Source organism: Blastocatellia bacterium (genome assembly GCA_025055075.1).
Classification (GTDB): domain Bacteria; phylum Acidobacteriota; class Blastocatellia; order HR10; family HR10; genus HR10.
The window spans coordinates 57672-115342 of the sequence record JANWYV010000035.1; the positions used below are offsets into that span (position 1 = coordinate 57672).

A 57671-nucleotide genomic window follows, 5' to 3' on the forward strand; every position below is an offset into this window, starting at 1 on the left:
CGAACGATACGCGCTGCCGGGGCAAGTGATCGTCGGCTCGGATTCCCACACGCCGCATTCGGGAGCGATCGGCGCCCTCGCCTTCGGCGTGGGCACGACCGATCTCTTCAATTCCTGGATCACGCGCGATGTGCGCGTGCGCGTGCCCGAATCGGTCAAAGTCCTCGTTCGAGGACGACTACCGGAGAACGTCACGGCGAAAGACCTCGTCTTGGCGATTCTGCGCCTTGACTACGTGAGAAGCGGCCGGGCGATCGGCAAAGTAATCGAGTATGCCGGCGATGCCATCCGCGCGCTCGATATAGATGAGCGAGCGACACTGACGAACATGGCCGCGGAGATCGGTGGCTTCACCGGGATCGTCGCTCCGGATGAGAAAACGGTGGACTTTCTGGTCGAGCGGCGCGGTCTCTCCCGCGCTGAGGCGGAACGATTGATCGAGGATCTCCAGAGCGATCCCGATGCCGAATACGCGCATGTGATCGAACTGGATGCCTCGATGATTCGTCCCATGCTCGCGCTGCCTGGCGATCCCGGCAATGGCATCGAGATCGCGTGCCTCGATCGCGAAGTGAAGATTCACATCGCCTACGGGGGCTCATGCACGGCGGGGAAGAAGGCCGATATGGACATGTACGCGCGCGTATTGGCCGAAGCGCTCGCCGAAGGTCGACGTGTGCATCCCGAGGTGCGTTTCTACATCCAATTCGGTTCGCAGGATGTCCGTCAATATTGCGCCGAGCGGGGGTATCTGGAATTGTTCCGACAAGCGGGAGCGATCGTGATCGAGCCCAGTTGCGGCGCCTGCATCAATGCCGGTCCAGGCGCGACGACGAGCCGCGATCAAGTGGCCATCAGCGCGCAGAATCGAAATTTCCCCGGTCGCAGCGGTCCCGGGCAGCTCTATCTCGCGAGCCCCCTCACGGTCGCGGCATCGGCCATCGCCGGAAAGATCGCCGAATACCGTCCGCGTCGTTCTTCGACCGTATGATCCCGGCACGGGGTGTCGGGGAATGTCGCGCGCTCTTCCAAATACCGGATTGACTTTCGCTTTCTGAGCGTGCACAATTTAGCCTCCGACAGAAGGGGGCTTCCTGGGAAGAGCCTCTCGATCACCATGGCGAGGAGAGCACGACGATGGATGCGACGCGAACCGTAGATGCCTTGTTATCTCAAGTACGGGTCATCGAACCTCCGACCGCTTTTCGCGAGCGGGCGTGGATTCGTGACGAGCATCTCTACGAGGAGGCGGCACGTGATCCCGAGGCTTTTTGGGGACGCGTGGCCGAAGAATTCGTCCATTGGTTCCACCCGTGGGAGCACGTGCTCCAATGGACGCCGCCCAAGCCGGGAACATCGCCTCCTTGGTTCCGATGGTTCATCGGCGGTCGGCTCAACGTCTGCTACAACTGCGTGGATCGGCATGTGCAAACATGGCGGCGTACGAAAGCCGCGATCATCTGGGAAGGAGAGCCGGGCGAAGAGCGCGTGTTGACGTATCAAGATCTGCATCGCGAGGTGCAGAAGTTCGCCAACGTCCTCAAATCGCTCGGCGTGCGACGCGGCGACCGCGTGACGATCTACCTCCCCATGATTCCCGAGTTGCCCATCGCCATGCTCGCTTGCGCCCGCATCGGAGCGATTCACAGCGTCGTCTTCGGCGGCTTCTCGGCAGAAGCGCTGCGCGATCGCATCAACGATTCCGGCAGCCGAGTGCTCATCACGGCCGATGGGGGATGGCGACGTGGTCAGATCGTCCCGCTCAAGCGCAACGCCGATGAAGCCCTCACCGAGTGCCCGGGCGTAGAGCACGTCGTCGTCGTGCATCGCGGCGTCATGGACGCTACGCACGTCCCCATGCATGAAGGGCGCGATCACTGGTGGCATCGGTTGATGGAACACGCGCCGCTCGAATGCCCATGCGAGGAGATGGAGAGCGAAGATCCGCTCTATATCCTCTACACGAGCGGCACGACGGGGAAACCGAAAGGGCAGCTCCATGTCCAAGGGGGGTATCTGGTGGGCGTCGCCGCCACGCACAAGTGGATCTTCGACGTGCGCGACGAGGACATCTACTGGTGCACGGCCGACATCGGATGGGTGACAGGCCATAGCTACGTCGTTTACGGCCCGCTGTGCAACGGAGCGACGACGGTCATGTACGAAGGCGCACCGGATTATCCCGACCGCGATCGGTGGTGGGCGCTCGTCGAGAAATACCGCGTCAATATCTTCTACACGGCGCCGACGGCCATCCGCTCGTTCATGAAATGGGGAGAAGAATATCCGCGACGACATGATCTCTCTTCGCTGCGTTTGTTGGGGACGGTAGGGGAACCGATCAATCCCGAGGCGTGGATTTGGTACTGGGAACATATCGGCGGTCGGCGTTGTCCCGTCGTGGATACCTGGTGGCAAACGGAGACCGGATGCATTTTGATCTCGCCGCTTCCAGGATTGACGCCGTTGAAGCCAGGATCGGCGACACGACCTTTGCCTGGGATCTTCGCCGATGTCGTGGATGAGGAGGGCCGATCGTGTCCGCCAGAGGTTCCCGGCTATCTGATCCTGACGCGCCCATGGCCCTCGATGTCGCGCACGATTTGGGGAGATCCGGAGCGATACGTGCAGGTCTACTGGTCGCGCTTCCCAGGCGTCTATTTCACAGGAGATGCTGCCGTCAGAGATAAGGACGGATACTTCTGGCTGCTCGGACGCGTGGACGATGTCATCAACGTCGCCGGACATCGGTTGAGCACGATGGAGTTGGAGAGCGTGCTGGTGGAGCATCCGGCCGTCGCTGAAGCCGCCGTCATTGGAAGATCGGACGAGGTCAAGGGACAAGTCCCTGTCGCCTTCGTCACGATCCGGGAGGGAGTTCCAATAACGGCCGAACTTGGGGACGCCTTGAAGAATTATGTCGTCACCCGCATCGGCGCGCTGGCACGTCCGGCCGCTGTGTTCTTCACGGCCGAGCTTCCGAAGACGCGTTCGGGGAAGATCATGCGGCGGCTCTTGCGCGACATCTCCGAAGGACGTGTCCTGGGCGATACGACGACCCTCGCCGATCCCATGGTGGTGCAGCGCCTGAAGCAAATGTACGAGGAACAATACGGAGAAGGGAGTTAGCTCGGAAGCCCCTTGCAAGTTCAAGGAGGGAAGTCCTTCGGGACTTTCCTCCTCTGCACGGCGTCGTGCGCTTCCGCTCCTGGAAGAGAGCGCATCGAACTTTCATTCCTCAATTTCGTGCGGCGTTTCGCGAAGGATCATTTCGGCGAGTCGTCCCGAACTTGATACACGAGCGCTCGTCCCGTTCGTTGCAAGCTCAAACAGGTGCTGGGTCCAGACGCCCGACGGTCGCGGAGCGCTCTGCTCCGTAGCCCTTTTGATCTGCAATGCTAGTAGCTGAATGAACCTCGACCGGCGTCCCGGATCATCCGACAGCGCGTATCGTGGCGAAACCGGGCCGCCTCGTGTACACTTCTCCCCCTATGAAGAGGTGGCTCGTTCTCATTCTTCTGCTTTCGCTCACCAGTGTGGCCTTCGGCCAGGAAGGGCCCTCGAACGCAGAGCATCACCAGGTGGTCGCGCGCGTGCTCCTCTCATTGATCTTGATCTTGCTCGGGGCGAAACTCGGGGGCGAGATCTTCGAACGCCTCCGCCAACCAGCAGTTCTTGGGGAGTTGATCGTGGGCATGCTCCTGGGGAATCTCTCGCTTCTGGGCTTTCACGGGCTCGATTTCCTAAAGAACGAGGAGATCCTGGCGATTCTCGCCGAATTGGGGGTCATCCTGTTGCTCTTCGAGGTCGGATTGGAATCGGACATCGCGGAGATGAAAGCCGTAGGGCTCTCAGCATTCTCAGTGGCGGTCGTGGGAGTCATCACGCCCTTTCTCCTCGGATGGGGCGTTTCGTCCTGGCTCCTGCCAGGAGCGCACCGGCTCGTGCATGTCTACGTGGGCGCTGTGCTCTGCGCGACGAGCGTAGGGATCACGGCCCGCGTGCTCCGAGATCTGGGAAAGCTGGCGACGTCGGAGGCGCGCATCATCCTCGGAGCGGCGGTGATTGATGACGTCTTAGGGCTCCTTGTGCTCGCCATCGTCAGCGGGATGATTCGCGCGGCCAATCGGGGAGCGACGGAGCTGCCGATTGGGAGTCTCCTGTGGATCGTCGCGAAATCCGTGGGCTTCCTCTTCGGCGCTATCTGGATCGGCCAACGCCTCTCTCCGAGACTCTTTCACCTGGCCTCGAAGCTGCGCGTGCATGGGATGCTTTTGGTGACGAGCCTCTCCTTCTGCTTCCTGATGGCCTATGTGGCCAGCGCCATCGGTCTGGCGACGATTGTCGGCGCATTCGCGGCTGGTTTGTTGCTCGATCGGGTGCACTACCGCGATTTCCTGGATCGGGGAGAGCATGGGTTGGAAGAGGCCTTGCGTCCTCTCACAACGGTCTTCGTCCCCGTCTTCTTTGTGCTCATGGGGATCCGCGTGGACCTCTCCAGCTTCGGACGCACGGACATCCTTGGTTTCGCAGCGCTGGTGACCTTGGCGGCGATCCTCGGTAAGCAAGCTTGCGGATTGGCCGTGTGGGAGCGTGGGGTGAATCGGCTGGCCATCGGGCTGGGGATGATCCCTCGCGGCGAAGTCGGCTTGATCGTCGCGAGCATCGGCATGACGCTCACCGTGCAAGGGGAGCGGATCGTGACCCCCCCGATCTTCTCCGCGATCGTCATTATGGTGATGGTGACGACGCTGTTGACCCCACCTCTGTTGAAATGGGCCATCACACGCGCAGATGCTTTGACCACGGCCATCGAGAGCGCGCCCTCGGAATCGTCTGCTCGCTCGTGAGCGGTGCATGCGCTTGAAGGAACGACTCGCCTCGGCTAAAATTTCGGTTTGAACGAATTTCGGCAACACCCGAGCAAGGAGGTGGAGCGAGGATGCCAATCTACGAGTACGTTTGTGAGAGATGCGGCGCACACCTGGAAGTCCTTCAGAAGATGACGGACAAGCCGCTCAGGCGCTGCAAGAGCTGCGGAGGACGCTTGGAGAAGATCATCTCGCAGACCAGCTTCATCCTGAAGGGATCGGGATGGTACGTGACTGATTACGCGCGCAAGGAGCGTCGGGAGAAGGAGAGCAAGTCCTCCGAAGGAGATGGGAAGGCATCCAAGTCCGAGGAGTGACTCGATGCCCGGGCATCCGACGCTCGCCGATCGAATCCCTCTCGCGAATGAGGAACAGCGCATTGAGCGCTGATTCCTCGCGAGGAGAGGAACCGTTGACGCGAGGAACGGCGATGCCTCAGGTCCGCGCCAAAGTTCAGTGCGCGCCCGACGCCCTGAAGGGCAGTAGGAGTCGGTGGCTGATCGGCGGGAGTGTGCTCCTGCTCATGTTGGAATCGGTCTGGGGTAGTCCGCAAGCGGGACGTCGCGAGACGATGGAGCGGATAGGAGCCTCCGTTATCCTCAACGTGATCGTAGAACCCCGAAGCGGACAGAAGGAAGTCCAACTCACTCGTGACAAGCTCGAGCTGTACGATGCGGGAATCGAACAGCAGATCGAAGCTGTGCAGCCGGATTATTCAGCGGCGCGTATCGCGCTGCTTCTGGATGTGAGCGATTCGCTGCGCGCCGAGCTGGGACAACTGCTGCAGGTTGTGAAAGCGTTCGCGGCGAACCTCTACGAGGGCGATCAGATGATGCTCATCGCGTATGGCGAAGACCCCGAGGTCCTCGAAGAGTTCACGGGAGATCGCGGGAAGCTCGAACAAGCGGGATTGCGGCTGAAACGCACCGGCTCGACGAAGGTGCGCCTCTGGGATGCTCTGCAAGCGACGCTCGATGATGCCCTGCGCCTACAGGTGGGATACTCCAAGCGCATCATCGTGCTCGTCTCCGATGGCTTCGATCGGGAGAGTCAGATGCGCCCGGAGGTCGTGTTGGCCAACTTGGCGCGCGAGAACGTCCTCGTCTACGTCCTGCAAGCTGAAGATCGAACCCGCGGAGCGACGCGCCGACGGACGCTCAAACCGGAAGAGGCGGTCGCGCGACTTGTGCAAGGGACCGGCGGCAAGGCGTATCCACTCAAAGACGCCGAGCGCGCCGCTCGAGAGATCCTGGAGGAGTTGAGCGAGCGATGGTATCAGGTGATTTACAAACCGCAAGGTGTGAATCCGCTCAATCGGCGTCGCATTCTCCTTCTGGCGAACGATCCGATGCTCATCCTGAGGACAAAGGCCGAACATCCCGGGGAGAAGAATTGAGGCCTTCGACGGTCGCGCGCCCGGCGTCGCCTTCGGCCGACGAAGGCTCAACGCACATTTCCCTTTCCATGAAGGAGCGCCCGAGTCGGAGAGAACGCATGAGCAGAGGTCTTTGGCGTCGCATGCGACACTGGTTCGTTCACGAGCTAGCCGTGGATCTGGGCACGGCCAATACGCTGATCTACGGTCGCGGGCGCGGTCTCCTAGTGCGCGAACCGTCAGTCGTCGCCGTCAACAAGTACACGGGCGCGCTCGTGGCCGCCGGACGCGACGCGTTGATGATGCTCGGGCGCGAGCCGCGCGACGTCGTCGTGCAATATCCGATGCGCGACGGCACGGTCGCCGACGATCATCTCGCGACTCTGATGCTCGGAGCCTTTTTGAAGCGCGCTGGCGCGCAGGGCTTCGGACAGCGGATCCACGTTCTCGTGGGCGTTCCCAGTTCGGCGACCGATGTCGAACGGATGGCTGTGCGAGAGATCGTTCACCGAGCGGGTGCCGATCGCATCCAGCTCATCGAGGAAGGATTGGCCGTGGCCTTGGGCATCGAACTCCCCTTGTGGGATGGACACGCGCATATGATCGTAGACATCGGCGGCGGGACGACAGGGGTGAGCGTCGTCTCCGCTCATGGGCTGATCGTCGCGCGCGCTTTACGAATCGCTGGAAACGAGATGACCGAGGCGATCTTGGACTACGTGCAGCAGGAGCGCGGACTGCTCATCGGGCGACACGTGGCGGAAGAGGCTAAGCTCGCGTGTGCCTCGGCGCTTCCCTTCGTCGTTGGAGGGCGAAAGCGCCTGTTGGGGAAATCGGTGGTCACGGGCGAACTGGAGGAGATCGAGGTGACGGCTGAGGAAATCGCGCGCGCCATCGAGCGCCCAATCCGGATGATCGTCAACGCGGTGCGCACGGTCATCGAAGCTGTTCCTCCGGAGGTCGCCGCTGATATTCAGCGCTTTGGAATCGTCTTGACGGGAGGCGGGTCGCTCATCCGGCACTTGGATGACCGCCTGCGCGAGGAGCTGGATCTTCCGATCTCCCGCGCGGAACGACCGCTGGAGGCCGTGATCCTGGGTATGGCGAAGCTCCTCGAACGTCCGGAGCTGTGGGAGCAATTTCGCGTCGACTCTCCTTCGCCCGCGTGGGAGGAGACGATCCTCCCAGAAGACGCGCGCCCCTCTTCGCTGATTCCGATCTCCACGCGGACACAAGAACGTCCACGCCGTCGGCATGCGCTGCGAGGATGAAGTCTCTCATCCCCCCAACTGCCGCATCAAAACCTCTCGAATGAGAGCAACCCCCATTTGGGCGAGCACGCCGAATCCCCACACCGGGAGCACGATGGCCATAGCCGTCGAGCGAGAACACCGACAGAGCGCGCTGATTCCTCCAATGAGGACCGCTAGGTACCACACTTCGAAGACATTCGCCTGCTCGGCGAGCGCTGCCAGAGCCGCCTCCGAAGGGCGGACGAAGGCATCCAGTCCGATCGCCGGACGCAGCATGATCTCGCCCGTGAGGAGATAACGAAGCCAGAGGAGGAGATGGCGTAGCCCCTCCTCGAGCAACAGAACGATGTTCGCGGCGACGACCAGTGCGAAGAGCTTCTTCATCGGAGCCAGACGTACGCTCTCCCCATCGGCGCGCACCATCGGGCGAAGCACAAGCAGCCCCATGCCGAAGAGGAACGCCGCGGTGAACGCCCACTTGAGGAGTAGCGTGAGCGGGGAGAGGAGGATCTGAATCGGGCGCATGATCCGCGCCGTCTGCTCCAATTGCATCAACATGTCCGGGCTCAATCCGACCGGCGCCATCTGGGGGACGGCCCGAAGAAAAAGCGGGAGAGCGAGAAAATCCATCGCCATGAGCGCGCCGATGATCACAACAGCCGGAAATCGCCAGTTGGCGCGTCCCTCGTCAATGGCCGATGCCAAATCGCGTGGCGCCCAGAGCGCTCGAGCGAAAAGACGCAGGGAAATGGTGGCCGATGATTCGTTCACGTTCGATCTCCTCCGATGAGCTCTCTCCCACTTCATCGCACGAATTCGCGAACGCGCGCGAGCGTATACTCCTGACTTCGCTCTCCCGCGCGCCGATCGTGAATCACCCCCCGCTCGGTGATGAGGAACACGAGCGGAACGGCCATGAGCCAATCCCGATGCCGCTCAGCGAATGCCGGATCTGCGCTCACGGCGATCATCATGCGACGAAAGGCCCGCGTGCGCTGCCACGCATAGGTCTGTTCTTCCGAACCGAAGGAGAGGGCCACGCAATCGAGCTTCTCCACAGGGATCTCCACGCACACGCGCTCCAACCGTCCCAACTCGTTCTCGCATTGCGGGCAATCGGGTCGAAAGAGGACGAGGAGCGTCTTCCGCCCCGAGGGCACGCGCTGCAGCTCGAACGACCGATTGAGCGCGCGCACGGTGATCGAGGGGAACGTCCGGCCTGGACCGAGAGCGCGCTCTCGCTCGAGGGAATGGCGCAGGAGAACGAGGAACGCGATGAGGAGTCCCAAAGCCGTCCCGATGATGAACAGCGCTAGGAGTCGTCGTCCGCTCATCGCCCGGCGATCTCTTCAAAAGGCGACTCGTCGCTCGCGGCTGGTGCCGTCTCGATCGGCGCGCGGTCGCGCGGTGCCTGAGTCGCGAGCGCACGGCTTCGGTTGCTCACCGTTTGGATCACCCCGTAGGGGACCAAATGCATCGTACCATCCTCGTCGCGCAACTTCACCATGCGCATCCCCATCTCGACCACTTCGCCGGTGACGCCCGCAATGGTGACGCGATCGCCGATGGTGAACGCATCCTCAATGAGGAGGGCGATGCCCGTGAAGAAATCGCGAATCAGATTCTGCGCGCCGAAGGTCACGGCTAGCCCGGCGATCGCCCCTCCCGTGAGCAAGGATCCGGTGGAGACCCCCAACCGCCCCAGGATGATGAGGAACGCCGCGACCACAATGACGTACTTCAGCAAGCTCTGCAACATCATCAGGAGCGTGCGCGCGCGACGCTCCGCGGCCTCGCTCGTGATCATCCGCCCTTCCACCGGTCGCAGGATACGCGCCAGGATCTTTCGGCCAAGCAGCAAGGCGAGTCGCGCCAAGACCAGGATCAGGGCGATCTCCATGAGCTTGACGATCACGCGAAGCCACAACTCGATGGAGATGAGACGCTCCCAGAAAGGCTCGATCACGTTCATCGCTCCGATCTCGCTTCAGCTGGGGCGATGCCCGGGACAAAGCACTTTCGACAACGTGGCTCGTAGACGCCCGCGGCGCCGACGAGCACGCGCTCATCGCTTGGGACTAACCGTTGCGAATAGTTCGCCGGATTGCCGCATCGAACGCAGATGGCGAGCGTCTTGGTCACGTATTCGGCGATGGCCATCAGTTGCGGCATCGGCTCGAACGGTTGCCCGCGATAATCCTGATCGAGTCCCGCCACGATCACCCGCTTGCCGCGATTGGCCAATTCATTGCACACGTCCACCAGCTCGAGATCGAAGAACTGTCCCTCGTCAATGCCGACGACCTCCGTATCCGCATGCACGCGTTCGAGGATCTCGCGGGCGGAATTGACGACCTCCGCCTCCAACCTCCATTGACTGTGGGAGACGATCTCATGCTCGCTATACCGGGCATCCACGCGAGGCTTGAAAACCTGAACCTTCTGCCGCGCGATCTGCGCGCGCCGCAGTCGGCGGATCAGCTCCTCGCTCTTCCCACTGAACATCCCCCCGCTGATCACTTCGATCCATCCCACATCGCCTCGGACGATGTTCATCTCCCCTTCCCCTCCGGCGGGAAATTCTAGCACACCGCGGGCGCGCCGCTCTCACGGTCGAGCGCCGGACCGCTCGTAGACGATTCGTCCTCCCACGATCGTCATGTCCACTTCCGTCCGCAAGATCTCCGATGGGGGGATCGTCATGATGTCCCGAGAGAGGACGACCAGATCGGCTAACTTCCCCGGCTCCAGCGAGCCCTTCAAATGGTCCTCGAAGGCCGCATATGCCGCATCGAGCGTGAACGAGCGCAACGCTTCTTCGCGCGTCATCCGCTGCTCGGGATACCAACCGTTCGGAGGATTCCCCCGCTCATCTTGTCGCGTGATCGCGGCGTAAAATCCGAGCAGCGGATTCAGCGGTTCGACGGGAGCGTCCGAGCCATTGGCGATGCGCGCGCCGCTCGCGAGCAATTTTCGCCACACGTAGGCGCCTTCGCGCGTTCGCGCTTCCCCAAGGCGAGCCGGTACCCATGGCATGTCCGATGTCGCGTGGATCGCTTGCATCGAGGCGATCACACCGAGCTGAGCGAATCGCGGGATGTCCGCCTCGTCTAAGATCTGCGCGTGCTCGATCCGAAAGCGGTGATCCCGCACGTTCGGGAATTCGCGGAAGGCGCGCTCGTAAGCGTTGAGGACGACGCGATTGGCTCGATCGCCGATGGCGTGCGTGTTGACTTGAAATCCGGCGGCGAGCGCCTGTCGGGCGATGCGATAAATCTCCTCCTCGGAGAGGATGAGCAATCCCGTGTGTCCAGGTTCGTCCGCATATGGCTCCAAAAGCGCCGCGCCGCGCGATCCGAGGGCTCCGTCGGCGACGAGCTTGATCGCGCGAATCGTCAATTGATGATCGCCGAGACCGATCTCCGGCCCGCGTTGCAAATACTCGCGCAGCAGCGCTTCATCTCGCCCGCTGATCATCACGTAGAGCCGAAGCGTCAGCTTCCCCTCCCGCAGCAATTCCTTGTACAACTCGATGGCTTCGCGGCTCGCCCCGGCATCGTGAAAGCTCGTGATTCCCGAGCGCAAGCACTCCTCGATGGCCAATAGGATCGCCCGCTTGTTCTCCTCGCGGCTGCGCGGGGGGATATGGCGCGCCACCAGATTCATCGCTCGATCTATGAGCACGCCTGTTGGACGTCCCTGGGCATCGCGAATCACGCGTCCGCCTGGCGGATCGGCCGTCTCGCGCGTGATGCCCGCTATCTCCAACGCGCGCCGATTCGCCCAGGCGGCATGTCCATCCACGCGCGTCAGGTACACGGGATTCTGCGGCGCGACGCGATCCAATACCTCATGCGTGGGGAACTCGCGCGTCGGCCATTCGTTTTGATCCCACCCGCGACCGAGGATCCACTCCCCAGGCGACGCTTCCTTCACTTTTTGCGCAACACGTTGAGCGACCTCTTCGGCGCTTTTGGCCCCGCGGAGATCGAGGATGAGCCGGCTCTGCCCGAGCCCCAACAGATGTCCGTGCGACTCGATGAAGCCCGGCACGACGAGCCGTCCGTTCAACTCGATGACGCGCGTCCCCGGACCGATCAGCGTTTCGACCTCGCGGGCGCTTCCGACTCGAGCGATCCGAGACCCAATGATCGCAATCGCTTCCGCCTGTGGCTGCTTCGGATTCATCGTCACGATCTTCCCCCCGCGCAAGACGAGGTCCGCCCTCTCTTGAGCGAGCGTCCTCGCGCTCGCGAGCGCGAGGAGAAGGAACACGCCCCATTGCCATTTTCGATCCTTCATCTCCCTTTCCTCCTCACGAGAACGTTCGCTCCCTTTCACGCTTGGGCGAAGCGGCGAAATGTCGGCGCTCGGGCGCGCGAACGAAGCCGCACGCGCATCGAAGATCATGCGCAGCCGCCCGAAGCGTCCTCCGCCTTCCCCCAAAAGAGATCGCGATAGGTCTTCGCCGTTTTCAATCGGCTCTCGGCCAGACGATCGGCGACCACATTCGTCGGAAGGCCCTCGCGCTCGGCGAGCGCCAGGATCTCCCGCACGCGTTCGTAAATCTTCCTCACCTCGGCCTCGTTCTCTCGCTGCCCCCGCAAATAGAGATTCGCCCCGTGAATGAGGGCTCCGGCGTTGATCACGTAATCCGGGGCATACAGGATGCCGCGTTCTCGAAGCCTCCATCCGAGCGCTTCCTCCGCGAGCACATTGTTGGCCGAACCAGCGACAATGTGAGCGCGCAATTGGGCGATCGTTCGTTCGGTGAGAACACCTCCAACAGCACAAGGGCAGAAGACATCAGCGGGCGCATCGTAGATCTCCTGGGGAGGGACGATCCGAGCGCCAAACGCTCGCTCGGCCGCCCGCGCCCGCCGCTCATCCACGTCGGCGATGATCAAACGCGCTCCGGCTTCATAAAGCCGCCGGGCGATCGCCCAACCAACGCTTCCCACTCCTTGCACGGCGATCGTGAGCCCAGCGAAGGGGTTTCCCGCCCGAGCTCCCATCCAATGCTCCACGCACGCGCGCATTCCTTCGATCACGCCGAGCGCCGTGTACTCGTCGGCCTCTGCGCCCTCACACCCAATGTATTGGGTCTCCTCGCGGAGGATCCGTACGTCTTCCTCCGTCAAGCCGAGATCGCGTCCCGTTTGGAACCGTCCTCCTAAACTCTCGATGAACCGTCCCAGCGCGCGCATGGCCGAAGCACGATCCCACTCCGGATGCTCGATCACCACCGCCTTCCCACCCCCGCACGGGAGATCGGCCATCGCCGCCTTATAACTCATCGCGCGAGCGAGTCGAAGGGCGTCCTCCAAAGCCTCGACGTCGCTCGCATATGGACGAACGCGAATTCCGCCGAGCGCCGGCCCCCGCGTCGTATCATGGATGACGATGAAGGCTCGCAGGCCAGAAGCATTATTGTTGAGGGCGATCACCTGCTCGAAATCATGCGCCCGTATCGCGTCCCAAATCGTCATGCGCATCTTCCTCCTGACCACCGCTCGCCCGCGGGCTCAACGGCTTCTGCCGTTCGAGCAGGAGAAGTCGAACGCGCGAATCAGCGCGGGGGAACACTCGGTCCGAGACAACTCTCCATCCTTCTCGCTCAACGTCAACGAGCTTCGCCACCTTGAACAACGGCGACCGATAGTCGAGCACAAGCCACACGCGGGCACTCTGCGCGCGTTGCAGATCTTCGCGAAGCGGCAAATGGGGAAGATCGCTCGGAGGGAGCGCGCGCGAAATCGGCGTCCCCCGCAACTCGTATCGCAAACACCGATCCAAGTATTCGGGATCAACCACGATCGGCTCCCCTTTCCGCCACTCCTGCCGCAGCACCGCGGCCACAGGCCGATAATCGCTATCAAACGAAGGCGCGCGATAATGTGCCTTCAGACCGAGGATCATCGAAAGACTCAACAGCCCAGTGGCAAGCCATCGCTTCCAAGCGGCGCGCACGCTCATGATTCCGGCCGCGAGCAGCAAAAAGTAATACGGCGTGATCAGCATCAAATAGCGCCCAAGGTCCATGTATTGCTGGATGACCAAGAGTACGCCGCAAATCAAGCCCAACGGAAGGAAGAAACAGGCTTGCAGCACTCCCGCCCCCGTCGCCCTCCGTACGCCTCTCCAGAGGAGGAAAACCCCCAATCCAATGGCAAGCGGATACAGCGAGAGCTGTTCCAAAGCGCGCAGGACCATCTCCGTGTTCCAACGGTACTCCGCGAGGTTCTTCAGGGCATAGTAGACCCCCTGAGGGTAAACGAACGAGCCGACCACCATCTCCCCGCAAAAGAGGAAGAACTCCCCAACGAGCACGAGACCATCGAGCGGCGGACGCCACCCCTGCCGAGGACGCGAGAAGACTTGATAGACGAACGTCGTCAGCCACGGCCCATACAGAATCACTAGACCGAGTTGCCATAGCCCCCACCGGCGCAAAGAGGACCAATAGGAATGAGGAAGCACACCGCGACGGGCCCGGCGCATGACCAGACCAAGGAAATGTAGGTTCATGGCCGCGAGCACTAGCGCGCCGAAGACGTGCGTATAGAGCGCAAGTGCACCTGAGAACATGTAGCCGAAGGCCTCGCGCCAATCCGCGCGCGCCTGCTCTTCACGAGGATGGACGACTTGCACGCCTAGACCTCGCCCGACGTCGGTCGAGTCCGATTCAGATGCTCTCGGAAGCCATCCTTCCTGGCGAAGGAAACGCACGTAAGCCAAGGCTGCCCCAAGAACGAGCGCACTCACCAAGGCATACATCCGCGCTTCCTGTGCGTAGAAGATCTGATGTGGAGAGAGCGCCAGAAGAAACGCCGCCAGTAACGCAGCACGACGAGAGAGGATCTGCCGTCCCAGCCAATATGTTCCCGCGACGAGTCCGACGCTCGCCAAAAGCGAAGGAGTGCGCAGCGCTGCCGGACTATCGCCGAAAAATGTTGCCCAATACTTCAACACGATGTGCAAAAACGGCGGATGAATATTGCTCCGCCCTTCCTCGAGGATGAAGCGAAGCGGCTGCTGCGACACGAACCAGGACCACGCTTCATCGAACCACAGGTTTCGCGCTCCCAAATGGCTCACTCGAAGGATGACCGCAAGAAGAAGGGCGAGCCAAAAGCCCAGCGTCATGAGATCGGCTCGCCGTTCCCGAACCATCCTTTCGTCCACGCGCGTCAACATGACTCTCATCATCATTCCTCGCCGCCCCGCGACATGCGCACTCCCGCATTATGTCCATCTCCCCCTTTGCTTTTCAAGGCACGCCGATTGGAACGAAAAAGAGCCGATACCGCTTCCCGACATTCTGGCCTTAATGGCCTAGCGCCGTACCACTTCATCGGCTCCCATTGAGTCACACCGCAGATGAGAGGACCTTCTTGAACCACCTGGTGGCGCAGGCGCGGCTGGCCCGAGCCCTGCACGCACCGTCCTCGAGTCCTACACTCTATGCGTTCATACGTCGCATCATCGGCACGGATCTGGAAGACGGTGAGAAGAGGCGTTCACTTGGTCGCACCGGAAGGATCACGTCCTCATGTTCATAAGGGCGATTTAGAGGGGGCTAAAAACTTTCAATTTGCATTTGCGCACATTTCGTGTAAGCTTTTCCCTTGCGAGTTTCTATGCAAGGCCAGGTCGGGACAAAGGGAGTATGGGAACGATGCCGGGCGCAAGGTCCTGGCCTTAGTGGTCCCGATCGCACGTTTCCCCTCGCCATTATCATTCGCCTCATTATACTGCCCGCGTCGGGCAGCGGGTGATGGCTCCAGCCATCACGGAGGGCGCAAGGGCCATTATCCGCTGCCAACGGATAATGGCCCTTGCGATTTTTAGGAGATCGCCTTCGCTTGGAGAAAGGAGGTCGGAAGGACATGAGGAAGATCGAGCTGTACGACACGACGTTGCGTGATGGGACGCAAGGAGAGGATGTGTGTTTCTCGGTCGAAGACAAGATGATGATCGCGCGCAAGCTCGATGAGTTAGGGATTGACTACATCGAGGGAGGATGGCCGGGGTCGAATCCGCGCGACGCCGCGTTCTTCAAGCGCGCGCGTCATCTGCGCTTGCGTCAGGCTCGACTCGTGGCCTTTGGCAGCACCTGTCATCCGCGACATCGGGCGGAAGAAGATCCCAATCTCCGTGCGCTTCTTGAAGCGGAGACGCCGACGGTCACCATCTTCGGGAAGAGCTGGGATCGGCACGTTATCAAAGCGCTCGGCACGACGCTTGAGCGGAATCTGGAGCTGATCCGCGACTCCGTCGCCTATTTGAAAGCAGCCGGGCGCGAGGTCATTTACGATGCCGAGCATTTCTTCGATGGATTTCGAGCGGATCCCGAATATGCATTGGCTACGCTCGTGACGGCCGAGCGAGCTGGCGCCGATGTGATCGTCCTCTGCGATACAAACGGTGGCACGCTCACTCATCATCTGGTCGAGATGATCGATGCTGTGCGGCCTCATCTTCACGTGCGACTAGGAATCCACACGCACAACGATTCGGATTTGGCCGTGGCCAACGCCATCGCGGCCGTCGAACGTGGGATCACGCACGTGCAAGGGACGATCAACGGCTACGGCGAACGCTGCGGGAACGCGAATTTATGCTCGATCATCCCCATTCTGGAGCTGAAGATGGGTTATCGAACGATCGGGCCGGAGCGACTCGTGCATCTGACGTCGGTCTCGCATTTCGTGAGCGAGCTGGCGAATCTGCCCCCGCGCCCCAATCAACCGTTCGTGGGGCGGAGCGCTTTCGCGCACAAGGCGGGCGTGCACGTGAGCGCTGTGCTCAAGGACGCTTCGACTTACGAACACATCCCCCCGGAGGTTGTGGGCAATGCGCGGCGAGTCTTGGTTTCCGACCTCTCGGGTAAGAGCAACCTCCTCTACAAGGCGACGGAGATGGGGATTGATCTCGGCGCTAATCCTGATCGGATCCGGGCGCTTCTTGAGCGCCTGAAGATGCTCGAGCATGAAGGGTACCAATTCGAGGGAGCGGAGGGGTCGCTTCGATTGCTGCTCGAAGAAGCTGTGCGAGGAGACTGCACGTTCTTTCAGTTGGAGACATTTCGTGTGGTGAGCGAGCGCACGGGCGATGGGCGACTTCGTTCGGTGGCCACCGTGCAAGTGCGCGTTGGGGAGCATGTCGAGGAAGCGATCGCTCAAGGGAAAGGGCCGGTGCTCGCTTTGGATCGCGCGCTGCGGAAAGCGCTGCGCGCGTTCTTCCCGAGCGTGAACGACCTGCGGCTCACCGATTATAAGGTCCGCGTGCTCGATGCCAGGCGAGGGACGGCGGCCAAGGTGCGCGTCCTCGTTCAAACAAGCGATGGAGAGGAAGAATGGCGTACGGTTGGCGTCTCTGAGAACATTCTGGAAGCGAGCTATCAGGCACTCGTGGACGCAGTCCGGTATAAGCTGCTCAAGGAATATGGGCGACCGCAACAGCCGCCTTCGCGCGCGGATGCCCTTCCCGACTATGAGCAGCAATATGGCTGGGGGGTATAGTGAGGGGTGCGCGAATGGATGCGGCAGAAATTCGTCCTTGAGGAGGGGAACATGTTGCCGAAGGAATTGCTCATGAAGATGCTCTACTACCTCCGCTTGACGCGGGAGGCGGAATATCGCATCGAGCGCGTCCTGTATCGGCAGGGGAAGATCGTGGGCGGCGTTTACGTCGGTCGCGGGCAGGAGGCCATTGGCGTCGGGAGCGCCATCCAACTGCGGCCGGACGATGTCGTCGCGCCCAGCCATCGGGATATGAGCGTCTTCCTCATCCGCGGGATCCCGCTCAAGCAAATCTTCGCTCAATACATGGGGCGGAAGACGGGCGTGACCGGCGGCAAGGACGGGAATATGCACATGGGGGACATCCGACGGCACGTCATCGCCTTTCCCAGCCACATGGCCGATACAGTTCCGGTCGCCGCCGGCTGCGCTCTGGCCTTCAAGCTGCGAGGGGAAGATCGCGTGGCCGTCTGCTATTTCGGAGACGGCGCGACAAGTCGCGCCGATTGGCACGAGGGGTTGAACTTCGCCGCCGTCCAACGCTTGCCGATCGTCTACATCTGCAACAACAATCAGTACGCCTATTCGACGCCGCTCTGGCGGCAGATGGCCGTCGCGAACGTCGCCGATCGAGCGGTCAATTATGGGATCCCGGGAGAGATCGTGGATGGCAACGATGTGCTGGCCGTCTACGAAGCGACGGCGCGCGCTGTGGAGCGCGCTCGGCAGGGCGAAGGACCGACACTCCTCGAATGCAAGACCTTTCGCATGACGGGGCACGCGGCACACGATGACGCCTTCTACGTCCCCAAAGAGCTATTTGAGGAATGGGCGAAGAAGGATCCGATCGCGCGCTTGACCGAATATCTCACGACCCGCGGGATCGCGACCGAAAAGGAGCTTCAGGGAATCGAGGCGCGTGTACTGCGCGAGGTGGACGAGGCCATCGCGTGGGCCGAACGGAGTCCCTATCCCGATCCGGAAGAATGCCTGGAAGGGGTATACGCTCCCCCTCCCTCATGAACACCGCGCGAATTCCTTCCCCGGCCAGCGGCGGGTGACGGACAAGGTTCGCCCTTAATGATCTCCTCACTGGCCTCAGAGGAGTGCGCGATTCAGAAATATTTCTCCCCGAAGCTCGGAGGTTGCTCGGCGATGCGGACGTTCACACATGCCGGCTTGCCGCACTCCCGCATGCGCCGGAGCGCCGGAGCGATCTCTTCGGGCCGTTCGACGAATTCCCCGTATCCTCCGAAGGCCTCGACCACGCGCTCGTAGCGCATGGGTTGGAGTCGCGTCGCCACGGCTCGCTCCTCCCCATAAAGCGCGATTTGCGGACGGCGAATCTGTCCCCACGCCGCATCGTTGCCGATAACGGACATGATCGGGAGGTGAAAGCGCACGGCCGTATCGAACTCGAAGCCATTGAAGCCAAAGGATCCATCGCCGAAGAGCACCAGGACGCGTTTGTCCGGATGGGCGAGTTGCGCGGCGATGGCGAAAGGCAGACCGATGCCCAAGCACCCGAATGGCCCAGGATCCATCCATTGTCCCGGCCAGTAGACTGGGAGCACCTTCGTGGCGAGCGAGACAATATCCCCCCCATCCCCGATGATGATGGTCGCTGGATCCACGAATTCAGCCAGCTCGCGACAGAGGCGAAGTGGATCAATCGGAATGGCGTCGGAATGAAGGCGCGGCTCCCACTCGCGTTGCTGCTCTAACTCAATGTCGCGCAGCCGATCGCGCCAAGCCGTGAAGCGCAATGTCGGATATTCGGCGCGCGCGGCTTCGTCCAGCATGTCGAAGATCGCGCGCAGATCGCCAACCAAACCTATGTGGGCCGAGCGATTCTGACCGATGACCGTGCGATCGAGGTCCATCTGGATGATCTTCACGTCCGCCGCCAGCTCGCGCCCGAAGTTGAGGCGAAAGTCCAATGGGGTTCCAGCGAGGATGAGCACGTCGGCCTGTCGCAATGCCGAGCGCCGGGCATGGACGAAGAGCTGAGGCGAGTCGGGAGGAATGGCGCCACGCCCCATGCCGTTGGTGAAGGTCGGCAGATGTAACCGATCCACAAATCGCGCGAGCGCCTCGTGAGCTTCGGACCACCGCACGCCACTACCGGCGACGAGGACAGGTCGTTCGGCTTGTGCTAGCAGCGCGAGCGCGTCTCGGATCGCTGATGGTCGAGGGCAAAGCTCCTGTCGCTCTCGCACTATTTCCGGAAATCGCACTGATTTCTCCGAAACGTGATTCATCAAGATGTCCACCGGGATCTCCAAAAAGGTCGGTCCAGGAATCCCTGCCGTCGCGTGGCGAAGAGCGACCTCGATCATCTCTGGGATGCGCTCCGTGTGCATCACCTGTCCCGCCCATTTCGTGATCGGGCGCATCAAGCTGACGTGGTCCATCTCCTGCAACGAGCCCTGGCCGAGTTGGAAGGATGGCGCTTGCCCGCCGATGACGAGGATCGGACTATTCGCTCGAAAAGCATTGGCTACGCCGGTGACGCTGTCGGTCACGCCGGGTCCGGCCGTCACGACGGCGACGCCCGGCTTCCCCGTGCATCGCGCCCACGCATCAGCGGCATGCACAGCCGCTTGCTCGTGGCGCACATCAATGAGACGAATGCCCTCCTCCACGCACCCGTCGTAGATCGGCAAAATATGCCCCCCGCAGAGTGTGAAGACGACCTCGACGCCCGCCGCTTTCAGCGTCTTGGCGACCAGTTGTCCCCCGTGAAGATTCACCGCTTCACCTCCCGGCCAAATGTCCCTCGCGCCCCGCCATTTTACTACCTCCCACCCCTTTCCCAAAAGCCAACGGGCCATGGCCCCTTGTTGGGACATCCCGTCTACGAGGCGTAGCAACTCCGCTCTTCGCCGTATCGAGAAATTCCGCCTTTCGCCGTATTGACCGAATGCAGGCATTGTCCTACATTCGTTCGCGAAACGAAATCCGGTATAGCCGAAGTAAGCCTAATTGAACGGGAGAAATCGCGATGGCAGTGCCGAAGGTCGTCTTCACGCTCAAAGAAGTGGCGGAGTATTTGAACGTGCATCCGGACACGGTCCGTCGCTATGTGAAGCGAGGGGAGCTGCCGGCCTTTAAGATCGGCACGGACTGGCGATTCAACAAGGAGTCCATCGACCGATGGCGAAAGGCGCAGGAGGAGCGCTGCCGTCGCGCGCTCCATACCAAACGGCGCTCTCCGAAGCGCGGTTCTCAAAGCTCGAAGAAGCGTCCGACGAACGCGCAGCAGACATGAAAGGCGATCGTCAGCAATCACGCGCGAATGTGGGGTGCCTCGGAGGAGGCGCGGGGCAGATTTTCCTTCAACCGGCGCGCCTGCGAGCGATGCGGAGCGGGCGCCTTGCGCTCAGCTTTATCGGCCTTCTGATCGCCACTTCGTCGGCCGCGGCCGAACAGTACTATTTCCGCCGCTACACGGCAACGGAGGGGCTCTCGCAGGCCGTCGTGCAAGCGCTTTATCAAGATCGAGTGGGGTATCTGTGGATCGGGACGCAAGCGGGGCTGAACCGGTACGATGGGACTGCTTTTACCACTTATGGGCCAGCTCAAGGGCTCGCACAGGACTGGATCAACGCCATCGTCGAGGATGCGCACGGGCGCTTGTGGATCGCGACTTTAGGAGGCGTGTTCATCTGGGACGGGCGGCAGTTCCGCTCCTACACGCGAACCGATGGATTGGCCGACGATCGCGTTACGGCGCTCGCGGTGGATCGAGAGGGAGGAATCTGGTGCGGGACTTATCGAGGGATCAGTCGCTACGACGGTCAGCGATGGCGCACCTATACGACAGCGGATGGACTTCCGGACCCGCGAGTTAATGTGCTCCTTGTGGATGCGCGGGGACGGCTTTGGGCGGGAATGGAGGCAGGGCTCGCCTATTGGACGGGATCGCGATTCGTCGCTTTCGATCCGGAAGGATTGCGCAACCAGAGCGTGCGCGCGCTGGCCGTAGATCGAGCGCATCGCCTTTGGGTGGGAACGAACAAAGGGGTGCGGGTGTACGAGAGGGAACGCCTGACGAAGCTCTATGCCACCGCTCATCCTGTCGTCACGCTATGCGTGGATCGCTTCGGCATCGCGTGGGCAGGAACGCCACAGGGATTGGTGAAGATCGAGCAAGAACGCCTCTTGACTCTCACCGCTAGGCATGGGCTCGCGTATACCGACGTGCGAGCGCTTCTGGAGGATCGCGAGGGCATCCTGTGGATCGGCGTTCTGGGCGGACTCTACAAATTCCATAGTCGGGCGTTCACGATCTATCGTGTCGAGGACGGCCTCGGCTCCAATGTCGTCCGCCCCATTGTGCGAGATCAGCGAGGATGGCTCTGGGTGGGGACCAGCGGAGGATTGAGCCGTTTCGACGGAACGCGATGGCGAAATTTCACGCGGCGGGATGGGCTGACGGACGATTACGTCTTCGCTCTGCTGGAGGATCGCCAGGGATGGTTGTGGATTGGAACGCGCGCGGGCGTCACGCTCTTTGACGGCGCGCGCTTTCGGAGAGATCCGGTGCTCTCTCGCCTCGGCCTCACAGTCGCATTGGCCCAGGATCGCGCGGGTGCCATCTGGATCGCAACCCTGCCCGGCGGCGTTTTCAAGTGGACGGAAGCGCGCCTGGAGCCGATCCGGGTCGAAGGTCAAACGTTCTCCAACGCCCGCATCCTCGTGGATCGGCGTGGATGGGTGTGGATCTCCGGAGATCGAGGGCTCTCGCGATGGGACGGTCGGAACTGGCGCACCTATACGACGCGCGACGGGCTGGCGAGCGATCAGCCGTACTTCCTTTGCGAGGATACGCGCGGGCATATCTGGTTCGGGTACCATTCCTCGCATGGAGTGACGCGCTTTGACGGCAAGACATTTCAGCATTACACGACGCGCGAGGGATTGACCAACGATGCCGTGTATTCGCTTGGGGCGGATCGGCACGGGAACATTTGGATCGGCACGGCCCGCGGTGTGGATCGCTTCGATGGCACGACGTTCGTCCACTACGGCGTGGAAGAAGGATATGCGGATCCGGAATCGAACGCCGGTGGATTCTGGGAGGATGCGGACGGGACACTCTGGTTCGGGACAATGGGCGGATTGAGCCGATACGATCCGCGATTTGACTTGACGCGCGGCGAGCCTCCAGCGCTCCTCATTCAACAGGTGCGACTCGGCACCCGGTCCTTTCTCCTGGGGGAACTCCAAGGAGCGCGTCCTCCCGAGGTTCGCTACTGGGACAACACCTTGATCGCGCGGGTCGCCGTCTTCTCGTTCCTCAACGAACGTCAGGTGCAAATCGAATACCGACTGATGGGCTTTCAGGAGGAGTGGACACTTTTGGAAGGTCGGGAGTTGCAGGTGTCCAACCTGCCGCCGGGTTCTTACGTCCTCGAGGTGCGTGCTCGGAAATATCGCGGGGCGTGGTCACCGCTGCAGTCGTTCGCGTTCGTGATCCGCGCACCGTTTTGGCAGAGATGGTGGTTCTGGGGGACAATGGGAATCGCGCTACTCGGCTTGTTCTACGCCGGGCATCGGTGGCGCACGGCGCACATCCGGCGCCGAGCGGAAGAGTTAGAGCAGCGAGTCGCCGAGCGCACGCGCCAGCTCGTGGAGAAGACGGAGGAGCTGGAGTCGTTCATCTACACGGTCTCGCACGATTTGAAAGCCCCTGTTATCTCCTTGCAAGGGCTCGCGAGTTTGCTTCGGACAGAACTGGGAGAGCACCTCTCTCCGAACGCGGCCTTCTATCTGGAGCGGATTCAAGCCAACGCGGAACAGATGCGGCGGCTCATCACCGAATTGCTAGAGCTCTCGCGCATTGGGAGATTGCGCGAGCCGCGCCGTCCGGTCCCGATGCGCGAGCTCGTCGAGGAGGTGCTCGCCGAGCTGCAGGGACAGATCGAGCTTAAGCAGGCGCGCGTTCGCATCGCCGACACCTTGCCGACGGTCGTTGGCGAGCGTACCCGGCTGCGCCAGGTGTGGGCGAATCTGATCTCCAACGCCTTGCGCTTCTCGCGTCCGAACGTCCCTCCGGAAATCGAAATCGGCGCGCGCGAGGAATCCAAAGGCGTCGCCGCTTTCTTCGTTCGCGACAACGGCATCGGCATTGCACCCGAGCATCGAGAGAAGATCTTCGAGATCTTCTACCGCGTCGCGGGCAAATATCATGGTGACGAGGGAACAGGCGTCGGACTGGCGATCGTGAAGCGGATCATCCAGGCGCACGAGGGACGCGTTTGGGTCGAATCAGAGGGGCTCGGAAAGGGGAGCACGTTCTGGTTCACTCTTCCCATCGCCCTGGAGTCGTCGAACGCGACGGAGCCGGCTCTCTCTGTGGAACGCCCAAGTGAGCCGACATCTTCGGAGCAGAGGAGGAGCGAATGAAACCTATCGTGATCTTGCTCGTCGAGGATAATCCCGATCACGTCTTGCTCATCAAACGAGCGTTGGAGCTGAACAACATCCTCAACGAAGTGCACGTTGTCGAGGATGGGCAGGAAGCGCTCGATTACCTCTATCGCCAGGGAAAATACGCTGACCCGGATTCAGCACCACGTCCGGGGCTCATCCTGCTCGACATCAAGTTGCCGAAGGTGGATGGCTTAGAGGTCCTGCGGAGGATCAAGAGCGATCCCATCCTCAAGGCGATCCCCATCATCATGTTGACCAGCTCCGAACAAGAGGCCGATATCCTGAGGAGCTATCTGAACGGCGCGAATTCCTATATCGTGAAGCCTATTCAGTTCGACGCGTTCGTTCAGAAGGTGCGCGAGTTGAAGCTCTACTGGATTCTGGTCAACACGCTGCCTCCAGAGTCGGCGCTCTGGGGGGCGACGCCGTAAGCCGGAGCGATCGCCTTTCCGAAGAAGAGTCAGGCGCTCCGCGAAAGGCGTGAGCAGATGCGGAGCGTCCCAGAGGTGTGTGTTCCTCTAACGCGGAGGTGTCCAGATGACAGCGCAAGTGTTTGAGCATACGGGGCATTGGTCTCCAGAGGAGCGATCGGCATATCGCATCCTCGTGATCGAGGACGATCCCGACCACCGATTGTTGGAGACGCGAGCTTTGAGAGAGCACTTGGGTCAGGAGGCCGTCATCGTGGCGGTCGCGACGGCTGCTGAAGGCCTGAGCGCGTTGGAGCACGAGACCTTCGATGCCGTGCTGGCTGACTATCGAATGCCCGGGATGGACGGCCTGGAGTTCCTCCGCAGAGTGCGCGATCGAGAGCTGGATGTACCGGTGATCCTGATCACGGGACTCGGCAATGAGCGCGTCGCCGCAGAGGCCCTTAAGCAAGGTGCCGCCGACTACGTGATCAAGGAGGCGGGATATTGGGAGCTGCTTCCTTCCCTGGTCCAGAGGGCGATCCGAGCTCGGCAGACGAAGCGCCAGATAGAGGAGGCACAACGCCGCACAACGATCCTACATGCGTTGACGCAGGCAATGAGCCGCACGCTCGAGATGCAGGAACTGTTGCAGATCCTTACGCGAACGTGCGTCGAGGCTTTCCGCGCAGAGCGTGCCACTGTGTATGTGTTGGATCGGAATGCGGAGACGATCCTCGATGTGGTGACGCACGATACCCGCTCCGGGCGAGCTCATGTCCTGCAATCGCTCAAGGGGCGCCGAACCGATGAATTCCCCATCCGATGGAAACTCGAGGAAGCCTCCGGGCCGTTGATCATCTCGGATGCGACGCAGAGCGACCTCCTGCCGGAGGATTTGGTGAAGGCGCTCGGCGTTCGCTCGATCTTGGGCGTTCCTCTTCGTACGCGAGGGAAACCAATCGCTGCCCTTTTCGTAAGCGCGCCGCAACCGAATTTCTTCACCGCAGAAGATGCGACGTTCGCCCAACTGATCGCCGAGCACGCGGCCATCGTGCTAGAGAACGCGCGTCTGTATCAGGAGGTGCGTCATCGAGTCTTCGAATTGAACGGATTGTACGAGATCGCCCGTCTCCTGGGGCTGACTCGGAGCCCGCACGAGGTTTACGGAGAGCTGACGGCGCTGATCGCCCATTTGATCGGTGCGACGCGATGCGTGATCGCCACATATGATCCGACGACGCGGACCTTGCGAGCGGAACTCCCTGGATATCGGGTCGAGGACGCGCTGGCGAAAGTCGCCTCCTACGTTGTGAGCGAGGAGTTACGGACCTTCTGGGATCTTCGGTCGCAAGGCCCCTTCATCGCCAATCGTCGGGAAGAGATCCCCCGTCCTTTGCAACCACTTGCCTTGGAATTCGGCGTCGAGAATCTCTTAGTCGCCGCCATGCTCGCGGAGGGAAGGACGATCGGCATCATCTATGCCTTGGACAAGCCGGGTGGATTCACGCCCGAAGACGCGCGCGTGCTCAGCATCTTCGCCAATCAAGCGGCGCACGTCATCCAGAGTGCTCGCCTCTATGAAGAGCTGGCGCGCTCCGAACAGAAGTACCGCAGCCTCTTCGAGAACGCGATTGTGGGGATTTATCGGAGCACGCCCGAGGGGCGAATGCTAATGGCGAATCCGACGATGGCGCGCCTACTGGAGTATCCGAACGTGGAGGCGCTCCTGGCCATTCCTGCCCACGAGATATGGGCGAACCCGCAGGATCGCGAGCCGTGGTGCCAGCAGGTCGAGCAGCATGGAGTGTTCGAGAGCGAATACCAGGTTCGGACTCGCACAGGACGAATACGCTGGGTGCACGACGTCGTGCGCGTCGTCCGCGATGCCGATGGGCGCGTGCTCTATTACGAGGGTGCGCTCCTGGACATCACTGAGTTGAAGCGGGCAGAAGCTGAGCGCGAAGCGATGCTGGAGATCACGCAAGGGGCCACGGCGATCGCCGATCTCGATGAGTTATTCCCTGTGATCCATCGCGCTCTGAACCGCGTCCTCCTAGCAGAGAATTTCTTCATCGCGCTGTATGACGCGCAAACCGGCTATTTCCACTTCCCCTACTTCGCCGATCAGTACGACGCTCCACCTCCCCCCATGCGTTTGGAGAAGACGGCCACGGCCTATGTCTTTCGGACCGGACGACCGCAACGACTCACACGAGAGCGCTGCCGTCAGTTGATCGAGCGAGGGGAATTGGAACTCGTGGGAACCCCTTCGGCGTGCTGGCTGGGCGTGCCATTGCGCACGCCGAGGGAGACGATCGGCGTGCTTGTCGTCCAACATTATGAGGATGAACACGCCTACACGGATCGCGACTTAGGATTCCTGGCCTCCGTCGCCAATCACATCGCTGTGATCATCGAGCGAAAGCGCGCCGAGGAAGCGGAACGACGCACTCGCGAACACTTAGCGCGCATTTACGATCTGGTCACCCGGTTCCAGCGACAGGAGTTGTTCGATCATGCGGCTCGCACCCTCGCGCAACTTTTCGAAGTCGAATATGCCTCGCTCGGCGTGGTAGAAGGAGGTACTCGGGTGCGCGCGCTGGCCTTCTACAGCGACGGGGAGCTTCAGCATGACCTCTCTTATCCGCTGCATGGAACCCCTTGCGAGAATATCATCTCGCGCGCCGAGTGGTGCGCCTATTCGCGCGGCGCGTGGGAAGCGTTCCCCGAGGACGAAATCTTAACAACCCTCCGCATCGAATCCTACATCGGTGCGCCGATTCTCAGCAGTACCGGGGAAGTGTTGGGCGTGGTCAACGCCTTCGGAAAACGTCCGCGCTCATTCACTGAAGTCGATGCGTATCCACTGCAAATCATTGGCCAACGCGTGGGCGCCGAGATCGAGCGACTCCGCGAGGAGGAGGCCCGATTGAAATTGCAGGAGCAACTCTATCAGGCGCAAAAGATGGAATCCATCGGCACGCTCGCCGGAGGTATCGCTCACGACTTCAACAATATCCTCACGGGAATGATGGGGTTCGCCGAACTGGCGCTCATGGAGCTGGGCTCGAATCATCCGGTCGCCGAAGATCTCCGCCACATCCTCTCCCTCGGGGCGCGCGCGCGCGATCTCGTGCGGCAACTCCTGCTCTTCGGTCGTCCCTCTACGGGCGAGCGGGAGAGGTGCAACCTCCGTGGTTTTCTCGTCGAGGTCACCGCTCTGCTTGGACGCACGCTGCCGGAGCATATCGAGATCGAGTTAGATCTGCCACAAGAAGCGCTCTTCGTCGAGGCCAACCCGTCCCAACTCCAGCAGGTGCTCCTCAACATCGCCATCAACGCGCGCGATGCCATGCCGGCCGGCGGACGCTTGCGCATCGAAGCGCGGCTCGCAGACGTGGAGGTTCCACCGGTCCCTCATGTTCGACCGGGACGCTTCGCACGGGTGACGATCAGCGACACCGGTTCCGGCATCCCTCCGCACATTCTGCCGCACATCTTCGAACCGTTCTTCACGACGAAGGAAGTCGGTAAGGGAACGGGCCTCGGACTGGCTGTCGCATACGGGATCATCAAGGCGCATGGCGGATGGATTGATGTCGAGAGCGAACCAGGGCAAGGGACTCGGTTTCATCTCTATCTGCCTGCTTCCGCCTCCTTGCCTGTCTTCGACAAACCCTCCTTCGAGGAAGAGGAGCCTCCGGGTGGACACGAGACCATCCTCGTGATCGAAGATGAAGCGGTCATCCTTGAACTCGCTCGGCAGATGCTCCAGTCGCTCGGATATCACGTGCTCACCGCGCGCGATGGTCAGGAAGGTGTGGCCCTCTACTCAACCTGGCACTCGCAAATTGATCTGATCCTGCTGGATGTCGTCATGCCGCGTATGAGTGGGCATGAGGCCTTTCATCAGCTACGTCGCATCAATCCGAAGGCCAAGATCCTGTTGATCACCGGCTATAGCCCGGAGCACGTCGCTGCCGAATTGCTCGCGCAAGGGGCATTGGGTGTCGTGCAGAAGCCCTACGAGCGAAGGGAATTGGCCCGCATCGTGCGTCAGGCGCTCGATGCGTAGCTCTCACCCCTCTCATGCGGGGCCCCGCGCGAGGCGAGGCCCCAGCAGCGGATATCACTCCTGCGGCGGAATCTGAGGCCCAGGCTGCGGTCGCGGCAGCGGCTTGCGAGGGAGTTTCTCATCACGCATGGCCGCGTGATAAACGAACGACGCCATGATCACCGCCGCTTGCATCAGATCGCTCGGCAAGAGCCGATCGTACACGTCCATATTCGTGTGATGGGTGCGCGTGCTGTAATCGATTGGATCTTGGATGAATTGAAAGGCCGGAATGCCCACGGCATCGAAAGCGAGATGATCGGTGCCTCCCGTCCCGCGAATCGTCACCGTCGTCGCTCCCAAATCGTGGAAAGGACGCAGCCAGGCTTCGAAGATCGGGCGCACAGCATCATTGCCCTGAAGATAGATGCCGCGTATCCGCCCCGTCCCGTTGTCGAGATTGAAATAGACGGAGATCTTCGCATGAGCGGGCTTCAGCTCCATCGTGCGCGGATCGCCGAAATACTTCTCCACATAAGCGCGCGAGCCCAAGAGCCCTTGCTCCTCTCCTGTCCAGAGGGCGACGCGAATGGTGCGTCGCGGTTGGACGCCGATCGCTTTGAGAATCCGCACGGCCTCCATGACAACGGCCGATCCGGCGGCATTATCGGTCGCCCCTGTGCCCGCATGCCAGGAGTCTAAGTGCGCGCCCAACATCACGAGTTCATCCTTCAGCTTCGGATCGACGCCGGGGATCTCCGCGAGCACGTTGTAACCTTGCAGGTCATCATCGTGAAAGCGGGTCCTAATGGTGATCTCCAGTTTCACGGGGATCTTCTTCTCCAGCAACCGAGCGATCCGCGCATAATGCTCGATCGCGACGACAAGCGACGGTACTGCCGGTTCCGCATTGATCCGATAGGATCCGCCTCCCGTGACGAAGATCGTTCCGTGTTCCCCTCGACTCGGTTCAAGCACGACAGCCACCCCCTCCTCACGGAGGAACCGCTGGATCTTTTCCTGGAGGGCGCGCTGAGCGCGTAGTTCCTCTCGTTGCGCTTCCATGGGAGAGCGCACGCCTGGTTCCGGAGCCTGCGCCAGACGTTTCAAATCGTCCTCGCTATGCCGCCGCGCGTCCGGCTCAAAGCGCGTGACTACTTGACGCGGCGGCTGCAGCATGACGATGGCTCCCTTGAGCTTCCCTTTGTAGGCCGCGAAATCCTCCTCCGAGCGAAGGGTGACTAACACCGGAGAGCCCACCACTGTGCCTTCGGTTCCCGGCGTCCACGCCTTCGGATAGGCGATGATCGGCATGTACGTCGGCTCGAGCATCTCAATGGAAAATCGCTCGACCGACCACCCGCGCCCGAAGGTCCCCCATGGCTCCAGTCGGGCGTTCGAGAGTCCCCACTCCTTGAACTTCTCGCGCGCCCATTCACTCGCCGCTTTCAGATTCGGGGAGCCCGTCAACCGCGGCCCATACACATCCGTTAAATAACTCGCGATCTCCATGACCTTGGAATTCCCAAATCCCTCCTGCTTGATCCGCGCGATCACCTGCAAATCCACTGGTTCTTCGGCCCGAACCAGCGGAGGGATGACGAGCAGCAGAAAGAGGAACACGGCCATGTGACGCCTCATACTCCCTCCCTCCGTTGTGGAATGCTCGACTTCAGCCGTGCAGAGATACATGAATCCGTCTGAAAAGGCAAGGTTGATCAATGCTTCGCGAATATTCGGAGGGACACAACGCCCCCACGCCTTCAGGAGCGAGGAATGAACACTTCGCGAGGCGGAACACGCTCTCCGCGCCCTGTCAACAGCCCGATTCCATGTTCCCGAACGGCGGCAACGGTATGCTGATCGATTCGCACGCCGAAGACGTAGGCCAAGCATGGTCCCGGCACGCCGGCGGCCCGAAGTCGCTTCTGCCATCCGGCAGACTGCATCTGCTGCGCCTGATCGCGTACGACGCGGCGGCTCAGCCGCGTCTTAACCTCGACGATCACACAGATCGTCTCACCTGTCGGATCCTGAACAGGGACGACGACGTCAATCTCTCCGTTCAGAGAGAGGGTGGAAGGTTCGGCCAAAAGACGATATCCCTTTTCCTCCAACACCGTGAGGAGCACGCTTTCGGCTTCTTCTTTTCTTCTTCAATCGTCGCTCCAAGTGCTCTCTGAAACTGCCCTATCTCCCTAATGGCCGCTTCCACGCGTTCCATGCGCTTCTCCATCCGCTGCTGTGCCTTGGCCAACTGTTCCGCGGCAGCTTCTAACCGTTCCATTCGTTCCTCCGCCCGCCGTTGCGCATCCGCCAGTCGCTCCACCACGCTCTCTAATCGCTCCACGCGTTTTTCTAACTGGTCCACTCGTTCCTCCGTCCGTCGCTGCGCCTGCACCAACTGCTCTACCATTGCCTCCAACCGAGCGACGACAACCGCTAATTCCTCCAGGCGCTCTTCCGTGCGCCGCTGCGCCAGGGCTAATTGCCGCTGTGCTTCAGCCAACTCCCGGATGATAGCCGGGAGCCTCAAGAGGTCCTCCGTCAAAATCAGACGGCGCAATTCAGCCTGCCACTCCGGGTGCTGCGCCAAAAGGCGAATCAGATCGGAGAACTCACTCACCGTGAACGCCATGATTCTACCGTTCCCTACTCTATTTCGCCTGACGATGTATCACACTGGCCTCGTGAAAGCGAGCAACTTCGTACTCGCATGAGCATCCTTTCGCGCCGAGGCTTCCCTCCCTCACGTGGATTACGCCGTTCTTCGCAACCTCATCCCCTCACGCCTGCGCCCGAGCGAATTCGAGTAATCGCGCGACAGCCTCTTGAAGCACCTCGAAAGATGTAGCGTAGGAGATACGCACATATCCCTCTGTGCCGAAAGACACCCCTGCGGTGAGGGCGATCTGACATTCCTCGAGAAGGCGCGCCTCCAAGTCCCTCGATGTCCGAACGCCGCGCGCGCGCATCAACTCCCGCACGTCGGGGAAGACATAGAAAGCCCCTTCGGGCTCCCCGCATCGAATTCCCGGCACGCCGTTGAGCGCCTCGACCACGAAGTCGCGCCGCCGCTGATATTCTCGAAGCATGCGCGCCACCGAGTCCTGAGGCCCCACGAGCGCTTCCAAAGCGGCCTTCTGCGAGATCGAAGTCGGATTCGACGTGGAATGGCTCTGGACTTTGATCATCTCTCGAATCCAAGCCAGCGGGCCCACGGCATATCCAATGCGCCATCCCGTCATCGCATAGGTCTTGGAGAACGATCCGACGAGCAACACGCGCTCGCGCAAAGCTTCCGGCAGCGAGGCCGCTGAGAATGGGACATGAGGGGGATACACGAACTCGCGATAGCACTCGTCGGAGAGGACGTAGCACCCGCGTTGAACGACTAGCTCCACGATGCGCTCGAACTCGGCTGGCGGGATTACGCGCCCCGTCGGATTGTTCGGCGAGTTGAGGATGAGAAGCTTTGCCCTTGGCGTCAGCGCTTCCTCAACCATCTCCGCCGTGAGGCGAAACGCATTCATTTCCGTGGGGATGATGACATTTCGTCCGCCGGCGAACGTGACGATCTGCGGGAACGTCACCCAATAAGGGGCAGGGATTAAGACCTCATCCCCCGGCTCGATGAGGGTCACAATGGCATTGAAGATCGCCTGCTTCCCTCCGGCCGTCACTATGACCTGCTCAGGGGTATAGGTCGAACCGAAGCGCTCGTTCAAGACTCGAGCGATCGTCGCCCGCAACTCAGCGATCCCGGCAGCTGGCGTATAGCGAGTGAAATCCTCCGCCAGAGCGCGACGAGCCGCCTCCTTGATATGCTCGGGCGTTGGAAAATCCGGCTCTCCCGCCCCCAGATCGAGCACGCGCTGTCCGGCAGCACGCAGTCGCTCGGCGGCTTGCAAGACAGCCATCGTGGACGAGGCTTCCATGAGCTGCACTCGCTCGGCTGCGGGAAACTCTTCCGCTTTGACCATTCGTTCGTCGCTCATCCTCTTCTCCTCCCGCCTGCATCGGATTACATTTTTCCAAAAAGCTTCTCCCTCATCCGCCGCTCGACGCTTGGTGGAACGACGCCCGCGATGTTTCCTCCGAGCGCGCACACCTCCTTCACGAGGCGAGAGCTGAGGTAGGTATAGGGTTCGGCCGGCATCATGAAGATCGTCTCGATCGTCGGATCGAGCCGCCGGTTCATGAGGGCCATTTGGAATTCGTACTCGTAATCGGAGATCGCGCGAATACCTCGGATGATGACTTGTGCCCCGACCTTGCGGACGTACTCAACGAGCAATCCGTCGAACGTATCCACGCGGACCTGGGGAGACCGAATAACCTCGCGGATCATCTCCACGCGCTCTTCGACGGTGAAGAGGGGCGTCTTCGCCGGATTGATGAGCACGGCGACGATCACCTCATCGAAGAGGCGCGCGGCTCGCTCGATCAAGTCCAGATGTCCATTTGTGAGGGGATCGAACGATCCCGGATAAACCGCTCGACGCATGCCCCCCTCCTTTTGCTTCAATTCCCATTCAGGGAGGTAGGACTTGTCCTCCCGCCCCCTCCGCATCACGCGGTCCGCTCATCCGCACAAAGTCATTGCGGAAAGGCCAATTTTAAGCTACCCTATTGTCGGATTCAAACCAATGGCATGGTGCGATGGACCGATGATCGAAGAGTTTCGCCAAAAGCACGAAGAGCTGAGCGAACGCGCGCTTGAACTCAGGAGGTTTCTTTGACATCGAGTCGAAGCGAGCGGAGTTGGCTCGACTCGAGGAGACGATGGCGCAGCCGGATTTTTGGAATGATCCGGCGCGCGCGGGACAGACGCTGCGCGTTCGACACCGCTTGGAATCCGAGATCGAAGCCCTAGAGCGCATCGAGCACGAGCTGGAGGAGATCGAGGTTCTCCTCGATTTGGCTCAAGAAGACGAAGCGTTCTTCCAGGAACTGCGCGAACGTACCTCCCGCCTGGCGACTGAGATCGAGGAGATGGAGTTGAAGGCGCTGCTCTCCGGAGAGCACGATGCGGGCAACGCCATCGTCACGATCACGGCGGGAGCGGGAGGAACGGACGCGCAAGATTGGGCGGAGATGCTCCTGCGCCTCTATTTGCGCTGGGCCGAGAAGCACGGCTATAAGACCGAACTGCTCGACCTACAGCCGGGTCAAGAAGCGGGCATCAAGTCGGCGACGTTCCGCGTCGAGGGGGAATATGCCTATGGCTACCTGAGCGCCGAATCGGGCGTGCATCGGCTTGTGCGCCTCTCGCCCTTCAATATTGCGCACAGCCGCGAGACGAGCTTCGCTTCGGTCTCCGTCTATCCCGACCTGGGCGAGGACATCGTCATCGAGATCGATGAGAAGGACCTGCGCATCGAGACGTTCCGTTCCTCCGGCGCTGGAGGGCAACATGTCAATAAGACGGAATCGGCCGTACGCATCACACACCTGCCGACGGGGATCGTTGTCTCCTGTCAGAATCAACGCTCCCAGCATCAGAACCGCGAGATGGCCATGCGAATTCTCCGGGCCAAGCTCTACGAACACGAGCGACAGAAGCGCTTGGCCGAACGGCAGCAGTTTGAGCAGAATAAGCGCGAGATCAGCTTCGGTTCGCAAATCCGAAGCTATGTCCTCCATCCCTACAAGCTGGTGAAAGATCTGCGCACGCGCTACGAGACGAGCGATGTGGATGCCGTCTTGGATGGCGAGATTGATGAGTTCATCCGGCAGTATCTGATCGCGAAGCGACGGGGCGCCCTTGAGCCGGCGCCGACGAAGACGGGTTGAAGAGGACGCGCATGGTCGCCTCTCATCCTCCTATGGACAGGTCCTCGCGCTCGCGCGTGGATGAAATCCTGGGTCTTTTGCTGTTGGCCATCGGGGTGATCTTCTTGCTGAGCGTCCTCTCCTATCATCCGGAGGATCCCTCATGGAACGTGCTCACCTCTCGCTCCAGCGTCCAGAACAAGGTCGGGCGCGTCGGCGCATATCTGGCCGATTTCTGGCTTCAGATGCTCGGACTGGCTGCTTTTGGAGTTCCCGCGCTGCTCTTCGGCTGGGCGTGGGCGAAACTGCGATCGCGACCTCTTCGAGCGCCGCTGATGAAGGGCCTGGGTTGGATGGGCGTCTTGCTGGCCGGGGCGGGATTCCTGAGCGTACTTTTCCCCAAGGATTACGTTGTGTGGCCGACGGTTCGTCCCGGCGGAATGCTGGGAACGATGGTAGCGACACAGCTTGTGGCCATCTTGAATACGGTGGGGGCGGCTTTGGTGCTCGGCGTGACGCTGCTCCTCGCGCTCATGACCGTGGGGAATTTCTCCATCATCGCCGCTGGAGAGGCCGCCATTCGCGCCATACGCCACCTCGTTGCTCGCTCCCCCAAGCCCATCGAGCCTGCTCCTGAAACACCAACGCCATCAACCCCGGGGTCCACGAGCACGCCGAAGCCGAAGATCGTCGCTTGGGACACCCTCGACTTCGCGAAATCGGCGACGGCATCAGAGCGACCGGCCCCGCCTGAGGAACGAGCAACGGAACCCGCGCTCTCCCTTTCAGAAGCAGAGCTTGAGGCGAAACTGAGGACGCGCAGCCCCGTCCCTCCGGTGCCCGTGGATGTCGAAGAGATCATCGAACGTCGAGACCCATCGCCGATCCCGACCGCGCGACGCGAACGCGGCGAACCGGCGCGTCAAGCCGTAGCGGATCCCATTGCCGAGATGCTCTCAACGGCTTCGGTCCGAAGCGCCAAGCAAGTGGAAAAAGCCAGTCCCACGGAACGTTCTGGCGTGATGAACCGGAGTGGGCGATTCCAACTCCCCTCCACCGAGATGCTCATCGAACCTCCGCCCCCACACGAACAGGCCCATGACGAGCTGATGCAACGCGCTGTTCTCCTGGCCGAGAAGTTCAAAGAATTCGGCATCACCGGCCATGTGCATCAGATCAGCCCCGGCCCGGTCGTGACGACCTTCGAGTTCAAACCCGATCCGGGGATCAAATACAGCCGCATCGTCAGTTTGGTCGAGGACCTTTGTCTGGCCCTCGAAGCCGAATCCATTCGCATTGATCGCATCCCTGGCAAGTCCACCATCGGCATCGAGGTCCCGAACAAGCATCGCGAGCTGATCCGACTGCGCGAGATCATTGAGTCGAAGAAATTCCAGGAATCCCGCTCTCGTCTGACGATCGCTTTGGGCAAGACGATTGATGGCGGAGTCTACATCAGTGACTTGGCGAAGATGCCACACCTTCTGATCGCGGGAGCAACGGGCTCGGGCAAGTCCATGACGGTCAATTGCATCCTCGCTTCCATCCTCTTCAAAGCGACGCCCGAGGAAGCGCGGTTCATTCTCATTGACCCGAAGCGCTTGGAATTGGGACTCTACGATGGCATTCCCCATTTGCTGGCGCCCATCGTCACCGATCCGAAACGCGCCGCCTATGCCTTGAAATGGGCGGTCGCGGAGATGGAGAACCGCTACAAACTGCTCGCGAGCTTCGGCGTGCGCAACATCGAGCAATTCAACCGCGAGATCCGCGATCTCACGGATCGGTCGTTTGCGCTGGGAAGCGGAGAGTCCGCTCGTCCGCTCCCGTACATCGTCATCATCATTGATGAACTGGCGGATTTGATGATGGTCGCCTCAAGCGAGGTCGAAGCGGCGATCACTCGCTTGGCGCAGATGGCACGGGCCGTCGGCATTCATCTCGTCCTGACGACGCAACGACCCTCGGTGGACGTCATTACAGGGCTCATCAAGGCGAACTTCCCCTGCCGGATTGCCTTTCGCGTTTCCTCGAAGGTGGACTCGCGCACGATCCTCGACACCAACGGCGCTGAGGCCCTTCTGGGGCGCGGCGACATGCTCTTTCTGCCGCCCGGCTCTTCGCGCTTGGTGCGCGTGCATGGCGCGTTCCTCGAAGAGACGGAGATCAAGCGTCTGGTGGAGTTCCTGAAAGCCCAAGGTGCGCCGCAATACGATGAGACCGTCTTGATGTCGGACAAAGAGTATGCCGCCGCCCAAAGTGGGGGAGAGAAACGCGACGAGCTGTACGAAGAAGCCCTTAAGATCGTCGTGGAGATGGGGCGCGCCTCCACCTCCGTTCTTCAACGCCGTTTGCGCATCGGCTACGGGCGCGCGGCTTCGATCATCGACATGATGGAACGCGAGGGGTATGTGGAACCCGCTGATGGGCCGCGTCCGCGCGCCATCACCCGCAAGGCCCTCGAATTTCGCGAACGCCTCCGAGAGATGGAAGCTGAGAGGTAGAAAAGGTCCCGCCGACCCAGTATAATTTTGCTGCAGCGGGTAATTCTGGAGTGCAGCGATGAAAGAGAGCGATAAGAGTCTCTGTGATTTCCTCATGGCTTTTTTCGCGGCGCCTCGGGCGAGAATCGTCTCTCTTCTCCTGACGGAGATCGCTCTCATCAAAAGCGCATCACAGGTTCGCTTTTTATCTCTTTTCAGGAGGCACTCATATGTGCAGCAAAGCCCTCAACGAATGGATCGAAGAAGTGGCGCGAACGACGCAGCCGGATCGCGTCATCTGGTGCGACGGATCGGAGAACGAATATCATGCCCTCATTGAGGGCATGCTCAGCGATGGAACGCTCTTGCGGCTCAACGAGCAGAAGTATCCCAATTGCTATCTGCATCGCAGCCATCCAACGGACGTTGCTCGGACCGAACACCTGACGTTCATCTGCACGCCGAATCCGGAGGACGCTGGACCGACGAACAATTGGATGTCCCCGCAGGAGGCGCATGAGCGTGTGGGCTCCCTCTTTCGCGGTTGCATGAAGGGGAGAACGATGTACATCGTCCCCTATCTGATGGGGCCGCCCGATTCTCCCTTCAGCGAAGTCGGCGTCGAGGTGACCGATAGTCCGTATGTCGTCGTGAACATGCGCATCATGACGCGCATGGGAAAGATCGCGCTCGAACATCTTGGGGATTCCGATCGCTTCGTCCGCGGCCTGCACTCGCTGGGCGACCTGAGTCCGGAACGCCGCTATATCTGCCATTTCCCTGAGGAGCGCGCCATCTGGAGCATCGGCTCGGGATACGGCGGCAATGCGTTGCTCGGAAAGAAATGCCATTCGCTGCGCATCGCGAGCGTCGAGGCGCGGGATGAAGGATGGTTGGCCGAACACATGCTGATCATCGGAGTCGAGGATCCAGAGGGGAATGTGACGTATTTGGCCGGCGCCTTCCCGAGCGCTTGCGGGAAGACGAACCTCGCTATGCTCGTCCCTCCACCGGCCTTGGGTCGCTACAAGGTTTGGACCGTCGGCGATGACATCGCATGGCTGCGATTCGGGCCGGACGGCCGCCTCTGGGCGGTGAACCCGGAGACGGGATTCTTCGGCGTCGCTCCCGGCACGAGCATGAAGACGAATCCCAATGCGATGGTCGCGCTCTCGCGAAACTCTATCTTCACGAATGTGGCGCTGACGCCGGAAGGGACGCCCTGGTGGGAGGGGATGAGCGACCCGCCGGAATTCGTCTACGATTGGCAGGGGAAGCCTTGGACGCCGGCCAGCGGTCGGCCAGCCGCTCATCCCAACGCGCGTTTCACGGCGCCAGCACGCCAATGTCCTTCGATCTCTCCGCGCTGGGAGGATCCGCAGGGGGTGCCGATCTCAGCAATTCTCTTTGGCGGACGACGAGCGCGCGTGGCTCCCCTCGTCTATGAGGCGTTCGATTGGGCGCACGGCGTCTTCGTTGGAGCGAGCATGGCCTCGGAGACCACGGCTGCCGCAATGGGAGAGATTGGCATCGTGCGGCGCGATCCCATGGCGATGTTGCCTTTCTGCGGTTACAACATGGCCGATTACTTTCGCCACTGGCTTCGGATGGGCACCCGGAGTTCGAAAATGCCCCGCATCTTTCACGTCAACTGGTTCCGCACGGATGAGAGCGGTCGGTTTCTCTGGCCGGGATTCGGCGAGAACCTCCGCGTCCTCCTATGGATCATCGAACGAGTGAACGGACGTGGCGACGCCCAGGAGACGCCGATTGGCTATGTCCCCACGCCTCAAGCCCTCGATTTGGACGGGCTCGCGCTCTCGAAAGAAACGGTGCGGGAGTTGCTGCGCGTGGATCCCAACGAATGGCGTCAGGAAGCGGAAGCCATTGCCGAATTTTTCCGCCGATTCGGCAATCGCCTCCCTGAAGAGCTGTGGCAGCAGCATCGCCAGCTTATGCGTCGCTTGGGATGAAGGACCCGCCCCTCACGAGGCTTGAATCCTCGGCGAGGGGCCTTTGGTCCCCCGCCTGTAGGAGTCAAGCTCCTCCCATCTTCGGAAAAGGCATCCGTCATCGGGAGCGCAAATCCGTCGGGAGCGTCCCCCTCACTCCTTCCGTTCCGGACTGATGGAGATCTCGCTCACCTCTTTCTCAAAGGTCGGACCTTCGACGAAGAGATAGTAGGCCACGCCCACCAACACGAGGACAACCAGGATGGCGATCACCACGATATACCACGGGAGCCCGTAAGGCATGAGCAGGAGGAACGGTCCAATGATCACCAATCCCAATCCCGTCGCGACCGAAGCCCGCACAAGAGGAGTTTCCTCCGCTGGCGTTCGCAGGCGCTCCCCAATCAGCGCCCCAGCCACCGTCACGACAATACCAATGGCGATCGTGATCAGGAAGGACATCCACGCTCCCGCCCTCGCGAAGGAGACCAGGAAGATGGTCTCCGGTGCTCCGCTCAAGACGGCGAGCGAGGTTACGACCATCGCCCCAAGGGCCGTGACGACCGGCTCCCCCAAGATGACGCGCTCTTGCATGAGGCCGAGGATCAAGCCACCGATGAAGTAACTTCCCAGCGTGATGGCCAAGAACAAAGGATTCCCAAATCGCAGCGTCGCCATCAGCGGTTCCGATTCTGCTTCCGCGATGCGCTGCGCATAGAGCGAGATCAAAGTCCCAATGACCAGATGCATCCCCACGATGACGGCCATGCTGATCAGGACTCTCTTCACTCCGCCCCTCATCATCCCCTCCCCTCGGGATCTCCTCCACGCAGATCCGGCGAGATCATAAATCCCCGTCTCGCCCCCTGTCAATCGCAAGCGCGCCGAGAGAAATTCAATCGAGATTTTGCATGGAGGCGAGGAATTCGGCATTCGAGCGGGTCTTACTCAGCTTCTCCAAGAGCAGCTCCATCGCCTCCACGGGTGAGAGCTGGCTGAGGATACGTCTCAGGACGAAGATGCGATTGAGGTCGTCAGGTGGAATGAGCAGCTCCTCCTTCCGCGTGCCCGAACGCAAGATGTCAATGGCTGGGAAGATGCGCTTATCCACGAGGCGACGATCGAGATGAATCTCCATGTTGCCCGTTCCCTTGAACTCCTCGAAGATGACGTCGTCCATGCGCGATCCCGTATCAATAAGCGCTGTGGCGAGAATCGTGAGTGAGCCTCCTTCCTCAATATTGCGCGCGGCTCCGAAGAAGCGCTTGGGATAGCGCAAGGCATTCGCTTCGATGCCGCCCGAGAGGACTCTCCCCGAGGAGGGAACTGTGGCGTTATACGCGCGCGCCAGCCGCGTGATCGAGTCTAGGAGGATGACGACGTCGCGTCCATGCTCGACCAATCGCTTCGCCTTCTCGAGGACCATCTCAGCTACTTGGATATGGCGCGTCGCCGGTTCATCGAAGGTGGAGCTGATGACCTCTCCGTGAACCGAGCGCACCATATCGGTCACCTCCTCGGGGCGCTCGTCAATCAGGAGGACGATGAGGATGATCTCTGGATGATTCCGCGTGATGGAATTCGCGATGTTCTGCAAGAGCATCGTCTTGCCCGCTCGTGGTGGAGAAACGATCAATCCCCGCTGTCCCTTTCCGATCGGCGTCAATAGGTCTAAGACGCGCGCCGAGAGATTCTCCGGCCCCACCTCCATCCGAATCCGCTCGCACGGATAGAGCGGAGTGAGATGATCGAAAGGGATCTTCTCCCGATGCCATTCTGGCGGCTCGTGGTTGATCGCCTCCACCTTGAGGAGCGCGAAATATCGCTCGCCGTTGCCGGGCGGACGCACCTGTCCGGCGACGACATCGCCCGTGCGCAGATGGAATCGCCGAATCTGCGATGGGGAGACGTACACGTCCTCCGGACTCGGCAGATACTGATGTTCGGGCGAACGCAGGAACCCGAATCCTTCGGGGAGACATTCGAGCACGCCCTCGACGAAGAGGAGGCCGTGGCGCTCGGCCTGCGCTTGAAGGATCTTGAAGATCAACTCGTGCTTGCGGAGATCCCTCGCGTTTGGGACGCCGAGGTCCTCGGCGATTCGCGCCAGCCGCGAGAGACTCAACTCCCTCAAGCCATTGATGTCCAGGGTCATAGGCGATCCCCCTTTCTCCGCACGACAAGCGCGTGGCCACCCCCTCGCCTAACGAGATGGCAGGCGAGCCAAGGCCTCCTCGATCTCCCGCCACACGGCCTCGCGACCGAATCCCGTCCGCGCCGAGTATGGGATGATCACCACAGAAGGGAAGACGCGCGCCGCGCGCTCCACCGAGCGCTTCACTTCATTCGTCGAGAGCTTATCCGCCTTGGTCAATAGGACAATGTACGGCAGCCGATGAAATTCCAACCATTCGCGCATCTGGAGATCCAAGGGGGTCGGCTCATGACGCGCATCTACGATGAGCACGGAGAGGCGAATTTGGGGGCGATTCTCCAAATAGCCCTCGATCAACCGCCGCCACGCCCGACGCAAGGAGTGGGGGACTTCGGCGTATCCATATCCCGGTAAGTCCACGAAGTAGAAGCGCTCGTTGATCGCATAGAAATGGATGCCGCGCGTCCGTCCCGGAGTAGAGCTGACGCGCGCCAGATGAGACTTCTGCAACAGACTGTTAATCACGCTCGATTTCCCGACGTTCGAGCGCCCGAGGAAAACGATCTCCGGCTTCTCATCTCGCGGGAGATCTTCCAGCCGATAGACGCTCGCATGGAAGCGCGCGGACGCGATCTTCATAGCCGCCTCGGGTGAGGGCGAAGGCGCCCTCGTCTTCTCACCAGATTGAGATCGGCTTTTGCAAGCGTCGAAGACATCGGGATCGAGACCGACCGCTCAACGGTCTCCTTCGTCCCGACGCGACCACCATGCCCAGGAACGATCCCGCTTCGCTGATGGGAACGCGCAGGCGATGGATCACCGCCTTGGACACCCAACTGTTGAGCGCGCGCATAGGGGAACGGATCGCGCCCGACCGATCACCCCGCCTTCTTCTCCAGAAGCGGAAACATGACGCATCGTTTCTCGACCATCTCGCGCGTGACGACGAACTCCCGGATCTTCTTCTGCGCCGGCAGCAGATACATGGCATCCAGCATCAGCTCTTCCAAGATCATGCGGAGGCCGCGAGCGCCGACTTTGCGCCGGAAGGCCTCGCGCGCGATGGCCTGCAAGGCATCTTCGGTGAAGCGCAGCTTCACGTTGTCGAACTCGAACTGCTTCTGATACTGCTTGATGATGGCATTCTTGGGCTTGGTGAGGATCTCCACCAGAGCGGCCTCGTCCAGCTCATGCAAGGTGGCGATCACCGGAAGCCGCCCGACGAATTCCGGGATGAGGCCGAACTTGATCAAATCCTCCGGCTGCACATGCGCGAGGATGTTCTCCCGCTGTCGTTCGGCGGCCGTACGAATCTCCGCGCGAAAGCCCACCGAACGTCCGCCCAAACGCCGCTCGATGATCTTCTCCAACCCGACGAAGGTCCCCCCGCAGATGAAGAGGATGTTCGTCGTATCTACGGGAATGAACTCCTGATGAGGGTGCTTGCGCCCTCCATAGGGAGGAACGTTCGCAATGGTACCTTCGAGAATTTTCAGAAGAGCCTGTTGCACGCCCTCGCCAGAGACGTCGCGCGTGATCGAAGGGCTATCATCTTTTTTAGCGATCTTATCCACCTCGTCAATGTAGATGATGCCGCATTGCGCCCGCTCGACGTCACCATTGGCCGCCTGAACCAATCGCAAGATGATGTTCTCTACATCCTCGCCCACATAGCCGGCCTCGGTCAGCGTCGTCGCATCCGCGATGGCGAAGGGGACGTCGAGCATCTTCGCGAGCGTCTGCGCGAGCAGGGTCTTGCCCGTGCCCGTGGGCCCGATGAGCAGGATATTGCTCTTTTGGATCTCCACATCGCTCGTGGTCCGATTCATGAGGACGCGTTTATAATGCTGATAGACCGCGACGGCGAGCTTCTTCTTCGCCTCCTCTTGCCCGATGACGTATTGGTCGAGGAATTCTTTGATCTCCGTCGGCTTGGGAAGCTTAGGCTGCGGAGGGGGCTCGATAACGTCGGAGAGGACGGTGTTCTCGCACATGAGCGCGTTGCAAATCTCGACGCACTCGTTGCAGATGTAGACGTTCGGTCCCGCGATCAGTTTCTTCACCTCGTTCTGGAATCGTCCGCAGAAAGAGCATCGCGCCACCTCCCCAGTTTTTCGCACCATGGGTTCCTCTCCTTGCTCATGAATTTCCCTAGGCCTGCGCTCGCGCCACCATCCCCTCCTGGCTATCGGCGAGGCCTCACCTCAGGTCTCTCCGCGATGGGTGATGACGTGGTCAATGATGCCGTAGCTGACGGCCTGCTCCGCCGTCATGATCAGATCGCGCTCCACATCCCGCTCGATGACCTCCAAAGGCTGGCCCGTATGTCGAGCCAGGATCGAGGAGATCAACCGTCGCATGCGCAAGATCTCCTCAGCGGCGATCTTAATATCGGTCGCCTGTCCGGAAATCCCTCCCGCATGAGGCTGATGAATGAGAATGCGTGAGTTCGGCAGAGCGAATCGCTTCCCTTTCGCTCCTCCGGCTAAGAGCACGGCCGCCATCGAGGCCGCCTGTCCGACGCAGATCGTCTGCACATCGGGGCGGATGAACTGCATCGTATCGTAGATGGCCAGTCCGGCCGTGATCGAGCCTCCGGGACTATTGATGTAGAGGGAAATGTCGCGATCCGGGTCCTCAGCCTCCAGAAAGAGCAACTGAGCGATCACTAGGTTCGCGACCGTATCATCAATGGGCGTGCCGATGAAGATGATGTTGTCCTTGAGCAAACGAGAGAAGATGTCATAGGCGCGTTCCCCTCGACTCGTTTGCTCGACGACCATGGGAATCAACGCATCGTAATCCGTGTATCGCATACCCCTCATTCCTGCTCTTCCTCGGCCGGGGGAGCCACTTCGGTCTCCACCTCGGCAGCCGCCACGACGACCTCCAACGCCTTTCGTCTCCGAATCTCGTTTCTGATGGTATCGAGCCCCCCCTCCTTTGTCAAGCGGCTCCTCAATTCCGATGCCGGCATCTGCCGCTCAGCAGCCCAACGTGCGATCTCCGCTTCGACCTCAGCATCGCTCGCTTCGATCCCCTCTTGTTCGGCGATCCGATCCAAGATCAGCATCGCGCGCACATCACGCGCCGCTTCTTCGACCCGACGACGCGCGATCTGCTCCCAATCGAGGGACGCCGCGGCTGGCGCTTCCCCGGACGCCGCCAGCGCCCGCGCCAAGCGCTGCAAGCGCTCACGGGCCAGGCGTTCCACCACCGTCGGCGGGACCTCGAAGGGATGTTCCTGGAGGAGCCGATCTAGAAGCTGCTCGCGCAAGGCGGCCTCTGCTTCCGCCGCATGTCGTCGCTCCAATTCCTGTCGGATCAGCTCGCGCAGCTCGTCCAATGTCTCCGCCCGCTGACTCACCATTTGCGCGAATTCATCATCCAGCTCTGGGACCTCCTTATGCCGCGCCTCCGTCACGCTGACCGTATACCGAATCGTCTTCCCCGAATCGGCCGGCAGCGAGAAAGTCTTCTCTTGTCCGACCATCAAACCTACCACCTCTCGCGCGAACGGATCCTCACTCACTTGTTCTGGTGTCAGCTCCAATGTCAACTCCTCTCGATCGAGAAGACGACGAATGAACTTCCCCTCCGCATCTCTCTCTTCGGCTGTGACGAGCAGCGTGACTTGATCCCCAATCTCCACCGGTCGACCTTCGACAGGGACCAAAACGGCATGGGCTTGGCGTAGTCGCTCGAGGGCTTCTTCGATCTCCTGATCGGTTACCGGACGCACGCGTTTGACAGCTCGCAACCCTCGATAGGCGCGCACTTCGATGTGAGGGAAGATCTCGACGATCGCCCGCATGCGGAGCGGTTCTGTGTCCGAGATGGCGAAATCGGCGATCTCCGGCCTGGCAGCCAATCGCCATTGATGGAGGGAGAGGGCATGCTCGATCAATTGGGGGATCAATCGGCGTTGCAGCTCTTCCTGGGCTTCCCGCTTGAATCGCTGCCGAGCCACCGAGAGGGGCACGCGCCCCGGTCGAAATCCGGGAATGGTCAAACGCCGTGCGAACTCGTTATAGACGCTCTCCAGCTCCGCGCGAACTTCCTCGGCCGGCAACTCGATGAACAGCTCTTTCCGGCATTCGGAGATGTCCCGGACCTCAACCTTCGGCGCCATCGTGAACCTTCAACTCCCGTTCTTTCTCGACCAGCAAAAACCCGTTCACCTTCTCAAAGGAACCAAACGCCGCTCTTCTTTTGGATCGCGTCGAATGGAGACCGGGAAGGACCTGCATCGTGGTGCGAAAGGGGGGATTCGAACCCCCACGGCACGAGGCCACCAGATCCTAAGTCTGGCGCGTCTCCCAGTTCCGCCACTTTCGCAAAGGTGGGACACTGGTGAGCCGTGGAGGACTTGAACCTCCAACCCGCGGATTAAGAGTCCGCTGCTCTACCAAATTGAGCTAACGGCCCACCGCTTTCAAAGATCCGAGCGTCAAAAATGTAGCCCGGAGACGGCCTCGATGTCAAGATGGGCGCCTCAGGCCGCGCGCTCGATGCGCCGCACGACCAGGTCTTCACCGAGATGATACACACATCCGGCTCCTTGTCCAGGCAGCTCGAAGAGGACGTCTTCGAACAGACGCTCTAAGATCGCCCGCAATCCGCGCGCGCCGATCTTCTTCGCCAAGGCCTCGCGGGCGATGCGGCGCAGCGCTTCTTCGGAGACCGTCAGGCGCGCTCCCTCCATTTCGAAATACCGACTGAACTGCTTGATGAGGGAATTGCGCGGTTTCACCAGAATGTCCACGAGCGCTTCCTCGTCGAGCGGATCCAAGGTCACGATGATCGGCAACCGTCCGATCAGTTCTGGAATGAGCCCGTACTTCAGCAGGTCTTCCGTGAGGACCTCCAGGCGTTGATCCTGTCCAGGCGGACGGCCGGTGAAGCCGATTCCTCCTTTCTTCGAAATCCGATCCTGGATGATCTTGTCTAGCCCTTCGAACGCCCCACCGCAGATGAAGAGGATGTGCGTCGTATCAATCTGCTCCTGATTCGCCTGCGGATGCTTGCGCCCGCCCAATGGCGGCAGCGTCGCCATCGTCCCCTCGATGATCTTCAGGAGAGCTTGCTGCACGCCCTCGCCAGAGACATCGCGCGTGATCGAAGGGCTCTCGCTCTTGCGCGCGATCTTATCGATCTCGTCAATGTAAACGATGCCGCGTTCGGCGGCTTTGATGTCCCCATCCGCAGCGACGACCAATCGCGTGAGGACGTTCTCGACATCCTCGCCCACATAGCCGGCTTCGGTCAGCGTCGTGGCATCGGCGATGGCGAACGGCACCTTGAGGAACTTCGCCAGCGTCCGCGCGATGAGCGTCTTGCCGGTCCCTGTCGGGCCGATCATGAGGATGTTGCTCTTCTCCAATTCGACATCAGTTTGTCCCTGATCGAGCAATTGCAACCGACGATAGTGTTGATAGACCGAGAGCGCGACGCGACGCTTGGCGTGTTCTTGCCCGATGACGTATTGATCGAGGAACGCCTTGATCTCCGCCGGACGGGGAAGAACCCACGGCTCCGGTTCCGTGCGCGACCGCTGCCGCGCGACGACCGAATCGGCTGCCGCATTCAACGCGCGAATGCAGCGCACGCAGATGGCCGCATCCGGGCCGATGCTCACGAACGTCGTCTCCGCGCGCCCACACAAGAAGCAATACTGCACGCGCCTGGCCATAACCTCATGACCTCGAAGGTTGCAATGTAGAGAAAACCCCTGCCGTCGTCAAGCGCTCCGATTCGCACGCGCGGCTCGAAGCGGAGGGACGATTAACGCCACAGCTGTGATCACGAAGACAAGCAAGGCGAGTCCGCTCATGAGCGTTGCCCCGACGACGGGTTTGGGGAGCGTGATTCCTCCAATGAGGAGAAAGGCCAGCACAATCGAGGTGATGGATTCTCCAGCGATCAACCCCGAGGCCACGAGCGTCCCCACGTTTTCGATCCGCTCGCGTTCCCCTTCGGAGAGGGAGTGTCGTCGGAGCACGCTCTCCAAGAGCGCACGGAAGAGGCCCCCGACGAAGATGGCCGCCGTCGAATAGAAGGGCAAATACATGCCGACAGCAATGAGCATCACCGACGGCACGCGGAGCAAGATGAGCGCTACCGCCAGGAATGCTCCCATGAGCACGAGCGGCCATGCCATCTGTCCCGCCATGATACCTTGTGACATCATCGCCATTAATCCAGCTTGCGGCGCAGGCAGTTGATCCGAGCCAATGACATAGGTCCGGTGCAGGACAATCAACGGGACCGTCAGCACTAACGCCGAAATCCATACGCCGACCATCTCCCCAAGTTGCATCCGCCAAGGCGTGCCGCCGAGCAACTGGCCCACTTTCAAATCCTGCATCATGTCACCAGCGATGCCCATCGCGCAGCAGATCACCGCGGCGACACCGAGCACGGCGAGCACACCGCGTTCGCCACTGACGCCGATGCTCAACAGGATCAATCCGGCGATGATCAGGGTCGAAAGCGTCAGCCCCGAAATCGGATTGTTCGAGCTGCCGATCAACCCGACCAAGTATCCGGCCACAGCCGCGAACAGAAGCCCAGCCACGAGCATCACAAGCGTCGTGATGATGGCTGCCCCCACGCGCTCGGTGAAATACCCGTAGAGGATGCTGATCGGAATGGTCAAGCCAAGAATGCCCAGCAGGACCGCGCCCATAGGCAAGTCTCGCTCCGTGCGCAGCACTTCGCTCGAAGATGCGCTCCCTCCTCGAAGGAGGCGGAGCAGATCGTGCACAGCGTGCGCGAACGCCGAGCGCAAAGCTTGCCGCAATCGAGAGAGCGTGTAGAAAGCGGCGACGATCATCGCTCCAACGGCGAGCGGGCGCACTTGCTGCCGCCACACCGTCATCGCCAGATCCATCCAGCTTCGACTTCCGACGGCCGATTCCAAATGCGGTCCCGCGAACAACAGCAGCGGAACAAGCAATCCCCACGCGATCACCCCTCCGGTGAAGACCAATGCGGCCAATCGCCATCCGATGATGAAGCCCACGCCCATCAGCATCGGCGACGCTGAGGGCGTCACCCAAACGATCCCTCCCCCATGCTGCACGTCAGGGAGGATTGGAGAGGCGAACTTGCGAAAAGGCAGGAATCCTCGCGCGTACTCTTGAATGACCTTGATCCCGATTTCGTTTTTGAAGATCTCGATGACAGCGCTCAGCCCCATTGCGCCGAAGACATAGCTGGCGCCGGTTTGTCCCGCCTGACCAGCCTTGGTCAGCTCCGCGCAAGCGACGCTCTCGGGAAACGGCAGCTCCGGGTCGTGAACGAGCACGCGGCGCAGAAACGTAATGAACAAGACGCCGAGCGTCCCGCCCACGAGCATGATGAGCGTGCTCTCCCAGTAGTTGAACTCCGCCCATACGCCCGTCAGCAGGAAGGCGGGGATCGTGAAGATCGCGCCAGCCACTAACGCTTCTCCCACGGAGGCCGTCGTGCGCGCGACGTTCTGTTCGAGGACGCCACCGCCAAGCGGCCGCAAAAGGGCCAGAGCCATCACCGTCGCTGGGAACGTGGCCGCCACGGTCAACCCCGCTTTCATCCCCACGTAAGCATTGGCGGCTCCCAAGATGATCGCCAGCACGACGCCAATGAAGAGCGAACGAAACGTCAACTCGGGCATCGTTTGCTCTGGTGGAATGTAGGGCGTGTCCTTGCGATTCATCGTCTCCTTCCCTCCCCGCTGAAATTTTCGGGCAACGCCACCGCGCGCCCGACGTAGTGTACGGGATTCCCCCTCCGCCTTCAAGAGGCCATCGCGGGTTTCTCGTTGACGTGCCGCGCGGCCGTCACCTATAATGCCTGCGACCGATCCGAGAAAAGGAGGATGGCAGGGACGATGACGATCACGGAACGACGGCACGATGACGTAGTGATCCTTGACATTGATGGGAAGATCCTCCTTGGGGAGGGCGACGTACAACTGCGAGAGGCCATTCGCCGACTCTTACAATCGGGCGTTCGAAAGATCCTCCTCAACTTGGCGAACGTCCCGTATATGGACAGCGCCGGATTGGGCGAGTTGGTGCGCGCCTACACGACGGTACGCCGGGAGGGAGGTGAGCTGAAGTTGTTGAATCTGACGGCGCGCATTCAGGACCTACTGACCATCACTAAGCTGATCTCCGTCTTCGAATCCTTCGACTCCGAGGAAGCAGCTCTCAAGAGCTTCGCGCACTGAGCTGCGACGGCGCTCATCGCCCGCGTCCGGAGAGCATGCGCCAGCGCAGGCGATCCGCCGGCGTTGGTAACGAGATGCGCTTCGCCCCCGCTAATTTCGCTTCGTCGAAGGCCGCGATCATCGCCTCGAAGGGAGCCTCCGGATCCGTATCAATGATCACCGGCGTATTCGGGTTCTGCTCGATCTTCCCCTTGATGGCCGGACCAAGATCTTCGATGCGAATCGGCTGCTCATTGAGCAAATACTGCCCATTGGCGAGGACCTTGACGTAGAGCGCCTGCTCCGGCCGCACATGCACCATGAGGCTCGGATCCTCTGGCGGCAAGCCGAAGCTTAACCCCTTGATGGCCGCAAACGCCGCCGTCAGCATGAAGAAGATGATGAGCAGGAAGGCGATGTCGGCCATCGAGGCTGTGGGAATCTCCGAGGTGATCTTCCGACGCGGGACGCGCATGATACCCTCCTCAACTTGGTCGTCGCGGCGGACGCCCCTCGGTCAGGAAATACACCGTTCGCGCCCGGCTCAAGCGCAATCGTTCCAAGGCGAACTCCACCAGTTGATACGGCACGGCGCGATCGGCCTTCACGACGAAGGGGCGATCGGGCGTGCGCCGGAGCACATCGGCGATGAAACGATCGAGCTGCTCGATGCTCTGCACCGTCTCAGAATGCTCCCCATCGGTGACCTTAATCACGCGATCCACCGTGATTGTGATGAGCGCGCTGTTGCGATAGACGTCTTCCCGATTGACCGAAGTCGGCAAATCCACGACCGTCTGATCCGTAGTGAACACCGTCGTGACCAAGAAGAAGATGATGAGCAGGAAGGCGATGTCGGCCATCGAGGCCGTCGGGACCGTCGGCGCGATCCGATGAATGCGCTTCCTCAACTGCAGCATATGTTGTCCTCAGCGTCCGGCCATCGGCGTCTCAATCTCCGGCCGTGGCAAATAGGGCTCCATCTCCTTGAGCGTCTCCAGGAGCATGGCGCCGGCTGTCTCCATGCTGAGGGAGATTTTGTTCACCCGCGTGGTCAGATAGTTATACGCCGCTTGCGTCGGCAATGCAATGATCAATCCCGTGGCCGTCGTGATCAAGGCTTCTGAGATGCCACCAGCGACGGCGCGCGGATTCCCCAGACCCACTTCCGCCACGCGATCGAAGGCGTTGATCATCCCTGTCACCGTCCCCAAGAAACCGAACAGCGGCGCGATGTTGGCGACCGTTGCCAAGACCCAGAGGAATCGCTCCAATCGCGCCACCTCTTGCGTCGCCACGATCCCCATGATGCGCTCGATCTCCTCGGCCGGCTTGCCGACCTGCAGCAGCCCCGCCTTCAATGTGTTCGCAATCGGTCCCTGGATGGTGTCGCAGACCCGCACGGCTCCTTCCAGATCGCGGGCATGCAGCGCGCGACGGACGCGGCTGACGATCTCCGCCGCATCGTCCTTGATCCGATGCAGCACCCAGCCACGCTCGATGATCACCACCAGCCCGGCCAGCGAACAAATCAACAACGGATACATGACGGGACCGCCTCGCTGGAAGTAATCCACGAGCGTCCCCCATCCGATCAAAAGAAGCGGTATGCTCACGATGAGATGACTCACCACGGTTCACTCTCCCGGCTTGGCCATGTTTCGCCCCAAAGATGTACGATGTGAGGCCGAAAAGTCAACTCATTCCCCCACGATTTGAAAGATGAGGCGGCGTTGACGCGGATGCGTGTCGAAATCAATGAGGACGATCTGCTGCCAGGTACCGAGCAGCAGCTCCTTGTTCACAAACGGCACCGTAAGTGATGGCCCCACCAAGGCCGCGCGCACATGGCTGTGCCCGTTGTCGTCAATGGCATTGTGCCGATACGGCATGTTCTCCGGAACGAGTCGGCGAATGGCGTCGGCCAAATCAGCGACCACGTTCGGCTCGTATTCGATCGTCGTCACTCCGGCCGTCGAACCGGGCACGAAAATCGTCACCGTCCCCGAAGAGATCGCGCTCGAGCGAACGGCCCGCGCGACCTCTGGGGTGATGTCCCGAATCTCGTCTCGCCCCTGCGTCGGGAGCGTCACCTGCTTCGTCTCAACCGCCATAGCGAAAGGGAAATCTTAGCGAAGTCGCGGAGGCTTTTCAACAGCGCGCGAGTAGCCTCGCTCTCACGCACTGGCCCCCGCAGGGACCATCCCGTATAATGAACGCCCTTGCGTCATGAACCGCATCTACAATTTCTCGGCCGGACCGGCGATGCTTCCCGCGCCGGTCTTGGAAGAAGCGCAGCGCCACCTGCGGGCGTTGCCGGGTATCGGCATGTCCGTGTTGGAGATCAGCCACCGCTCCCGATGGTTCGAAGAGCTTCGAGATGAAGCCGAAGCCAACCTTCGAGCATTGCTTCAATTGCCCAATGACTATCATGTGCTCTTCCTGCAAGGCGGCGCGAGCCTGCAGTTCTCGATGGTCCCGATGAACATGCTGCGCGGTCGCCGTGCGGTCGCCGAGTATATCCTCACGGGCTTTTGGAGCGAACGGGCTGCCGCGGAAGCGCGGCGTGAGGGCAATGTGCGCGTCCTCTGGAGTGGAGAGTCGGAGCAATACCGGCGCGCGCCGCGCGCAGATGAGATCCGCGTCGACCCGCAAGCCGCCTACGTCCACTTCACTTCGAACGAGACGATCCAGGGCGTGCAGTTCGCCACGGAGCCGGAGACGGGCGATGTGCCACTCATTTGCGATGCTTCTTCGGATTTCCTCTCACGTCCCATCCCCATCGAGCGATATGCCTTGCTTTACGCGGGCGCGCAAAAGAATGCCGGAACGGCCGGCCTGACCATCGTCTTGCTGCGCGAGGATCTGCTTGACCGCATCCCGGACGGCCTCCCCTCGATGCTCGATTATCGCGTGCACGTGCGGCATCGCTCGGTCTACAACACCCCACCCGTGTTCGCGATCTATATCCTCGTGCTCGTCACGCGCTGGCTCTTGCGGGAGATCGGCGGCTTGGAGCGCATGGCCGCTTTGAATCGTCAGAAGGCGCAACTCCTCTACGACGTCATTGATCACAGCGAAGGCTTCTATCGCGGCCATGCCCATCCAGAGAGTCGATCCATCATGAATGTGACCTGGCGGTTGCCGAACGAAGAATTGGAGCGAACGTTCCTGCGAGAGGCTGAAGCGCGCGGACTTTACGAATTGAAAGGGCATCGCTCGGTCGGCGGCTTGCGCGCCTCGCTTTACAACGCGATGCCCCTTGAGGGGGTTCGCGCCCTCTGCGACTTCATGCAGGAATTCCGAGAGCGATACGACCGACGTCGGTGACTCATCCCACAGCGCACCTCCAAACGAGCCGGGGCTGGAAAACCTCCTCGGTGCTCGTCGCTCGAGTCAAGTAAGGATTGATCGCTCCGACGGCCGCGACAGGGAAGCTGAGCGCGGTCATCAATATCCCGGGCATTGCGGGCGCAATCGAGTTCTCCTCTCCTCGAAGAGTTCGACCGAACGCCGCGCCTGCGAGAAGTGTCGCCGTTTGACCACACTCGCCGTGGCGAATCCGCCACACGCGGAGGAAGAGCGTGCTTTCTCCAAAGCGCTGATCTCTCCTGAATGCGAAACTTGGATAGGGATACGACCGCCCCAAGAGCTTCGGCACAAGGCTTGCTACCGATTTCGCGTATGCGCTCGCGTCAACAGACCCTCGCGCGTCCGGTGGAAATCGAAGGGATCGGACTGCACACGGGAGTACGCGCGCGGCTGAGGCTATGTCCAGCTCCGGCGTATACGGGACTGCTGTTTCGCCGCGTGGACTTGGATGGATTTGAGGTTCCGGCTTCGCCGCAATATGTGGCGCACGTCAGCTATGCGACGGCGCTCGTACGCGCAGGCGTCATGGTCGCGACGGTCGAACATTTGCTGGCGGCGCTCTATGCCTGCGGCGTGGACAACGCCTTCATCGAACTGGATGCCTTGGAAGTGCCCATCCTCGATGGCAGCGCTGCGCCCTTCGTCGAACTGCTCATGCGCGCCGGACGTCGGACGCTCGACGCACCGCGACAATATCTGCGCGTTCGCCAGCCGATTCGCGTGGGCGATGGCCAAAAATACATCGCCTTCTCCCCGGATGCGTGCCTTCGCTTGAGCTGCACGATTGAGTTCGCGCATCCGATGATCGGACGACAGCACCGCGAGTTGATCGTCACGGAAGAGACGTTCGTCGAGGAGTTGGCCCCCGCGCGCACGTTCGGGTTCCTCGAAGACGTCGAGAAGCTCCGCCAGATGGGACTCATTCGCGGCGGTTCTCTGCAAAACGCCATCGTCCTCACGCGCGACGGCCTCCTCAACTCGGAAGGCCTGCGATTCCCGGATGAGTTCGTGCGCCACAAGATGGTGGACTTGCTCGGGGATCTCGCATTGCTCGGACGCCCTCTGCTCGCGCGCGTGGAAGCGTGGCGTCCCGGCCACGCCATGAACGCGATGGCCGTGGCTGCCCTCTTGCGCGATCCTACGGCGTGGGAACTCTCCGATTAATCCCACTGGGATTTGAGCGGGGTGCACACCCCGACCGATGAATACCGATGAATGCGGATGCGCTACGCCACAGGCCGAGACAGTTCGCCCAAGAGTGAACTGACCGCTTGCAACAGCTCCTCGATCCGATAAGGCTTTTGCAGGAACCGCACATGGGGATGCTCTGGGAGACGCGTTCCCAAATTATCCACGTCGTAACCGCTGCAAAGGACGACCTTCATCTGGGGATTCATCTGCACCAACCGCTCGTAGCACATGAATCCTCCCATTCGGGGCATCGTCACGTCGAGAATCACGAGCGCGATCTCCCTCTGCCGCTCCCGATAGATCTCAAGTGCTTCAGCACCATCCGACGCCATGATCACATCGTAACCATGGCGCGTGAGGATGAGCGTGGCGACGCGCCGCACTGCCGGCTCATCATCCACGAGAAGAATGAGCGGACGTGCGCACGAAGGCTCCTCGGAGACCTCAGACGCGAGCACTTCCGAAGCCACCGGCAGGTAGAGCGCGAACGTCGTCCCCCGCCCCAGTTGACTCTCGACGTCAATGAATCCTCCGGCGTTCTTCACGATGCCATAGACGAGCGAGAGCCCCAAGCCCGTTCCCTTCCCCACCTCTTTCGTCGTGTAAAACGGATCGAAGATGCGCGGGATCTGCTCCGGCGCGATCCCCACGCCGGTGTCGGAGACCCAGATTACCACGTACTCGCCAGCGAAGGCCTCGCCCGCCCGCACGCGCGGATGATCCGGCGAGAGAATGACGTTCCCCGTTCGAAGCGTCAACAGTCCCCCTTGCGGCATCGCATCGCGCGCGTTCACGCAGAGATTCATGAGCGCCTGCTCCAGATGCGCGGGGTTGATGCGAACGGGGCGCAGGTTCGGCGCTAGCTCCGTCCGGATGGAAATGCTGGCGTCGAAAGAGCCGCGCAGCAAGCGCATGAGATTCTCCACCACGTCGTTCACCTTCACCAAGGTAGGCGGAGCAGTCGAAGGACGACTGAAGAGCAACAGTTGCGACGTTAGCTCGGCCGCTCGCTGCGCCGCTTCTTCGATTGCCTGAAGAGGCTGACGCGCCGGATCGTCTGGCTGGATTCGGGCCAGGAGAAGCGATGCATAGCCGAGGATCACCGTGAGCAAATTGTTGAAATTGTGCGCGATCCCGGCGGCCAACGTGCCGACGCTCTCCAATCGCTGCGCATACAAGAGCTGCTGCTGCAGCCGATGCCGCTCCGTCACATCAACGAGCATGCCCTCGTAATAGAGTACCTTCCCTTCCTCATCGGTCACCGCGCGCGCATACTCCTGCACGAAGATGTGCCCACCGTCCCGACGACGCAACGCAAACTCCACACCGTTGAGTCGCCCCGTGCGATGTAAGACCTCCATGTTCCTCCGGCGTTCGGAGGCGTCCACATACAGATCCCGCTCGATGTCCACCTGCAGCAGCTCCTCCACCGAGTCATATCCGAGCATGCGCGCCAGTGCCGGATTCGCCACGAGGATTCGCCCCTGAGGAGTGCTCTGATAAATCCCCACGACGGCATTCTCGAAGATGCTGCGATATTGTGCCTCTAAGCGCCGAGCTTGTTGATACAGCTCCGCATGTCGGAGTGCGAGCCCCACTTGATAGCTGACGACGCGAACGAGCTCGATCTCCTCCGCGCTCCAGGTCCGCGGTCGCCCCGTCATCGTGAACCAGAGAACGGCTTGGAGTTGGTCCTCACGAAGGATCGTTGCGTACAGGATCGCCCGCGCATTCGCAGCGCGATAGAGCGAGAGCACGGGCTGCGCTAAAGGATGCGCCTCCACATCGTGGAACGCCAGCACGCCCACGCGACGTACGGCTTCAACAATCGGCGCGTAGTCCGAAAGCCGATACCGCGGTTGAACAGGAGGAACGTCCGGCTTGTGATACTGATGAACGACCTCGACCAAATCCTCCTCCTCGACGATGCGGGCGAAAACGGCGCGATCTACGTCGAGGAATCGGGCTAGCTCTTCCAGAGAGCGCCGCGCGATCTCTCGCGCATCGAGCCATTCATACATCCGCTCGATAATGCGCCATACAAGCACCTCCCGCGCAGTTGCCTGCGGCATTTCCGCAGGGATGTTTTTGGGGAAAGGGGTATCCACGCGCTCTGCTCGTTCTAAGGGTTCCGAAATTTCGCTCATCGAATCCCTTTCACCTTCCGAAACCTGCTCTCATTCAGGGCCAATAACCCTATTCCGACGGCGGCGCTTTTGTCAAGGTGCTACCGCCACATGACCGGCGAAGGCTCTTTTTGACTTCTCTCCCTCGTTTCGGATATGGTTTTGTGCTTCATCGCGAGGTGCATGTGCGCGGCTCACGGCGGAGAGATCTTGCAGGGCCGGGCGCCTTTCGCCACAGGCTCAGCGAGCCCGACGGAGCGCGTGGGCAGGAGGGATGATGCTCGGAGAACTCTTTCGACGCAAGAGCGTAGATGCCATCCTCATCGAGAGTGAGAAACCTGAATATCGGCTCAAGCGCACGCTCACGGCCTGGGACCTGACGGCGCTTGGCATCGGCGCCATCATCGGCGCGGGGATTTTCGCCCTGACGGGTACGGCGGCAGCCGGAACCGTGGATCCGGTCACCGGACAAGTCCTTCGTCCCGGTGCTGGCCCCGGATTGATCCTCTCCTTTGTGCTGACAGCCATCGCCTGCGCTTTCTGTGCACTTTGCTATGCCGAATTCGCATCCTTGATCCCCATCTCCGGAAGCGCATACACTTACGCGTATGCGACGCTGGGCGAACTGCTCGCCTGGATCATCGGCTGGGATCTGATCCTCGAATACGCCGTCGGCAATATCGCCGTAGCTGTGAGTTGGTCGGGGTATTTCATTGAACTCCTTCGCGGACTTGGCCTGGAAATCCCTCCGGAATGGCGATGGCTCACGGTGAGCTACAATGTCGGCGTGCATGCTCCGGAGATCGTCGCGCACGCCCCACGCCTTTTTGGCGTTCCCATCATCGTCAACGTCCCGGCCTTCGCCATCGTTGCAATGCTCACGGTCCTTCTAGTCATTGGCGTCAAAGAGAGCGCGCGCTTCAATGCCGTGATGGTCGCCGTGAAGCTGCTTGTGCTGCTCTTCTTCATTGTGATCGGGTTCTTCTACGTGAAGCCGGAGAACTGGCAACCCTTTGCTCCCAACGGCTGGAAAGGGATCATGACGGGCGCGGCGCTCGTCTTCTTCGCCTATATTGGCTTCGACGCCATCTCCACGACGGCGGAGGAGACGCGCCGTCCGCAGCGCGATCTGCCCCTGGGTATGCTCGGTTCGCTCGCCATCTGCACGATCCTCTACGTGATCACAGCGGCCGTGCTCACAGGGCTCGTACATTACTCGGAGTTGAACGTGCCGGAGCCGTTGGCACTCGCGTTGCGTATCCTTGACCTGAATTGGGCGGCAGGGATCGTCGCCTTCGGCGCCGTCGTGGCCACGACCTCCGTCTTACTCGTCTTTCAGATGGGACAGCCGCGCATCTTTTTCTCCATGTCGCGTGACGGACTGCTTCCGGCGCGATTCGCGCGCGTGCATCCGCGATTTAAGACGCCCTATGTGACGACGATCCTCACGGGCGTCGCCGTCGCCATTCCGGCCGCCTTCGTGGACATTGGGGAAGCGGCGGAATTGACCAACATCGGCACGCTCTTCGCCTTCGTCCTCGTGTGTGCCGGGGTGATCGTCTTGCGCTATACGGATCCCGACCGGCCGCGTCCATTCCGCACGCCGCTTGTTCCTTGGATTCCTCTTCTGGGCATTGCCAGTTGTCTTTACCTGATGCTCAGCTTGCCGCGTATCACCTGGATTCGATTTGGCTTCTGGCTGGCTGTGGGATTGCTGATCTACGTCTTCTACGGGGTCACGCACAGCCGATGGATTCGCCAGCAAACGCCCCGACGCCCGCTGCAGATCGCTGGGCTCGGTGTCTCCCTCATGATCTTGGCGCTTGTCGGCTTCGCTGCAAGCCACCATTACCAAGAGTTGATGGCGAAGGCCATGCAGACCGATTCGAGCACATTGCTCGCCTACGCGATGCGAATGTATCACCTGACTCGCGTTGGAAGCGTGGGTGGCTTAGGCGGAGGGGCCGTACTGCTGCTCATCGGCCTTTGGTTGGGGCGAAAGCGTCGGAGATAGCAACGGTCACTTCGTCTTCTGCGGATAGGGGCAAAGGGTCTGCAGCACGCATTGCCCACAGAGGGGTCGGCGCGCGCGACATGTCTCTCGCCCGTGAAAGATGAGCCGGTGGCTGAATGCGATCCACTCCCCTTTGGGAATCAGCGCCATGAGGTCCCGCTCGACCTTGTCTCGATCCGTGTGCCTCGTTAATCCAAGACGCTGCGCAACTCGCAGAACGTGCGTGTCCACGACGATGCCCGAGGGAATGCCAAAGGCATTCTGCAGGACGACGTTGGCCGTCTTCCGCGCTACGCCCGGGAGCGTGAGCAATGCCTCCATTGTCGCTGGCACCTCTCCGCCGAAATCGGCGACGATCTTCTGACACGCGGCCTTGATCGCCCGCGCTTTGTTCCGATAGTAGCCAGTGGGCCGGATCAAATGCTCCAACTCACGCAGCGGAGCGGCCGCATAGTCCGCGGCCGTGCGATACTTCTGGAAA

Annotated in this window: 46 protein-coding genes and 2 tRNA genes (2 of these 48 cut by a window edge); 19 read left to right on the plus strand and 29 right to left on the minus strand. The window is 60.9% G+C overall.

Features of this window, described 5'->3' with window-relative positions; genetic code table 11:
* The 6 genes from NZ746_09415 to NZ746_09440 all read left to right on the plus strand — a co-directional run.
* Positions 1–991 carry the final stretch of an aconitase family protein gene (locus NZ746_09415; protein MCS6817586.1) on the plus strand. It extends 1025 nt beyond the left edge of the window, so only the last 991 of its 2016 coding nucleotides appear in the window; its start codon lies beyond the left edge, outside the window; its stop codon occupies positions 989–991.
* A gap of 146 nt (positions 992–1137) precedes the next feature.
* Positions 1138–3129: an acetate--CoA ligase gene (acs, locus tag NZ746_09420; GenBank protein MCS6817587.1), complete on the plus strand. Its 1992-nt coding sequence runs from the start codon at positions 1138–1140 to the stop codon at positions 3127–3129.
* A 362-nt stretch (positions 3130–3491) separates the two neighbouring features.
* A complete protein-coding gene (locus NZ746_09425; GenBank protein ID MCS6817588.1) occupies positions 3492–4850 on the plus strand; it encodes a cation:proton antiporter in 1359 nt (452 codons plus the stop codon).
* Positions 4851–4942: 92 nt separating this feature from the next.
* Positions 4943–5188 carry a zinc ribbon domain-containing protein gene (locus tag NZ746_09430; GenBank protein MCS6817589.1) on the plus strand — a complete coding sequence of 82 codons (246 nt, stop codon included), beginning with the start codon at positions 4943–4945 and terminating at the stop codon, positions 5186–5188.
* Between the two features lie 95 nt (positions 5189–5283).
* The gene (locus tag NZ746_09435) at positions 5284–6267 is read left to right on the plus strand and encodes a VWA domain-containing protein (protein MCS6817590.1); all 984 of its coding nucleotides are present in this window, start codon (positions 5284–5286) and stop codon (positions 6265–6267) included.
* A gap of 98 nt (positions 6268–6365) precedes the next feature.
* A complete protein-coding gene (locus NZ746_09440) occupies positions 6366–7517 on the plus strand; it encodes a rod shape-determining protein (protein ID MCS6817591.1) in 1152 nt (383 codons plus the stop codon).
* A gap of 6 nt (positions 7518–7523) precedes the next feature.
* Here NZ746_09440 and NZ746_09445 read toward each other — a convergent pair whose 3' ends face one another.
* The 7 genes from NZ746_09445 to NZ746_09475 all read right to left on the minus strand — a co-directional run bounded on the left by NZ746_09445 (position 7524) and on the right by NZ746_09475 (position 14705).
* On the minus strand, positions 7524–8270 hold the full coding sequence (locus tag NZ746_09445) for a hypothetical protein (GenBank protein ID MCS6817592.1): 747 nt from the start codon (positions 8268–8270) through the stop codon (positions 7524–7526).
* A gap of 32 nt (positions 8271–8302) precedes the next feature.
* Positions 8303–8833 carry a redoxin domain-containing protein gene (locus tag NZ746_09450; protein ID MCS6817593.1) on the minus strand — a complete coding sequence of 177 codons (531 nt, stop codon included), beginning with the start codon at positions 8831–8833 and terminating at the stop codon, positions 8303–8305.
* Positions 8830–9471 (minus strand): mechanosensitive ion channel family protein, encoded by a 642-nt coding sequence (locus tag NZ746_09455; protein MCS6817594.1) that lies wholly within the window; start codon positions 9469–9471, stop codon positions 8830–8832. Before NZ746_09455 ends, NZ746_09450 begins: the two co-directional genes overlap by 4 nt.
* Positions 9468–10055, minus strand: coding sequence for a thymidine kinase (locus tag NZ746_09460; protein ID MCS6817595.1), 588 nt, complete (start codon positions 10053–10055; stop codon positions 9468–9470). Before NZ746_09460 ends, NZ746_09455 begins: the two co-directional genes overlap by 4 nt.
* Before the next feature lie 51 nt (positions 10056–10106).
* Positions 10107–11801 (minus strand): amidohydrolase, encoded by a 1695-nt coding sequence (locus NZ746_09465; GenBank protein MCS6817596.1) that lies wholly within the window; start codon positions 11799–11801, stop codon positions 10107–10109.
* A 104-nt stretch (positions 11802–11905) separates the two neighbouring features.
* Positions 11906–12988 (minus strand): leucine dehydrogenase, encoded by a 1083-nt coding sequence (locus NZ746_09470; protein MCS6817597.1) that lies wholly within the window; start codon positions 12986–12988, stop codon positions 11906–11908.
* On the minus strand, positions 12957–14705 hold the full coding sequence (locus NZ746_09475; GenBank protein ID MCS6817598.1) for a glycosyltransferase family 39 protein: 1749 nt from the start codon (positions 14703–14705) through the stop codon (positions 12957–12959). The genes NZ746_09470 and NZ746_09475 overlap by 32 nt, the downstream gene beginning before the upstream one ends.
* Before the next feature lie 683 nt (positions 14706–15388).
* On the opposite strand from NZ746_09475, the gene cimA reads away from it, so the two are divergent.
* Together cimA and NZ746_09485 are read left to right on the plus strand one after the other, a co-directional pair.
* Positions 15389–17023 (plus strand): citramalate synthase, encoded by a 1635-nt coding sequence (cimA, locus tag NZ746_09480; protein MCS6817599.1) that lies wholly within the window; start codon positions 15389–15391, stop codon positions 17021–17023.
* Between the two features lie 51 nt (positions 17024–17074).
* Complete coding sequence (locus NZ746_09485; GenBank protein ID MCS6817600.1) at positions 17075–18046, plus strand: thiamine pyrophosphate-dependent dehydrogenase E1 component subunit alpha; 972 nt, start codon at positions 17075–17077, stop codon at positions 18044–18046.
* Between the two features lie 92 nt (positions 18047–18138).
* On the opposite strand, the gene NZ746_09490 is transcribed toward NZ746_09485, so the two are convergent.
* Positions 18139–19776, minus strand: coding sequence for a thiamine pyrophosphate-binding protein (locus tag NZ746_09490; GenBank protein ID MCS6817601.1), 1638 nt, complete (start codon positions 19774–19776; stop codon positions 18139–18141).
* Positions 19777–20027: 251 nt separating this feature from the next.
* Here NZ746_09490 and NZ746_09495 point away from each other — a divergent pair, with 251 nt between their 5' ends.
* The 4 genes from NZ746_09495 to NZ746_09510 all read left to right on the plus strand — a co-directional run bounded on the left by NZ746_09495 (position 20028) and on the right by NZ746_09510 (position 27949).
* Positions 20028–20294 (plus strand): helix-turn-helix domain-containing protein, encoded by a 267-nt coding sequence (locus NZ746_09495; GenBank protein MCS6817602.1) that lies wholly within the window; start codon positions 20028–20030, stop codon positions 20292–20294.
* An 89-nt stretch (positions 20295–20383) separates the two neighbouring features.
* The gene (locus NZ746_09500) at positions 20384–23434 is read left to right on the plus strand and encodes an ATP-binding protein (GenBank protein MCS6817603.1); all 3051 of its coding nucleotides are present in this window, start codon (positions 20384–20386) and stop codon (positions 23432–23434) included.
* Entirely contained in the window at positions 23431–23892 is a 462-nt protein-coding gene (locus NZ746_09505; protein MCS6817604.1) for a response regulator, read from the plus strand. The genes NZ746_09500 and NZ746_09505 overlap by 4 nt, the downstream gene beginning before the upstream one ends.
* 106 nt (positions 23893–23998) lie before the next feature.
* Positions 23999–27949, plus strand: a complete 3951-nt coding sequence (locus NZ746_09510) for a GAF domain-containing protein (protein MCS6817605.1) — start codon at positions 23999–24001, stop codon at positions 27947–27949.
* Between the two features lie 54 nt (positions 27950–28003).
* Here NZ746_09510 and NZ746_09515 read toward each other — a convergent pair whose 3' ends face one another.
* From NZ746_09515 to coaD, 5 genes are all read right to left on the minus strand, one after another.
* On the minus strand, positions 28004–29569 hold the full coding sequence (locus NZ746_09515; GenBank protein MCS6817606.1) for a M20/M25/M40 family metallo-hydrolase: 1566 nt from the start codon (positions 29567–29569) through the stop codon (positions 28004–28006).
* Positions 29570–29691: 122 nt separating this feature from the next.
* A complete protein-coding gene (locus NZ746_09520; protein ID MCS6817607.1) occupies positions 29692–30021 on the minus strand; it encodes a YraN family protein in 330 nt (109 codons plus the stop codon).
* A complete protein-coding gene (locus NZ746_09525; GenBank protein MCS6817608.1) occupies positions 29994–30566 on the minus strand; it encodes a hypothetical protein in 573 nt (190 codons plus the stop codon). The genes NZ746_09520 and NZ746_09525 overlap by 28 nt, the downstream gene beginning before the upstream one ends.
* Positions 30567–30714: 148 nt before the next feature.
* Positions 30715–31926: a pyridoxal phosphate-dependent aminotransferase gene (locus tag NZ746_09530; protein MCS6817609.1), complete on the minus strand. Its 1212-nt coding sequence runs from the start codon at positions 31924–31926 to the stop codon at positions 30715–30717.
* A gap of 26 nt (positions 31927–31952) precedes the next feature.
* Positions 31953–32435, minus strand: a complete 483-nt coding sequence (gene coaD / locus NZ746_09535; GenBank protein MCS6817610.1) for a pantetheine-phosphate adenylyltransferase — start codon at positions 32433–32435, stop codon at positions 31953–31955.
* A 163-nt stretch (positions 32436–32598) separates the two neighbouring features.
* Between coaD and prfB the strand changes: the two genes are divergently transcribed.
* The 3 genes from prfB (at position 32599) to NZ746_09550 (ending at position 38159) form a co-directional block, all read left to right on the plus strand.
* Positions 32599–33724 (plus strand): peptide chain release factor 2 gene (gene prfB, locus NZ746_09540; GenBank protein MCS6817611.1). Its coding sequence is split into 2 segments (ribosomal slippage): positions 32599–32658 and positions 32660–33724, totalling 1125 coding nucleotides; the frame shifts between segments, so codons are not numbered across the junction.
* Positions 33725–33780: 56 nt separating this feature from the next.
* The gene (locus tag NZ746_09545) at positions 33781–36207 is read left to right on the plus strand and encodes a DNA translocase FtsK (protein MCS6817612.1); all 2427 of its coding nucleotides are present in this window, start codon (positions 33781–33783) and stop codon (positions 36205–36207) included.
* Between the two features lie 209 nt (positions 36208–36416).
* Positions 36417–38159, plus strand: coding sequence for a phosphoenolpyruvate carboxykinase (GTP) (locus NZ746_09550; GenBank protein ID MCS6817613.1), 1743 nt, complete (start codon positions 36417–36419; stop codon positions 38157–38159).
* A 132-nt stretch (positions 38160–38291) separates the two neighbouring features.
* On the opposite strand, the gene NZ746_09555 is transcribed toward NZ746_09550, so the two are convergent.
* The 10 genes from NZ746_09555 to NZ746_09600 form a co-directional block, all read right to left on the minus strand.
* Complete coding sequence (locus NZ746_09555) at positions 38292–38927, minus strand: hypothetical protein (protein MCS6817614.1); 636 nt, start codon at positions 38925–38927, stop codon at positions 38292–38294.
* A 106-nt stretch (positions 38928–39033) separates the two neighbouring features.
* Positions 39034–40287: a transcription termination factor Rho gene (gene rho, locus NZ746_09560; GenBank protein ID MCS6817615.1), complete on the minus strand. Its 1254-nt coding sequence runs from the start codon at positions 40285–40287 to the stop codon at positions 39034–39036.
* A gap of 54 nt (positions 40288–40341) precedes the next feature.
* Positions 40342–40932 carry a ribosome biogenesis GTP-binding protein YihA/YsxC gene (yihA, locus tag NZ746_09565; protein MCS6817616.1) on the minus strand — a complete coding sequence of 197 codons (591 nt, stop codon included), beginning with the start codon at positions 40930–40932 and terminating at the stop codon, positions 40342–40344.
* 239 nt (positions 40933–41171) lie between these two features.
* Positions 41172–42416 (minus strand): ATP-dependent Clp protease ATP-binding subunit ClpX, encoded by a 1245-nt coding sequence (clpX, locus tag NZ746_09570; protein ID MCS6817617.1) that lies wholly within the window; start codon positions 42414–42416, stop codon positions 41172–41174.
* 81 nt (positions 42417–42497) lie between these two features.
* Positions 42498–43109 carry an ATP-dependent Clp endopeptidase proteolytic subunit ClpP gene (gene clpP, locus NZ746_09575; GenBank protein ID MCS6817618.1) on the minus strand — a complete coding sequence of 204 codons (612 nt, stop codon included), beginning with the start codon at positions 43107–43109 and terminating at the stop codon, positions 42498–42500.
* A gap of 5 nt (positions 43110–43114) precedes the next feature.
* A complete protein-coding gene (gene tig, locus NZ746_09580; protein MCS6817619.1) occupies positions 43115–44425 on the minus strand; it encodes a trigger factor in 1311 nt (436 codons plus the stop codon).
* A 120-nt stretch (positions 44426–44545) separates the two neighbouring features.
* Positions 44546–44631: transfer RNA gene (locus tag NZ746_09585), tRNA-Leu, on the minus strand.
* 13 nt (positions 44632–44644) lie between these two features.
* Positions 44645–44721 (minus strand) — tRNA-Lys (locus NZ746_09590).
* A 67-nt stretch (positions 44722–44788) separates the two neighbouring features.
* Positions 44789–45985 (minus strand): ATP-dependent Clp protease ATP-binding subunit ClpX, encoded by a 1197-nt coding sequence (gene clpX, locus NZ746_09595; GenBank protein MCS6817620.1) that lies wholly within the window; start codon positions 45983–45985, stop codon positions 44789–44791.
* 48 nt (positions 45986–46033) lie between these two features.
* Complete coding sequence (locus NZ746_09600) at positions 46034–47992, minus strand: oligopeptide transporter, OPT family (GenBank protein ID MCS6817621.1); 1959 nt, start codon at positions 47990–47992, stop codon at positions 46034–46036.
* Positions 47993–48154: 162 nt separating this feature from the next.
* Between NZ746_09600 and NZ746_09605 the strand changes: the two genes are divergently transcribed.
* Positions 48155–48508 carry an STAS domain-containing protein gene (locus tag NZ746_09605; protein ID MCS6817622.1) on the plus strand — a complete coding sequence of 118 codons (354 nt, stop codon included), beginning with the start codon at positions 48155–48157 and terminating at the stop codon, positions 48506–48508.
* Between the two features lie 13 nt (positions 48509–48521).
* On the opposite strand, the gene NZ746_09610 is transcribed toward NZ746_09605, so the two are convergent.
* From NZ746_09610 to NZ746_09625, 4 genes are all read right to left on the minus strand, one after another.
* Positions 48522–48962 carry a biopolymer transporter ExbD gene (locus NZ746_09610; GenBank protein MCS6817623.1) on the minus strand — a complete coding sequence of 147 codons (441 nt, stop codon included), beginning with the start codon at positions 48960–48962 and terminating at the stop codon, positions 48522–48524.
* A gap of 10 nt (positions 48963–48972) precedes the next feature.
* Positions 48973–49407, minus strand: coding sequence for a biopolymer transporter ExbD (locus NZ746_09615; GenBank protein MCS6817624.1), 435 nt, complete (start codon positions 49405–49407; stop codon positions 48973–48975).
* 9 nt (positions 49408–49416) lie between these two features.
* Entirely contained in the window at positions 49417–50121 is a 705-nt protein-coding gene (locus NZ746_09620; GenBank protein ID MCS6817625.1) for a MotA/TolQ/ExbB proton channel family protein, read from the minus strand.
* A 66-nt stretch (positions 50122–50187) separates the two neighbouring features.
* Complete coding sequence (locus NZ746_09625) at positions 50188–50601, minus strand: secondary thiamine-phosphate synthase enzyme YjbQ (protein MCS6817626.1); 414 nt, start codon at positions 50599–50601, stop codon at positions 50188–50190.
* A 115-nt stretch (positions 50602–50716) separates the two neighbouring features.
* Here NZ746_09625 and serC point away from each other — a divergent pair, with 115 nt between their 5' ends.
* Positions 50717–51817 carry a 3-phosphoserine/phosphohydroxythreonine transaminase gene (serC, locus tag NZ746_09630; protein MCS6817627.1) on the plus strand — a complete coding sequence of 367 codons (1101 nt, stop codon included), beginning with the start codon at positions 50717–50719 and terminating at the stop codon, positions 51815–51817.
* A gap of 354 nt (positions 51818–52171) precedes the next feature.
* Positions 52172–53023, plus strand: a complete 852-nt coding sequence (gene lpxC, locus NZ746_09635) for a UDP-3-O-acyl-N-acetylglucosamine deacetylase (protein MCS6817628.1) — start codon at positions 52172–52174, stop codon at positions 53021–53023.
* A gap of 62 nt (positions 53024–53085) precedes the next feature.
* Here lpxC and NZ746_09640 read toward each other — a convergent pair whose 3' ends face one another.
* Entirely contained in the window at positions 53086–55197 is a 2112-nt protein-coding gene (locus NZ746_09640; GenBank protein MCS6817629.1) for a response regulator, read from the minus strand.
* A 253-nt stretch (positions 55198–55450) separates the two neighbouring features.
* On the opposite strand from NZ746_09640, the gene NZ746_09645 reads away from it, so the two are divergent.
* Entirely contained in the window at positions 55451–57190 is a 1740-nt protein-coding gene (locus NZ746_09645) for an amino acid permease (protein ID MCS6817630.1), read from the plus strand.
* Between the two features lie 6 nt (positions 57191–57196).
* Here NZ746_09645 and nth read toward each other — a convergent pair whose 3' ends face one another.
* Positions 57197–57671 carry the 3' portion of an endonuclease III gene (gene nth, locus NZ746_09650; protein MCS6817631.1) on the minus strand. 236 nt of this gene lie beyond the right edge of the window, so only the last 475 of its 711 coding nucleotides appear in the window; its start codon lies beyond the right edge, outside the window; the stop codon is at positions 57197–57199.

Coding starts and splice junctions, on each gene's coding strand:
- NZ746_09530 (MCS6817609.1), bottom strand. CDS start 31,926: ATGAGCGACGAACGAATGGTCAAAGCGGAAGAGTTTCCCGCAGCCGAG.
- NZ746_09470 (MCS6817597.1), bottom strand. CDS start 12,988: ATGACGATTTGGGACGCGATACGGGCGCATGATTTCGAGCAGGTGATC.
- NZ746_09485 (MCS6817600.1), top strand. CDS start 17,075: ATGTTGCCGAAGGAATTGCTCATGAAGATGCTCTACTACCTCCGCTTG.
- lpxC (MCS6817628.1), top strand. CDS start 52,172: ATGCGCTCGCGTCAACAGACCCTCGCGCGTCCGGTGGAAATCGAAGGG.
- acs (MCS6817587.1), top strand. CDS start 1,138: ATGGATGCGACGCGAACCGTAGATGCCTTGTTATCTCAAGTACGGGTC.
- NZ746_09460 (MCS6817595.1), bottom strand. CDS start 10,055: ATGAACATCGTCCGAGGCGATGTGGGATGGATCGAAGTGATCAGCGGG.
- NZ746_09495 (MCS6817602.1), top strand. CDS start 20,028: ATGGCAGTGCCGAAGGTCGTCTTCACGCTCAAAGAAGTGGCGGAGTAT.
- NZ746_09515 (MCS6817606.1), bottom strand. CDS start 29,569: ATGAGGCGTCACATGGCCGTGTTCCTCTTTCTGCTGCTCGTCATCCCT.
- NZ746_09610 (MCS6817623.1), bottom strand. CDS start 48,962: ATGCGCGTCCCGCGTCGGAAGATCACCTCGGAGATTCCCACAGCCTCG.
- NZ746_09605 (MCS6817622.1), top strand. CDS start 48,155: ATGGCAGGGACGATGACGATCACGGAACGACGGCACGATGACGTAGTG.
- coaD (MCS6817610.1), bottom strand. CDS start 32,435: ATGCGTCGAGCGGTTTATCCGGGATCGTTCGATCCCCTCACAAATGGA.
- NZ746_09465 (MCS6817596.1), bottom strand. CDS start 11,801: ATGAAGGATCGAAAATGGCAATGGGGCGTGTTCCTTCTCCTCGCGCTC.
- NZ746_09430 (MCS6817589.1), top strand. CDS start 4,943: ATGCCAATCTACGAGTACGTTTGTGAGAGATGCGGCGCACACCTGGAA.
- NZ746_09640 (MCS6817629.1), bottom strand. CDS start 55,197: ATGAGCGAAATTTCGGAACCCTTAGAACGAGCAGAGCGCGTGGATACC.
- yihA (MCS6817616.1), bottom strand. CDS start 40,932: ATGAAGATCGCGTCCGCGCGCTTCCATGCGAGCGTCTATCGGCTGGAA.
- NZ746_09525 (MCS6817608.1), bottom strand. CDS start 30,566: ATGGCGTTCACGGTGAGTGAGTTCTCCGATCTGATTCGCCTTTTGGCG.
- cimA (MCS6817599.1), top strand. CDS start 15,389: ATGAGGAAGATCGAGCTGTACGACACGACGTTGCGTGATGGGACGCAA.
- NZ746_09450 (MCS6817593.1), bottom strand. CDS start 8,833: ATGAGCGGACGACGACTCCTAGCGCTGTTCATCATCGGGACGGCTTTG.
- clpX (MCS6817620.1), bottom strand. CDS start 45,985: ATGGCCAGGCGCGTGCAGTATTGCTTCTTGTGTGGGCGCGCGGAGACG.
- NZ746_09505 (MCS6817604.1), top strand. CDS start 23,431: ATGAAACCTATCGTGATCTTGCTCGTCGAGGATAATCCCGATCACGTC.
- NZ746_09645 (MCS6817630.1), top strand. CDS start 55,451: ATGATGCTCGGAGAACTCTTTCGACGCAAGAGCGTAGATGCCATCCTC.
- clpP (MCS6817618.1), bottom strand. CDS start 43,109: ATGCGATACACGGATTACGATGCGTTGATTCCCATGGTCGTCGAGCAA.
- NZ746_09440 (MCS6817591.1), top strand. CDS start 6,366: ATGAGCAGAGGTCTTTGGCGTCGCATGCGACACTGGTTCGTTCACGAG.
- NZ746_09500 (MCS6817603.1), top strand. CDS start 20,384: ATGCGGAGCGGGCGCCTTGCGCTCAGCTTTATCGGCCTTCTGATCGCC.
- NZ746_09455 (MCS6817594.1), bottom strand. CDS start 9,471: ATGAACGTGATCGAGCCTTTCTGGGAGCGTCTCATCTCCATCGAGTTG.
- tig (MCS6817619.1), bottom strand. CDS start 44,425: ATGGCGCCGAAGGTTGAGGTCCGGGACATCTCCGAATGCCGGAAAGAG.
- NZ746_09425 (MCS6817588.1), top strand. CDS start 3,492: ATGAAGAGGTGGCTCGTTCTCATTCTTCTGCTTTCGCTCACCAGTGTG.
- NZ746_09550 (MCS6817613.1), top strand. CDS start 36,417: ATGTGCAGCAAAGCCCTCAACGAATGGATCGAAGAAGTGGCGCGAACG.
- clpX (MCS6817617.1), bottom strand. CDS start 42,416: ATGGTGCGAAAAACTGGGGAGGTGGCGCGATGCTCTTTCTGCGGACGA.
- NZ746_09600 (MCS6817621.1), bottom strand. CDS start 47,992: ATGAATCGCAAGGACACGCCCTACATTCCACCAGAGCAAACGATGCCC.
- serC (MCS6817627.1), top strand. CDS start 50,717: ATGAACCGCATCTACAATTTCTCGGCCGGACCGGCGATGCTTCCCGCG.
- NZ746_09625 (MCS6817626.1), bottom strand. CDS start 50,601: ATGGCGGTTGAGACGAAGCAGGTGACGCTCCCGACGCAGGGGCGAGAC.
- NZ746_09475 (MCS6817598.1), bottom strand. CDS start 14,705: ATGAGAGTCATGTTGACGCGCGTGGACGAAAGGATGGTTCGGGAACGG.
- NZ746_09510 (MCS6817605.1), top strand. CDS start 23,999: ATGACAGCGCAAGTGTTTGAGCATACGGGGCATTGGTCTCCAGAGGAG.
- NZ746_09615 (MCS6817624.1), bottom strand. CDS start 49,407: ATGCTGCAGTTGAGGAAGCGCATTCATCGGATCGCGCCGACGGTCCCG.